Below are 56,027 nucleotides of genomic sequence, written 5' to 3'. Positions count from 1 at the left end.
ATCGCGCGTATCTCGTCATCGCTCGCGCCGGTCAGCGACTGTAACCGCTCGATCGAACGGCGTACGTGCGCGTCCGAGTCATCATGCTCATCCGAGTCATCGTCTTCGTCCTCGATTGGCCGCCCGCCGATGCTGCTTCGGCGTTTGTTTGAGCGCACCGAATTGTAGTCGTTGGCTTTCGCCGTGAACGTCGTGTTCGTCATCCATGCTTCGACTTCGATCTCTCCGGAGAGGAACCGTTCTTCGACGCGTACCGTCGGTGCAAATCGCACGGTATCGCCGGCTGTGGCGGGCAGTAGGCGGTCGTCGCGAAGTCCGCCAAACATCGCTGCTGGGGACGCACCCGTGTTCGTCACACTGGAAGCAACGCGGCTAAGGCAACCGCTTAGACTTCCGAGTGCAATGAGGCCGCCGGCTGTGAGAACCTGGCGACGACTAGTGGTGCCATGTAACACACGTCGTTCATCACCGTTCGGTCTTCGTGAGCTCATAATCACGTCCTAGAAGCGCAGGGTTAGCATAAACTTTCTTATAGTTAATAGTCGATGAACAGTTCCGGTGGTAACGGCCTCTTATCGTGCGAGATGGTCCGTTATCACCGCACGACTTCGACGGTGACGACACCCCCACGGCGAACGCCCGTTGATCGACTCCCGCGTCACATCGACCGGACGAGAAGAGACGTCCTACCGCAGTTCACCTGCGTTTCGTTCAGCGTTTACGTTCCTTGCGCCGGCCCATACGTATCCACATTTATTGATGATGAGTGGGGTGACGTCAAACGCGATCTCGAATCGAAGCTTTCACAGACTGAGCGGGATCGAGAATAGAGGATGCTGTCCGTAGATCGTTGGGAGATCGTTTCGCGCATTCGATGAAGAGACATCTGTTGGGTAGATGTGTAGTGCCGCTCGAGCGTGCTGAAAGCGCCCAATTAGTAGGGGGTTTCAGCACTGAGACTCTTCTGGAAGGTGTAACAATACTTCTCCATGTCGAGACCCTCGTAAAAGCGGTGAGCATCTTCGCGCCAGAGACCAGACGCTAGCTCGACGCAGGTACAGTCTCGTTCCTCCGCCCAGTCGAATACCCAGGAGAGTAGTTTCGATCCGTATCCATTCCCGCGGGCGGGTTCGTCGACGACCAGATCATGAACCCAGACGTGGGACCCGCTGTAGAGGTTTGTTTGCTCCACGAAACCCATGACAGCTACCAGGGAGTCGTCTTCATCACGAAGACCGTATAATCGGTACCCGCTTTCCTCACGCATTTCAGCGACTAATTCGAGGAATTTCTCTTCTCCGACGGGCCGCAACTGGTCGATGATCGGATATGCTTCACGAAGTTCGCTCTCAGAAGCTAATGTATCGATAGTCTCGTTTTCCATGCCTAGGTTGAGTCAAGCGAGAGGCAATAAATGTTGCAAACCACGGTTGACATCCTCCCCGCCCTAAAGGGCGAGGATTCCCGAGCGTTGGGATATTAGGGTTCGCAACCCACCTGTTTCCTCGGGTGGAACGACCCAGAGGTTTGGTTGAACAAGTAGGCTACTGGCCGTGCCAAACGACCGTTACTCATATCCTCTGTCGGAGGATTCTGAGTTATCTTTCTGCGGATATTCACCGCACCGTTCACGTCCGCGTTCATCGTCGTACCGCACGATTCACAGACGTATAAGCCACGTTCCACGCGGTTCGCGTCACGCTTCCGCCCACAACACGAACACGTCTTTGACGTGTCTCGCTCGCTCGTGCGGTCAACGAGGATGCCGTGTTCCTCCGCCTTGTATTCGAGTAACGTGGCGAATCGATCAAACTCCCATCCGTGGAGTTTCTTGTTCCCACGTTTGCCCCAATTTCGAGAGTCGCCGTTCTCGTTCGCACGAATCTCGCTTAAGTCACCAACAGCGATACGACCAACTTCGTGGTCGATACACTGCTCTACGACGTGTTTGGCGAGGGCGTGCAGGAAGTGGTCTTTCCGACGTGAGAGTTTCTGACGAGCACGAAGTGCACGGCGTGACGGACCGTTCTTGCCTTCGGTGTCGTACTCGTCGCGCGTGAAGTAGTGCTTGTCCTGTTTCAACACGTTCCCCGGATACAACTCCGCATCTCCATCATCGTAAGCGATGGCGAGGTAATTCTTGATGCCGAGGTCGATGCCCGCCGTGTTGTCGCCGGGTGCGTCCTCGACGAGGATTTCGACTTTACAGACGAGGTGGAGTTCCCAACGGTCACCGTTCCACACGGCTCGAACCTGCTGGATGTTCTGCACCTGTACATCGGGGCGGGTTTCGTACTCTGCGAGGATGAAGTCCGAGCGGTGGGTCTTCAGGTTGAAGCCCTTACTCAGTCGGAGTTGATTGTGCTTGGAATCGTGCTTGATACCCTTCTGCTTCCACGTTACGGTGGAGCGCGGGTGTTCGTCGCCGTGCTTGCGGTAGCCGGGTGGATTGGCGTCCTCGTCTCCGCGTTGGCGTGCTTTGTACCAACTGGTGAACGACTCAGCAAGCTCTTCGAGAACTCGCTGACTTGACTGAGAATGGAGGTCACTGTATCGTTCGTGTTCCTTGAGTTCGGATTTGAGTTCGCCGTCGTCGGGGATTTGCCCGTCGTCGTCCCACCGGCCCTGCGTGTAGTATCGGGCGACGTTCCACAGTTTCGATGCGGAGAATCCGCACTGGTCGAGGTTGCCACTCACCTGTTGGTGGTTGACGATTTTCGCTCGATAGGTGCGAGTTGTCTCCAGCATCGGACTGTGTTCATAACTAGTTATGGAAAATTGTATATTAAAACTAACGACTGGGCGTGGAACATCCGGCAGTGCCATCGAAGGTAGTCTGTGGAAGAGTTGTCGGCTGTATCCCCGCCCTTCAGGGCGGGGTTTTAGCCTTGCACCTCCCATAATCCGATTTACTCGACAGCGAGTGGATCGTCCTGCATGGCGCTCGCGTAATCCACGAAGTTCTGGAGGACGCGAAGGCCCAGCTCACCGCTCTTCTCCGGGTGGAACTGCGTCCCCATCACGTTCCCCCGCTCGTTTGCAGCGATGGCTGCAAAGTCGAACCCGTAGTCACATGAGGCGACCGTGTGACCGGCGACTTCCGAGCCGTACGAGTGGACGAAGTAGGCGTATTCCCCGTCTTCGATACCGTCCACGAGCGGATGGTCTCGCTCGACGGTGATCGTGTTCCACCCCATGTGCGGAACCTTCACTTCGTCGTTGGGGAGACGTTCGACGAGTCCCGGTATGAGGTCAAGGCCATCGATGGTTTCGCCGTCAGCTGCGCCCTCGGTGCTCTCCGTGAACATGAGTTGTAGGCCGACACAGATGCCGAGAACGGGCGTATCCTCCGCGGCCTCGACGAGGACGTCGTGGAAGCGTTCCGAGTTACGAACACATTCCTCGAACGCACCGACGCCGGGGAGGACGAGTGCCTCCGCCGACGCGATCTCCGATGGATCGTCGGAGACGGTCACCGTCGCATCCGCTCGCTCCAGCCCCCGTCGGAGGCTTCGGATGTTTCCGACCCCGTAATCGATTATGGTGACTTGCACACCGAGTGTAGGCCTTGCCGAAATAAATCGCTTCTCGTTCCGCCGAAACTGCCGTTCTGAGGTTTTCTTCGAGAGAATCCAGAAACCGGTAAACGCCACGCAATGGAACCTCGCTCCGGAGCGGATACATAAAAAGGGCAATATAACCATATAAGCGAGCCTTTTACAGGAGCCATGGCCGAACAGAGCTGGTCGTCCGAAGGGAACGCACTCACGGTCTTGGCAGTGGTGAGCACGCTTCTCGCCGCGCTCCTCGTCTCCACGTATCTCCAATACGTCCTGTTCGCGATCGTGCTCGCGTACGTCCTCGAACCCGTACAACGGAGACTCGAGCGACGGATGAGCTCGATGATAGCAGCGATCACCCTCATCGTGGCCTCGATATTCGTGGTCTTCGTACCGCTCGCATACGTCCTCGCCATCGCGGTCCAGCAGGGGCTAGAACTCCTCACCGCCCTCGAGGAGGGTGATTTCAGTCCGGAGGCGATCCAGGACCGGCTCGAAACGGTCGGATACGTGGTCGATCTCGAACTGCTGTATGCGACGTATCGAGAGCCGATCGGGGCCGGATTGGAAAGCCTCGCCGTCGGCGCACTCGGCGTCGTCGGCAACCTCCCAAACGTGCTGATCGGGCTCACGGTGACGGTGTTCGTTCTCTTCGCGCTGTTACGCGACGGCGAGCAGTTACTCGCTTGGCTCCGATCGGTCGTTCCCGTTACCGACCGAGTGCAGCGAGACCTGCTCGAGGAGCTCGATAGCCTCATGTGGGCGTCCGTCGTCGGCAACGTCGCCGTCGCAGCCATTCAAGCGGGGCTGCTCGGGGTCGGATTGCTGCTCGTTGGCATGCCCGGGGTCGTCTTCTTGGTCGTGGCGACGTTCGTTCTCGCCTTGCTCCCGCTGGTCGGTGCGTTCGGCGTTTGGGTTCCGGTTTCGAGTTATCTCTTCGTGATCGGACGCCCCCTGGCGGGTGGATCCTTTGCGGTTTATGGGCTGTTAGTCAGCGTCTCCGACGTCTATCTCCGGCCGGCCCTCATCAGCCGGAGCGGAACGATCAACGTGGCGATCATCGTCTTGGGTATCTTCGGGGGGGTCGTACTGTTCGGGGCGATCGGCCTGTTCGTCGGTCCCGTCGTCCTCGGTGGCGCGAAGGTCGTCCTGGACCTGTTCGCCCGAGAGAGGGCCGAAGCGACCACGGCCTGATCCCGATCGGGCGTCACGGGTTCTCGTTGGTGTTCTCACAGCCCCGTTTAGTACCGCCATTACCGAGCGGGCTCCAGTGAATTCATCCCGGGCGTGCTGCGGCATACAGACTCCACCTCTCGCAGGGTGTTCCTAACGGGTGGCTGCGGAAGCACCGGTCGGTTCGCTGCCAGTCACGCGTCGAGGTAGCGCCGGAATATCGGACAACGAGCGATCTCCCGTTCAACGACAGCACTTAAGCTCTCTCATAGCATCTCGTATGTGATTATGTTGAAACGTACAGCGACGACCCGACGGCGCGTTCTCGCAACAAGCGGCGCACTCGCGCTCGGCGGGCTCGCGGGCTGTCTGGATCGAGTCGCTGAAAGAACCACGAACACCGGTGCATCGCCCGCTGCGACGTTCGGTGGGGTCAGAAACGACCGCCTACTCGCGGCGACACCCGGTGACACGGTGCAGTTGTCTCCGAGTATCCGTGTCGAAGAGGGGTTCCTCTCGGGAGAAGTCGGCCTCGAAGCGTGGGTGACGAACACGGTCTGTGCACCGACGGCGGAGTACGACTCGACGCGGTCGAACCGACGCAAAGGGGCGTTTGGAGGGGGTGCGGATCCGGACGGCGACGGCTCCGACGACACCGTCGAAGCGCGTTCGGCCGCGCTCGAGCTGGAGAAACGACTTCTCTCCCAGACGATGGAGACAGCAGCGTCCATCAGCAAGCGCAGTGCGCGAACCGGTCGGAGCCCGGAGACTGATCGACCGATCAACGAGCGTTTCGATGAGATGACGGGGACCATCGACGAGATACGGGCGACGCTGGAACGCTGCTCGGACGACGTCTGTGTAACCGTCCGGGAACACGCGGACGGTCGGAAGAAACTGGTTCAGCGGGCGGCAGCGTACGCTGAAGACGGCGAGTGGGACCGTGCCGCCGAAGCCGTTCGGGAGGTACAAGCGATCGTCAAGGGCGACGTCGACCTACTCGAAGCGTCGTTAGCGGACGACGCCGACGCCGCCTCGGAACGGACGCCTCGCAACGGACGCCTGCAGGAACTCACTGGCGCGAGCGCCGACGAGATACGGGCGCTGTACGAGTACCTCGAACGGGAACCCGTGCTCGGTGAGCGGTGTGTCATCACGGTGCCCGACGCGCGAGCGCCGCGTGATGGGCCGACGCTGGAAGCGCTGATCACCCCGGATCGTCTTATCCGGTACGTCACTGGACGGCTCGATGACGAAGGGAAGGTGTACTCGTGGGGGCGACGCCGTGTCGCGATGGCTGCAGCGGACGACGACGAGGACGAGGACGACGAGGACGCGTCCTGCGAGGGGAGCTCCTCGGGAAGCGGTCCGTCGATTTCGACCCCGTTGTACTGTTGGGGCGGTGCTCCGACGACGGGGATCTCCGGCCCGGTTCACACGTACGGCAGCCTCGAGGTCGTTCGATCCAGCGCAGGAGTCGGCGTCGTCAACACGCCGCCGACGGCGACCGACGAGCGGTCGACGATCGGCGTGACGTCGGACGGCCGACCGACCGATGTCGACGACTTGTCCGCCTGGGGTCGGGAACGGGGGCCCGCGTCGTCCACGTCGACCATCGTCTGTCAGGTGCTCGTACAACCGGCAGGGTGTCCGTGTCCGTTCCCGGCGTTACTGCACGTCCAACGTCACAGGAGCAACGACCAATACCTCTACTCGTGCGGCTGGGTGATCGACGAGTCGTGTCTCTACGAGGACTCGGTGACGGTCGTCACGACCAGCCACGGCGGTGGGGGCGGCGCGGGAAAGGTCGTCGTCGTCGACCTCGCAGCGTTCGACGACGGCGCGCTCAGCGAGGACGCCATTAGGCGGCTGTTACCCGACGACGTCTCCCCCGTCGGGTCTCAACTGTTCGACGGCACGCTGGCGGAGGCGGTCCGCGTCGGGGCACTCCCCGATGAGGAACTCGCGGCGCACGCCGCGCGAACGGTCCACGACGACGGTGAGATTCACTGCGTCTGTACGCCCTTCGACGGGGCGATTCTCCACCTCGCGGGTGACGCGAACGCGTCGAACGACGTGAAGTTCAAAGCCGGGGCGGAGCTGTCGAAGAGCGTCAATTAGGCCGAAAAGAGGGACCCTCGCAGTCACTGCGGCGGGCTTCGATCCGATCGAGAGCGCGCTCGATGCGGCTCTGATGCCGCCGAAACCTCGGTCGACCGGCACCCTCTTATCCTCCCGACCGGTACTCGGCTGCGAACGATGGATCGACGCACGTTGCTCGCGAGCGCGGGCGCAGTCGGGGTCGCCGGGATAGCCGGGTGCCTCGACGACCTCACCGAACACGAGGCGTCGGCGTACGGCGTTCGGGAGGCTACCGCCGCGGACGCCGGCTACGAACCGAGCGGGGTCGACGCCGTGGTGATCGAGGAGCCGGTGGGGATCGGCCCGCTCCGGGAGACGGTCGTCGCCACGAACTACGTCGTCGAGTACGAGAAGACGGTGTCCGTGCCGGTGCTCGGGGAGCGGCGGGCCGGCGTCTTCGTGACGTTCGCGACGCCCCAGGTGTCGGTGTTCGGCCGCGAGTTCAACCCGGTCGCCGACATGGACACCGAGGAGCTCGTCGAGCTGGTGCAGGACAGCTACGACGGGCTGGAGGGGATCACCCACGACGAGGACGACGAGGTCGAGGTCCTCGGCGAGACGGCCGTCCGGTCCCGGTTCGAGGCGGAAGCGACGTTCGACGGGACCTCGGTCGACGTCGACGTCCACGTCACGGAGGCCGTCGCGACCGACGACGACCTCGTCGTGACGGTCGGCGTGTACCCGAACGCGCTCCGGTCCCAGGAGGAGAGACACACGCTCGCGATGATGGGCGGGGTCGACCCCGACGCCGCGAGCACCGCGGACGCGAACGGGACCGGTAGCGGTGACGACGACGGCGACGATGACGGAGGGGACGGCAGCGACGGCGACGACGACGGAAGCGACGAAAGCGACGGCAGCGACGGCGACGACGGCAATAACGACGGTGACGGCGACGACGGGCTCCTCCCGTAGCCGCGGCGGGCCGCCGTCGAGCTTCCGTGCGGGTTGTTGGCGTGAGAACACGTCTCCGGCGCGAATGTTCAGGATTTAAGCCGCCGGTGGCCGGGTATCAACGTGGATGAAGCTACACGAACATCAGGCGAAAGAGATCTTCGCCGATGCGGGGATCCCGGTGCCGGAGTCCCGACTCGCGACGAGCGTCGAGGGCGTGCTCGACGCGGTCGGCGAGATCGGCTACCCGGCCGCGATCAAGGCCCAGGTCCACGTCGGCGGACGTGGCAAGGCGGGCGGGATCAAGATCGCGACGGACGAGGCGGAGGCCGAACAGTACGCCGAGGACATCCTCGGGATGGACCTGAAGGGGTACACGGTCGAGAAGGTGCTCGTGGAGTCCGGCGTCGACTTCGTCGACGAACTGTACGTCGGCGTGACGATGGACCGCGGCAAGGGCCAGCCCGTCCTGATGGTGTCGACGGAGGGCGGCGTCGACATCGAAACGGTCGCGGCGGAGACCCCCGACGCGATCGTGCGTGAACACGTCGATCCCGCGTTCGGCCTCCACCCGTACCAGGCCCGGAAGGCCGTCTACGACGCGGGCGTCGACGACGACGTCGCGCTCGACGTCGCGTCGATCCTCTCGACGCTGTACGACCTCTACGAGGACAGCGACGCCTCCGAGATCGAGGTCAACCCGGTCATGATCACGAGCGACCGCGACGTGGTCGCCGCGGACGCCGTGATGAACATCGACGAGGACGCGCTGTTCCGCCAGCCCGAGCTCGCCGAGCTCGAGGAGGAGGCGTACGAGGACGACCTCGAACGGAAGGCCGGCGAGTACGGCTTCGACTACGTTCGCCTGTCGGGCAACGTCGGCATCATCGGCAACGGCGCGGGCCTCGTGATGACGACGCTCGACCTGGTCGACTACTACGGCGGCGAGCCCGCCAACTTCCTCGACATCGGCGGCGGCGCCAAGGCCGAGCGCGTGACGCAGGCGCTCGACATGGTGTTTTCCGACCCCAACGTCGACAGCGTCGTCTTCAACATCTTCGGCGGGATCACCCGCGGTGACGAGGTCGCCAAGGGGATCAACGAGGCGCTCTCCGGCTACGACGAGCTGCCGAAGCCCGTCGTCGTTCGGCTCGCCGGCACGAACGCCGAGGAGGGGATGGAGATCTTAAACACCGACCTCCTGCAGGTCGAGAAGACGCTGGAGGCGGCCGTCCAGCGTGCGGTGAAGAACGCATCGGAGGTGTCCCAATGAGCATTTTCGTCGACGACGACACGCGCGTGGTGGTCCAGGGGATCACCGGCGGGGAAGGGAAGTTCCACGCCGAACAGATGATCGATTACGGGACGAACGTCGTCGCCGGCGCGGTGCCCGGCAAGGGCGGCCAGGAGGTCGCCGGCGTCCCCGTTTACGACACGGTCGACGAGGCCGTCGAGACGGAGGACGCGAACGCGTCCGTGATCTTCGTACCGCCGGCGTTCGCCGCCGACGCGGTCTTCGAGGCGCTCGACACGGACATCGACCTCGCGGTCGCGATCACGGAGGGGATCCCGACCCAGGACATGGCGAAGGTGAACAAGCGGCTCTCGGAGGTCGACACCCGCCTGCTCGGCCCCAACTGTCCCGGCATCATCACGCCCGGCGAGTCGAAGCTCGGCATCCTGCCCGGCAACATCTTCTCGGAGGGCAACGTCGGGCTCGTCTCCCGCTCGGGCACGCTCACGTACCAGGTCGTTGACAACCTCACCGAGCGCGGCATCGGCCAGACGACCGCCATCGGTATCGGCGGCGACCCGATCATCGGCACCTCGTTCATCGACGCCCTCGAGGCGTTCGAGGCGGACGAGGAGACCGACGCCGTCGTGATGTGCGGCGAGATCGGCGGCGAGGACGAGGAGCAAGCCGCCGCCTACATCGGCGAGCACATGGACACGCCCGTCGCCGGCTTCATCGCCGGCCGCACCGCCCCGCCGGGCAAGCGCATGGGCCACGCGGGCGCCATCGTCTCCGGCTCCGGCACCGGCACCGCCGAGTCGAAGATCGACGCGCTCAACGCCGCGGGCGTCCCCGTCGGCGACACCCCCGACGAGGTCGCCGACCACATCGAGGACTTCCTGTAACGCGGCACGGCCGTCCCCGAGGCGTTCTTTTTCAGTGACTCAGCGCCCACGGATAGCCGGCGTGTTCGCCGCTCGATCCGTCTCGGTCACTCCCGCGGCCACCCCCGTGACCGTGGTCGTGTGAGCACCCGTGTCCGCGATCGGCGTCCGGACCGCGTCTGCAATCGGCGTCCGGACCACTCCCGCCGGCGACGAGCGCGTCGTCGATCCGCAACACCGCGATCGCGGTCTCGCTCGCCGTCGCGAGACAGCCGGTGAGCACGGCAGCCGGGTCGAACACGCCGGCCGCTTCGACGTCCCGAACCGCCCCGGACCGATCGATCCCGGCCGCGGCCTGCCCGCCGTCGTGTCGCGCGCGGAGGGTCGCGAGCACGTCGATCGGGTCGCTCGCGGCGTTCCGAGCCAGCGTTCGCGGGACGGCTTCGAGGGCGTCCGCGAACGCCTCGACGGCGAGTGCGGAGCGGTCGTCGATCCCCCGTGCACGCGCGGAGACCGATCGCGAGGCGTCGACGAATCCCGCGCCGCCGCCGGGAACGATCCCACCGCTCACGGCGTGTCGGATCGCCACCACGCAGTCGTCGACGATCCGCCGGGTCTCCTCGGCGACGTGGTCGGTCCCGCCGCGGACCACCACGGAGACGTGTGACTCGTTCGGGAGCCCGGTCAGCGCCACTGCCGGGGTCCCACCGATGGTCCGGCGACGAACGGCATCGGCGGCCCCGAGCGCGTCCGGCGTGAGGTCACGGTGTTCGGTGACCGTCTGCGCCCCGGACGCGCGGGCGATCGCGTCGAACTCGTCCCGGCGGGCCCGCTCGATCGCGAGCACGCCGCGACGCGCGAGCGACGTCCGGACGGCGTCGTCGACGGCCCGCTGACAGACGACGACGTCGGTGCCGGCGTCACAGACGGCGTCGACGAGCCGCGAGCGCGAGCGACGACCGTGTTCGTGAATCGCCGTCAGCCCTTCGGCGTCGTCGACGGACACCGTCGCCTCGACGTCTCCGGACCGGGGGGAGAGGCCGCCGTCGACGGCGGCGATCGCGGGTGCGTCGATCCGTCGCGGGAACCGCGCCACCTCGTCGTCGATCGCCGTCGAGGACGCGTCGGTGTCGACGAGGACGCCGTCGAGCGTCTCGGCGTCGGCGAGCCCCCCGCCAGGGTACGCGTGGACGGTGAGCCGGGCGGCGTCGAAGCCGACCCCGCGGATCGCCCCGACCGCGAGGTCGGCGAACCGGTCGGCCGCCGTCTCGTCCCAACGGCCCGTAACCGCGGTCCGCGCGACCTGTTGGAGGACTCGGTCGTCGCCGGGGCCGACGGGCGTCGATCGCTCCCGGACGCGTTCGATCGCGTTCCGACGAGCGGTCGCGTAGCCGTCGGCGATGGATATCGGGTGGACGCCGCGCTCACGGAGCCGTTCGGCCTCCGCGAGGAGCGCGCCGATGAGGACGGCCGTCGTCGTGGTGCCGTCGCCGACCCGGTCGCCGTGCGTCGAGACGGCGTCACGGACCACGCGGCCGATCGGGGAATCGATCTCGAGCGCGTCGAGGACGGTCGCGCCGGTGTTGGTGACGAGGGCCGTCCCGCCGCGGTCGATCAGCAGTTTGTCGAGGCCGTTCGGGCCGAGCGTCGTCGCGAGCGTCGCGGCGATCGCCCGCGCCTCGGGAACGGGATCGAACCCGTCCCCGTCTCCGTGCTCAGGGGCTCGGTCGTCGCCGGGCCTGTCGGAGCGGAAGGGGTCGGCGGGGTGGTCGGACGAGCCGTTCGATCGCCGGGCGGGTCGTGGGTGCATGTGGGCAGGGATGGATGGCGTCCGGTGAGTGATGGTCGACGTCCCGTTGGCTGTGTTCGAAGTCCGGTTGGATCCCGGAGGTGGCTACTACCACCGACAACGGCATAGTCGGCAGTACCGTCCGCTCGGGCCGCTACTGGAGCGGCTCGTCGGTCACGAGGAGATCGCCGCGGTCCGCGCGGTTCTCGAGGTTCCCCGGCGAAACATCGAACTCGAAGACCCCCTTCGGGAGCGCGAGCGTCGAGCACGCGTTCGGCACGTCGACGACTCCGCTTTGGCGCCCCTCGACCGGGACGGTGCCGAGGATGTGGAGCGCCTGTTGCCCCGAGTAGCCGAATTTCTTGAGGTACTCGATCGCCTGCAAGCTCGCTCTCCGGTAGGCGGTGTGTGAGTCGATGTACCGCTGTTCGCCGTCCTCGGTGACGGAGTAGCCACAGAAGGTGACGTAGTCCTCGAAATGCGGACCGCGGTGGCCGGGTTCGAAGATCGGGTGATCGATCCCGTGTTCGGCCATGCCGTTCTTGACCAGGTCGAACTCGACGTCCGCGTAACCCGCCATCTCGATCGCCCCGCAAAAGGTGATCTCCCCGTCGCCCTGGGAGGCGTGAAAGTCGCCGAGCGCGAACTTCGCGCCCTCGACGTACACCGGGAAGTACACCGTCGACCCGATCGAGAGGTCCTTGATGTCGTGGTTGCCGCCGTGTTCGCGCGGCGGCACCGTCCGGGCGGCCTCCTCGGCGGCGGCGTCCGCCTCGTCGGGGTCCATCTCGCCCATCAGCGCGCCCTCCGTGGTCGGCGGGTTCGCGACCCCGGGCTCCGCCTCGCCCGTCGGGTGATTCGGGATCGACTCCGGGTCGGCAGCGTGTTTATCGATCAGTTCCTGTTCACGCTCGTTCCACTCCGCTAAGAGCTCCTCGCTCGGCGCACAGCCGGCCAGGCCCGGGTGGATCTTCCCTTCGTACCGGACGTCGGGGATATGCCGCGAGGAGACCGTATAGCCGCTGAGGTCCCAGACCGACTTCGCCGCGGTCGGGAAGTGGTCGGTGAGGAACCCGCCGCCGTTCTGCTGGGAGAACGTCCCGGTGAACCCGAACTCCGAGCGGTCGTTGAGCGGCCCCATGTCGTGGAACTCGACTTTCAACAGATCGCCCGGCTCCGCGCCCTCGACGTGGACCGGCCCCGCCAGGTAGTGGACCTGCGTCAGGTCCACGTCCCGGACCTCGTTCGGGTCGTCCGCGTCCGTTATCTGTCCGCCCGTCCAGTCCAACGCCTCCAATCGAATGGTCTCGCCGACTTCCGCCTCGACCGCTGCCGGGACGTCCGGGTGCCACCGGTTGAACGGCTTCGCCCCCGGCTGCTCGTCCGGGGCGCGGTCGACGTCGACCTCGAATTTCACTTCAGGCATATGTCATCATGTACCAACTACGAACGACTACTAAAGTGTTGTTGCAGAATCACTTCCCTCGAACGGTGTCGGTCGGCATACGTCCTCCTCGAACGGTGTCGGTCGACAGACGTCCGATCACGACGGCGCCGCTACTCGGGGATAACCGTAATACACGCCTCTCGAGGAGGTGATCGCTCCGTCGGGTCGGGCCGTTCGGATCGGGCTGCGGCCCGAACCCGGGAACCCGATCCGTGGGTCGCGGCGGGCGCGCGTCGCTACCTCACTCGTCGCCGTCTCACTCGTCGTCGAGCGCCTGCCACGAGAGCCGCGGGGTCCGCGCCGCGCTCGCCTGGTCGATCCGCCTCGCCGTCGTCCGGCTCGGCGCGTCGGCGAGCACCTCGTCGCTGTCGGCGTACGCGACGTTGAACGCCGTCGCGAGGTCCTCGAGCGACGACCGGTTCTCGATCTCGGTCGGCTCCGTCAGCATCGCCTCGGGAACCATCGCGGGCCACTTCGTCGTCGGCGGGTGGACGCCGAAATCGAGCATGCGCTTTGCGACGTCCGCGGCGTCGCGGTCGCCCGCGGTGGCCGCGAACTCGTGGTGGAACGGCCCGTGCGGCACGTCCATGTCGATGCGCTCGGCGAGGTAGTTGGCGTTGAGCACCGCCTTCGCGGCGGCGTCGGCGAGCCCCGCGTCGCCCAGCCGGGCGATGTACGCGTACGCCTTTATCAAGACGAGCCAGTTGCCCGTGAAGCCGTGGACCTTGCCGATCGAGCGCTCCGGCTCGACCGCCTCGTAGCCGACGTTACCGTCGTTGATCTCGCGGACGTGCGGCGTCGGGAGGAACTCCGCGAGCTCCTCGACGACGCCGACGGGTCCCGCACCCGGCCCCCCGCCGCCGTGCGGGGTCGCGAACGTCTTGTGGACGTTGTAATGCATGACGTCGAAGCCCATGTCCCCCGGGCGGGCGCGACCGAGCAGGGCGTTGAGGTTCGCGCCGTCGTAGTAGAGCAGCCCGCCGGCGTCGTGGACGATGTCGGCGATCTCCGCGATGTCGCGCTCGAAGAGCCCGACCGTGTTCGGGTTCGTCAGCATGAGCGCGGCGGTGTCCTCGCCGACGGCGGCGTCGAGAGCCTCGACGTCGACGCGGCCGTTCTCGTCGGACGGAAGCTCGACGACGTCGTACCCGGCCATCGCCGCCGTCGCGAAGTTGGTCCCGTGTGCGGACGCCGGGATGACGACCTCCGACCGGTCGTTGCCGTGGTGTTCGTGGTACGCCTTCGCGATCAGGATCCCGGTGAGCTCGCCGGCGGCCCCCGCCGGCGGCTGGAGCGTCACCGCGTCCATCCCGCCGATGTCGGCGAGGAACTCCTGGAGGCCGTAACACAGCTCGAGGGTCCCCTGTACCGATCGGTCGGACCGGTCGGGGTGGACCGCCGCGTTGGGGTCGGCGGCGACGTCCTCGGTGAACTTCGGGTTGTACTTCATCGTACAGCTCCCCAGCGGGTACGGCCCCGTGTCGATCGCCCAGTTCATCTGGGAGAGGCGGGTGTAGTGGCGGGCGACCTCGGGCTCCGAGGGGTTCGGCAGCGTGAGCTCCTCGCGGGTCAGATCGTCGGGTAACGGCGAGGAGTCGCGCACGTCGACGGTCTGCTCGCCCTTCTCGGAGAGGAGGGGTTCGTGGAGCGCGTCGTCCTCGCGCGTGTACCGCGCCTGGTCGTGGATCATCAGAGCACCTCCTCGAACGCCTCGACGAGGGCGTCCGTGCGGTCGGCGTTCAGGTCGGTGACACACACCTCGATCAGGTGTTCACCGATCACGTGGACGGCGAACCCCTCCGCTTCGAGGTCGCCGGCGATCGCCGCCGCCGGCTGGTCGGTCCGAACGGCGAACTCCCGGAGGTGGTGCCGGTCGTGGACCGGCGCGGCCACCCCCGAGAGCGCGTCGAGGTCCGCGGCGAGCGCCTCGGCGTCGCGGACGCAGTCGTGTGCGAGCTCGACGAGGCCGTCCGGCCCGAGCGTCGCCGCGTGGATCGCCGCGCGGAGCGCGACCCACGCCTGGTTCGTACAGATGTTCGACGTGGCCCGCTCCTTGCGGATGTGCTGTTCACGCGTCTGCAACGTGAGCGTGTACGCGCGGGTTCCCTCGGCGTCCTCGCTCGCGCCGACGAGCCGCCCCGGAACCTGTCGGAGGTAGTCGTCCTTGCAGGCGAAGACGCCGAGACCCATCCCGTAGGCGGCCGGCAGCCCCAGCGCGCCGGCCTCGCCGACGACGACGTCGGCCCCCACGCTCGCCGGCTCCTCGAGGACCGACAGCGCGACGACGTCGGACCCCAGCGTGAACAGCGCGTCGGCCTCCGCGGCGACCTCGCCGATCTCGGCGAGCCGTTCCTCGATGCAGCCGCGAACCGTCGGGTTCTCCGCGTACACCATGACGACGTCCTCGCCGACCCGGTCGGCGAGCGCGTCGACGTCGGCGTTGCCGTCATCCATCGGGTACGACTCGACGGTCAGGTCCGCGCCTGCACAGTAGTTCTCCAGCACCCCCCGCTTCCCCTCGCGCAGGTGTTCGGGGATCAACACGACGTCCCCGGACGTCGACCGAACGCGGTCGGCGAGGGTCGCCGCCTCGGCGAGCGCCGTCGCCGCGTCGTACATCGAGCAGTTGGCGACGGGGAGCCCGGTCAGCTCGACGAGCAGGGACTGGTACTCGAACAGCGCCTGCAGGAACCCCTGCGTGATCTCCGGCTGGTACTGGGTGTAGCTCGTGATGAATTCGGCGCGGTCCGCGAGGTGGTCGACGACGCTCGGGACGTAGTGGCTGTAGTGGCCCCGGCCGAGGAACTCGACGAGGTCGTCGTTTCTCGCGAAGAGCCGCGCGCACTCCGCGCGGATCTCCCGTTCGGTCCGTGGCTCGATGCCGAACTCCCCGTCGAAGGCGACGTCCTCGGGGATGTCGAACAGGGCCTCCTCGTCGGCGACGCCGACGGCCTCGAGCATCTCGGCGGTTTCGGTCGCGGTGTGTGGCGCGTACGGGCTCCCGCTCATCGTCTCGGTCCGGTGGTTGCTGTGCGCATGTTGTGTGGCTTGTGTCGTGTCGTTCTGCCGGGCTATCCGATCGCTCAGGCGACCTGGTCGGCGTACGCCTCGGCGTCGAGGAGGTCGTCGAACCCGTCGGTGGGGGCGACCTCGATCATCCAGCCGTCGCCGTACGGGTCGTCGTTGACGAGCTCGGGCCGGTCGAACAGGTCCTCGTTGACCGCGACGACCTCGCCGGACACCGGCGAGTAGAGGTCCGAAACGGCCTTGATCGATTCGACGACGCCGAACGTCTCGTCGGCGACGACCTCGTCGCCGACCTCGGGGAGCTCGACGAAGACCACGTCGCCCAGCTCGTCCTGTGCGAAGTCGGAGATGCCGACCCTGACGGCGTCGTCGGCGACGGTGGTCCACTCGTGCGATTCCAGGTAGCGTAGCTCGTCGGGTACATCGAAGCTCATTGGTAGCGAAAGGGGCTGTGTCGTGGATCGTCCGGCCCGCGTCGCTCGGCGACCCCCGCGGCCCGGCGACGGAACGTTCCACAGTCGGTGGTCCACGACACGGCTACCCGTAGGTTCCGACGACGAGGAAATAAAAGGTGTGTTCCCGGCGGGCGTGTCGCCGGTTCACGTTCCCGTTGTGACACCGCCGCTACGGATCCCGGCGTCGTGTCACGTCACGGCCCTTTCGTCGCTCACGTCCATCGATCGAGCCCGGTCTGGACCTGCGACTCCTCGATCCGCTCGAAGCCGCGCGCGACCTCGTCGGGATCGATCCCCCACTCGTCGATCACGTACTCGCGCGCGGCGGGGACGTCCGGCTCGATCGTCGAGTCGAACTCGACGTCGGCGACCGGGGGGTCGAAGAAGAACTCGCGGACGGCCGCGGCGTTGGGGATCTCCTTGTCGCGCGCCTCGAGGACGCCCCACAGGTCGCCGTGCTCGCGGATCGCTTTCACCGCCGTCTTCGGGCCGATCCCGCGAACGCCCTCGTTGAAGTCGGTCCCGCACAGCATGGCGACGTCGACGAGCCCCCGCCGATCGAGCCCGAGGTCCGCGAGCGTCGCCTCGAGGTCCATCAGCTCGGGGTTCCCCTTGCTCGTCAGCTGTCGAAGGGTGTAGGGCGCGCCGAACAGCAGGGTGTCGTAGTCCTCGCTGCCGGCGTACTCGACCGTGCCGGTCGCCGCCATGTGTGCACACTGGGCTTCCCCCTCGGCCGGGGCCTCGACGATCGGGACGTCGAGCAGGCGGAGCAGCTCGCGGGTCGTCCCCTGGATCGTGTCCGTGAGCCGTTGCGTGCGCGCCTCCAACCGCGCGGCCTCGACGGCGTCGCCGCGCTCCTCGGCGGCCGCCCGACGCTCCTCGGCACGCTCGCGCTGCTCGCGACGTGCCGCCACCTCGTCTGCCTTCAGGTCCGTCACCGCGCCGTCGAACACCATCACCGGGACGAGGTCGTGCTCGAAGAACTTCGGAAGCCCCTGGACGACCCCGATCAGGTTGGCGACCTCGACGCCGTCGTCGGTGGTGTACTTCCGGTCGGCCGTCCACTTCACCGTCGTCGTCAGGTAGCGGTACAGCCAGTTGTGCGCGTCGACGGCGACGACGCTCCCCTCCAGCTCCTCGAAGGCGACCTCGCGAATGCTCGCGAGGTCGCGTAGGTCCGCGTTTCCCATTGGTCGCGAGGACGGGGCGGTGACGCTTAAAGGATCGATCCCGGGCCGGTCGTGGATCGGTCGTGGGGTGGTCGTGGACCGGTCGCGGATCGGTCGTGGGGTGGTCGTGGACCGGTCGCGGATCGGTCGTGGGGTGGTCGTGGGCCGGTCGCGGATCGGTCGTGGGGTGATCGCGGATCGATCGTGGGCGCTCCGTCAACGACGACGGATCGTCCGCGCTCCCTCGGCGCTTATCGGTCGAGGAACGGCGGCACGACGACCTCGGCTCGTTTCTCCTCGCCGCGGACGACGACGCTCACGCGCTCGCCGTCCGCCGCGTGTTCGGTCCGCAGGTAGCCGAGCCCGATCGGCTCCGCCAGCGTCGGGCTCATCGTCCCGGAGGTGAGGTGTCCGATCCGGGTGAGGTCCCCGTCCGTGACGGCGTACCCGCCGCGGGGAACGCCGCGCTCGAGCAGGCGGATGCCGCGGAACCGTTCCTCGACGCCGTCCTCCTTCTGGACCTCGAGGGCGTCGCGGCCGACGAACTCCGTGTCGAGTTTCACGACGAAGCCGATCCCGGCCTCGTACGGCGTCCGCGGCTCCTCCTCGGGGTCGAAGTCCTGCCCCGACAGCAGGTATCCCATCTCCATACGGAGGGTGTCGCGCGCGCCGAGCCCGCAGGGCTGGACGTCGAACGCCGACCAGACGGTCTCGGCGTCGCCGGCCGGACAGAGCACTTCGAAGCCGTCCTCACCGGTATACCCTGTCCGGGCGACCCAGCTCCCGACGCCGGCGACCGCCGCGGTCGTCGCCTCGAACCGTGAGAGGTCGACGACGCGGCCGGTCGTCGTCGCGTCGTCGAGCGCGTCGGCCGCGTCGGGCCCCTGCACCGCGACCATGGCCCAGTCGGTCGTCGTGTTGACCACGTCAGCGTCGAGGCCGTGTTCGTCGCGGTAGTCGACCCACCGGTCGAACGCCGCCTCGTCGTGGCCGGCGTTCGGAACGAAGAGGTAGGCGGGATCGCCCTCGCCGGCGTCGAGGTCGCGGCCCGCCGCGTCGGCGGTGAGGTCGGCGGCGGCGTCGCCCGCGGCAGTGCCGTCGGGAAGCCGATAGACGACGGTGTCGTCGATCATGACGCCGTCCTCCGTGGTGATCGCCGCGTACTGGGAGTCGCCCGGGTCGAGCGCCGTCACGTCGTTCGTCGTCAAGCGGTTCATCAGGGTCGTCGCGTCCGGTCCGGCGACCTCGATCTCGCCCATGTGGGAGACGTCGAAGATCCCGGCCTCTTCGCGGACGGCCGCGTGCTCCTCCTTGATGGAGTCGAACTCGACGGGCATCGCCCAGCCCCCGAACCCCGTGAACTTCGCGCCGCGTGCCTCGTGAACGCCGTGGAGTGGCGGTGATCGCTCGGCCATATCGACCGATCTCCGGGACGGGCCTAAGGTGTTGCCATGGCCGTGATGAAGGGTGCCGCCGCCGACCCACCGTCCGTTGTTCGCCGTCAGCTACTCGCCGTCAACCGTTCGCCGCCGGCTGTTCGCCGTCAGCTACTCGCCGCCGTCGGTCGCGGCCGCGTGGACCGATTCCGCACACCAGACGTTGCCGCGGCGGCCGGCGCGCGAGAGCTCCAGTTTCACGACGGAGCCGGCCGGGAGGTCGGCGACGCGCTCGCGGGCCGCGTCGTCGGCGTAGTCGACCACGTGGTACGTCGCGTTGCGTGGATGTGCACGTACAGTGATGCATCCGTGATCGTTCTGTTCGGAAGCGACGGTGTAGGTGCTGGTTTTCGACGTCATATCCGTGTAAAGTTGGACAGCCCCCTTCAACGCTTCGTATAGCCAATATTTCCACTCGGGGAGTGATAATACACGTATAAGGGCTCCCGACGACGCGACCGATCGGTCGCGGTCCCGGCATCGGCCGTGGTCCCGCCGGATCAGCACGCCTATTTTCGCCGCGCCGCTACGGGGGGTATGGACGACAGGGATCGGGCCGACGACGAACGGGCGGGCGTCGCCCTCTTCGTCGACGGTCCGAACGTGTTGCGCGAGGAGTTCGACGTCGACCTCGACGACGTCCGCGAGTCGGGGGCGGCCGAGGGCCACCTCGTGACGACCCGGCTGTACCTGGACGAGCACGCCACGCCGGGGCTCATCCAGGCGGCCGAGGCGCGCGGCTTCGAGGTCGTCGTCACCAGCGGCGACGTGGACGTGAAACTCGCCGTCGACGCCGCCCGGTTCGCCGCCGAGGGACGGATGACGACGCTCGCGATCGCCTCGCGGGACACGGACTTCAAACCCGTCATCGAGGTCGCCAACGGCTACGGGATCCGGACCCTCGCGATCGCGCCGGGCGAGTTCGGCCGGTCCGACGCGCTCCGGAACGCGGCGACCGAGTCGGTCACCCTCGACGGGGACGTTCGACAGAACAGCGACGGTGGCGGGGGCAACGGGGACGGGTCGGAGGCGAGTTCCGGATCCGGGACCCGGGCGGACGCTGCCTGAGCGGGACGCGGTTCCTTTTAAATTCGGTCCCTGACCCGGCCGACGGCCAGCGACGCCACGCCGCCCGCCGTCGCGACGAGTCCCGCGAGAACGACGGCGGCACCGACGCCGAACCGGGCGACCGCGAGGTCGAGGACGATCCGAGGCCACCCGAGCGCGGGGACCGCGGTCAGCGCCCTCGCGTGTATCCACTCCGGGCGCACGACGGGGGCGATCCCCGCGCTCTGGTCGTACTCCGCGTTGGCGTCCCCGTAGGTGACGTACCCGTCATGCGGGGCCGGGCAGTGTCGGAGCGCAGCGCAGTCGCCGTCGATCCGGTCCGGATCCCCCCGACGAGTCCAGTCCTCCCCGGCCTCGACCGCGAACGCGACCCGATGTAGGATCGGTCGGCCGTCGTCGCCCGGTCGTGAGAACACGACGACGTCGCCGTCACCTGCCGTGGTGCGGCCGGCGTCCGGCCCCCCGCTCGGCTCCCCGGCGCGTTCTCGCTCCCCCGCGATCGGCCCCCACGGGAACCGGTCGATCGCGGTGACGACCACGAGGTCGCCCCGCTCGACAGACGGGGCCATGCTCCCGCTCTCGACGGCGACGAGCGGCGGCCACGCCCCCGCGAGGAGGACGAGCAGGGCCGCGATCGCCACGATCGCGACGAGGGGGCGGCCGACACGGGGGCAAGAGCGTCCGACGCGTCGGAGGCGGCGGACGGCCCGAGCGATCGATCGACGACTCACTGTCGGGAGGACGGGCGTCGAACGCTTGAGCGTGTCGTCGCTCCCCGTTGTCGTCGCTCCCCACTGTCGTCGCTCCCCCTCCTACCGGAATACGATCCCGCCCGACTACGACCTCGTCGGACTACGGCTCCGCCCGACTACAGCCCGGTTGGATGGCTCACGTACGTCGTCCCGATCCCCCACTCCTCGGTGAGTCCCTGGAGCGCCCGGACGCCGAACGTCTCGGTGGCGTAGTGGCCGGCGAGGAACACCGTGATCCCGGCCTCGCGCGCGTCGTGGTACGCCTGCTGTTTCCCCTCGCCCGTGATCAGGGCGTCCGCGCCGGCGTCGACCGCCTCGTCGAGCCAGTCGGTTCCCGACCCGGTGACGACGGCGACGCGTTCGACCCTCTCGGGCCCGAACGGGAGCACCTGTGTGGACCGCTCGCTCCCCTCGAACCCGTCCAAGCGTTCGCGGAGCGTCGCGGTCGGGACGGGCTCCGACAGCTCCCCGATCCGCCCGATCGGCACCGGACCAAGCTCCCCGAACGGCTCAGTCGTCGACGCGCCGATCGCGTCGGCGACGCCCGCCGCGTTGCCGAGTTTCGGGTGTCCGTCGAGCGGGAGGTGTGACACGTACAGCCCGGTTCCCGCGTCGGCGAGCGCGGCGATCCGGTCGTAGGTCCGACCGGTGACGCGCTCGATCCCGCCCCACGAGAGCCCGTGGTGTGTCACCAGCAGGTCAGCGTCCGCCGCCGCGGCCGCGTCGATCGTCTCCGCCGCCGCGTCGACCGCGAACGCGACGTGCTCGAGGTCCCCCGTCGACGACCCGACTTGAAGCCCGTTCGCGCTGGCGTCGACGTCGGCGTAGGCGGCCGTCTCCAGTCGGTCGTCGAGGCGACGTACGTACTCGGATCGGTCCATATCGACGGCTTCGCGGCCGCGCGGATAAAAACGGCGGCTCGTCGCGTCGATCCGCGGCTCGTCGCGTCGATCGACAACCCGGTGATCGACGGCTTAGTCGTCGGACTTCTCGGCGACCGCGGCAGGCGTGCCGTTCGCCGGATCCGAGCCGCCTAGCGACTCCGGCGGCGCGTCGAACTCGGGATCGAACAGCTGGAGCGCGGTTCGGATCGTCTCCCAGTCGTCGTCGCCGGCGGCGTCGCGGAGGGACTTCGTCGGCGCGGCGAGCAGCTGGCCGACGAGCGCGTCGGCCATCGCCTGCACCGTCTCCCGCTGGTCGTCGGTCAGGTCGCCCTGTGCGTCGAGCTTCGAGAGCGCCGTGTCCACCTCGCGCGCCTTCACCCGGTCGGCAGCGGCGTACATCGTGGCGATCGCGTCGTCCGCGCGCTTCCGCTTGTACGACGCCAACAGCCGGTCGAGCTCCGCGGCGACGATCGCTTCGACCTCACGGGCCGCCGTCTCGCGACGCTCCCGGGTCAGTCGAGTGACGCGCTCTAAGGCGTCGATGTCGAACAGCGAGACGCCCGGCAGCTCCCCGACGTCCGGGTCGACGTCGCGGGGTTGGGCGATGTCGATACAGACGAGCCCCTCCGCGTCCGCGAGGGCGTCGCGACCGATGACGGGGTCCGGGCTGCCGGTCGCCGAGATGACGAGGTCGGCGGTCGGCGCGACGCGGGCGAGGTCGCCCAGGGGGACGACCTCGCCGCTCGCGTCGACGTCGTTGACGACGAACTCCGCGTGGGGGAGCGTCCGGTTGGCGACGATGATCTCGTCGACGGCGGTCGCGTCGAGCGCCCGCGCCGCGAGCGTTCCCATCTCGCCGGCCCCGACGACGACGGCGCGGCCGCCCTCGAGGTCGGTCTCCCCGGCCGCCAGCTCGACCGCGGCCGACCCGAGCGAGACGACCCCCTCGTTGATCGACGTCTCGGTGCGCGCGCGCTCGCCGACGTGGATCGCCTTCGTCACCGCGTCCTCGAGGACGGGGCCGATGCCGCCGGCCGAGCGGGACTCCTCGAAGGCCTCACGGACCTGGCCGATGATCTGGTCCTCGCCGAGGACGAGCGATTCGAGCCCCGACGCGACGCGCATCAGGTGCTCGAGGCTCTCCTCGTGCCCGAGCCGGCGGACCGCGCCGGTCCGGACGGTCGGGGCGAACGACTCCAACGCGCTCGCCCCGTCCATGGCCCGGTCGACGACGACGTACGCCTCCGAGCGGTTGCAGGTCTGTAGCGCGAACGCCTCGGCGACGCCGTCTCGAGCGAGCAGGTCGGAGACGGTCGCTCGAACCCCGTCGCCGCCGGCGACGTGTATCTCGTCCACCGACGCACGGGCGTGGTCGACGCTCACGCCCGTGATGACGCCCGGTTCCTTCATGCCCGTAACACCTCCTCGATCACCTTCTGTGCCTCTTGAGCCCCCTTACTCCTCCCCTCTTGTAAAGCCTTCCAAACCCCGTCCGATCGGACGACTGCGCGGACGGCGTCGCGGCGCTTTCCGGGCGCGACGCCCCGCCGTTTGAGGTCCGCTCGGAGCTCCCCGGAGAGGTCGGCCATCGCCCCCGCGCCGTCGATCTCGGCCTCGACGCGCTCGCGGAGCGCCTTCGCGAGCGCCGGGCTCGCTCCGCCGGTCGAGATCGCCACCCGAACGGGGTCGTCGTCGACCGTCGCCGGCACGACGACGCTGCCCGCGTCGCGGCCGCCGGCGGCGTCCGTCCGGTTCACGAGCGCGCCGGCCGCCCGCGCCGCCGCCTCCGCCGCGGCGTTGATCGCCGGGTCGTCGGTTGCCGCGACGACGAGCGCGGGTGCGGCCCCTTCGACCCACGTCTCGACGTCGTCGGATGCGGGCGCGGCACGGACGAGTTCGACCCCGGATCCCGTCCCGGCGGCGGACGCGAGGAGTCCCGGATCGAACGTCGGACTGACGACGACGACGCGGGCCTCGCGGGCGAACCGCCGCGCCTTCCGGGCCCCGACGCCGCCCCCGCCGAACACGAGGACGGTCTCGTCGTCGAAGTCGTGGAACAGGGGGATCATCGCGAGCGCCTCGCGGTCATCGGGGGGTTCACGCCGTGTTGCTGTCGGCGCGTTCGGCGATCCGGATCCCCGTCTTCTTCAGGATACGCGTGGAGAACAGCGTGTCCCAGTCGTCCTCGCCGACGTCCCAGTACTCGGCCATCGTTTCTTTCACCTCCGCCACCCGACGCTCGCTCTCGGTCTCCGTCCGGCCGTGCGTCATCGCGAAGAAGTTGTACTCCCACACCCCCTCGTGGCGGGGGCGCTCGTAACAGTGAGTGACGAAATCGAGGGAGGCGACCGCCGGGCCGACCTCGTCCAGCACGTCCTCGGGCACGTCCCAGACGGTCATCCCGTTCTCGGTGTACCCGAGCGCGTAGTGGTTCGGGATCACGCCGACGCGCCTGACTTTGCCCTCCATGTCGAACCGTTGTATCGTCCGGACGACCCAGTCGACGTCGGCGTCGATCGCCGCCGCGACGTCGGCGTACGGCGTCTCCGTGATCGGGAGCCCGCCCTGGATCTCGACGACGAGGTCGCGCTCGGCGGGCGTGATCGTCGTTCGGCCGCTCGGCTCGACGTCGGGACCGAGCCCGGAGCAGTCGACGTCGCCGGTCGGGATCGGCCCGTCGACGAGGAACTTCGCGCCGACGTGGAACTCCCGCTGTTTCGGCAGGTTGTACGTCTCCTGACCCGTCGCCGCCTCGATCTCCGCTAACACCTCCTCGACCCGGTCGTCGCCGTCCTTGTCCGGATCGGGGTGGTCGGTGACGCTGACGACGAACCAGACGTTGAGGTGGGGGTGCTCCCGCTCGTAGTTGTGTGCGACCTCGCGGAACCCGTTGACGGTCTCGACGATCTCGTCGAACCGGTCCGGGGGCGCGTGCATCGCCACCAGCGACGCGGCCCCGCCGATCGCCTCCGCGTTGACGAGCGCGCCGAACCGCGAGAGGACGCCCTCCTCGTCGAGGGTCCGGACGCGTGCACAGAGCTCCGGGCCCGTCACGTCGACGCCGCGCTCGCGGAGCGCGGCCGCCGCCGGCTCGAAGGGACGGTCCGTCACGGGGAACCCGCCCTGGAACGCGTTGATGATCGCCCGGTCGAGCGTCGACAGCTCCGCATCGACCTCGGTCATACCTGATCGTGAGACCCGCGCGAGAATAAGGGATCCGACCCCGGTCGGGGAGTCGAGAGGGGTTAATAAACGCTTCCGCACCGCTCCGGGGAGGTTTATAAGCCTCCTTGCCCTGCTCCGCGGGAGTTTATAAGCCCGCTCGCCCCGCTCCGCGGGTAGTTATAAGCACCATCGCGCCGCTCCGCGGATGTTTATAAGGGGCTCGGGGTGCCCGGGAACCGCCGCGGCGGGGCGTCCCGCTGCCCCCGTCCCGACCGCCTCACCCGTCGAGGTCCGACGCGATGTCCGCGAGCGACGACCGGGGTCCGCGCCGGACGTCGTACACCGTCCGCTCGCCCGGGAGCCGGAGGCCGTACGACTCCCCGGCCGCGAGGACGTCGAGGAGGACGACGTCGCCCTCCTCCCGCCCGCCCTCCTCGAGCCACGCCGTCAGCCGGTTTCGTCCCTCGCCGGGCGTCCGTGCGAGCCGGCGGTTGTCGTACGCGCCCCGAAGCAGCCGGCCGTCCGAGTCCCCGTCGACGCGGGCGTGATACTCTTCCCGGTCGATCGTCACCCGGACGGCGTCCCCGACCGTGAGGTCGAGCGCGTCGAGCTCGCCGGACTCGACGACGCCCGCGAGGTCGTCGTCGGCCGGCAGCCGAACGCAGAGCCGTCTCGTCCCGCCGCTCCGAGCGAGTCGGACGCGGACGGACGCGAGGCTCTCGTCGTCGGAGGGAACACGCGGCATCTCGAAGGGGTCGCTTACTCGTCGTCGCCCTCGGAGAGGGCGGCGGCGACGTCGCCCTCGCCGTCGACGACGGAGACGTTGATCTGCGCGATGTCGTCGTCGACCTCGCGGCCGCGAACGGTGATGCGCTTGCGCTCGCCGTCGCGGGACGGCTTGAAGCCGACGCCGCCCTCGAGGAGGAGCTCCTTCAGGCGCGTGCCGGAGACGTCCTCGCGCATCGGTCGACCGGTCTCGTCGGAGCCGCCGGTGATCTCGACCGTGAAGTCGGCGAGGCCGACGGCGTCGCCGCCGATCTCGTCGCCGATCTCGCGGCCGAGGAACCGGTTCGCGTCCTGTCCGTCGACCTCGCGCTGGACCGTTTCGCCGGTGTCGGGGTCGGCGATGACGACTTTGAATTCTGCCATGGGAACACGGAGACCCCGGCCGATAAAAAACACGTCGAAAGCGCGATCCGCGGATCTCGCGTCCGCGACGGCCCTGCGGGCGGCGCACGCCGGATGCTCGGGAGCGACGATGTGGACCGGCGATCGGAGCCGGTTGGGCCTCCCGTTCCGCCCGCTGCTGTCTGCGGACGTGCGGTCACCAGGGATCCGGACCGACCCGCTCGACCCGCTTGCTTCCGTCCCCCCACGGTCCGTCGACGAACGCGGTCTCGAGACGCTTCGCGACCGCTTCGGGATCGTCCGGGCCGCCGGCGGCCGCGACGCTCCCGACGGTCCTCGGATCGAACCCGACGCCGAGCGCCCGATACACGGGCTCGAGAACGGTCGGGACGTCCGCCTCGTCGGCCGCCGCGACGACCAGACAGCCGGCGACGAGCGCCGCCCCCCGTCGAACGCGCTGTGCGATCCCCGCGACCTTCCCGCCGCCGCGAACGCGAAGCGAGTGTGCGCCCGGACAGAACGACGCCACCGGCTCGCCCGCCACGACGGTCGCCCCGCAGTCGTCGAGGGCGGCGCGGACGATCGCCGTCGCCGTCCCGTAGCGGGCGTCGATCCCCTCCCGCGCGTCGTCGATCGGCAGCGCCACCGCGAACGCCAGCGTCCGGCCGGTGTACGCGACCGCCCGGCCGCCGACGCGCCGCTCGATCGCTCGGTACCCTCGGTCGCTCGCCGCGCGCCGTGCGTCGGCGTATCCCTCCCGGTTCGCGTCCCGGCGACCGAACGCGACCTGACGGTGTGGCGGCCGAACGCGGACCGCCGTCGCACCCTCCTCGGCGGCGCGCGCCAGCGCGTCCGCGGTGACGTCGCGGTCGGCTTCGGGGGTCGATGCCCGCCCCCTGAGCACGTCCATACCGCCCCGTCGTCGCGTTCGGACAAGGCGTTTCGGGTCGTCGTTCCGCCGCCACCACCGTCGTTCCGTGACGCAAACGTTTTCCTGCTCGTTGGTTTGGGTCCGGTAGATGAGCGACCTGGGCGCGTTACCGGTACAGGCGTACCTCCTCGCCTGCCTGCTCGCGGGGGGCGTCGCCCTCTGGACCGCCCGCCACGCGTGGGCCGATCGGGACGAGCCGGCCGGCGTCGAGGTCGCGTTCTATCTCGCCGCGGCCGGGCTGTTCTCGCTGCTGTACGCCGTCCGGATCGCGAGCGGCGACCCCGACAGGATGGCGATCGCGTTACAGCTCGGGACGCCGCTGCTCGCCGCCATGCCGGTGCTCTGGGTGAGCTTCGCGCTCGCGTACGCCGGCCATGACCGCTGGCGAACGGAGCGCCGGATCGTCGCGCTCTCGGTCCCGGCGTTCGTCTGGGTCCTCCTCGCCTGGTCGAGCCGGACCCACGGCCTCGCCCGCCGATCGTTCGAGGCCGTCCGCGACGGGCCGTTCTCGCTGATCGAGCTCGGAGTCGGACCGGCGGGGCTCGTCTTCGTGGTGTACGCGTACGCGCTCTACTTCGTCGGGGTCCTCGTCGTCCTCGACCTGTACGCGCGAACCGGGAACCGATACCGCCTCCAGACGTTCCTCACGCTCCTCGGGACGCTGTTCCCGCTGTTGGCGGGGTTCGCGACGGTCGTCGACCTCGGGAGCTTCGGACACCTCGAGTGGACGCCGGTGGCGTTCGTCGTTCACGGCGCGTTCCTCTACGGCACGGTGTTCTGGCTCGGGACGCTCGACGCCGCGGTCGCGGCCCGCGACACCGCCGTCGAGGTGATGCAGGACCCGGTCATCGTGGCCGGGTCCGACGGCCGGGTTCGCGACCTCAATCCCGCCGCGGAGCGGCTGCTCCCGGCCGGCGCGGTCGGCTCGTCGCTCGCCGACGTGTTCCCCGAGCTCGAGTCGGGGGCACGACACCCCCTCTCGATGAACGGTCGGCGGTTCGACGTCCAGGAGGACCCGATCCGGGACCCTCGCGGGGCCGACCGCGGACACGTCTTCCTCCTGCGCGACGTCACCGCGCGCGAGCGCCGACAGCAGGAGCTCGAGCGGCGCGAAACCCAGCTCGAGCGCCAGAACGACCGGCTCGAGGAGTTCGCTGGGGTCGTCTCACACGACCTCCGGAACCCCCTTGCGGCCGCGACCGCCGCCGTCGAGCTCGCGCGGTACAGCGACGGGGCACAGGACGACGCGCTGGGTCGCGCCGCGGCCGCCCACGAACGGATGGACGACCTGATCGAGGGGCTGCTCGCGCTCGCCACCGCCGGCAAGGCGGTCGATTCCGTCGCGGACGTCGCGGTGGACGGGACGGTCCGCACCGTCTGGTCGCGCCTGGAGACGGCGGACGCGACGCTCGCGGTCGACGCGAACGACCTCGCGGTCCGGGCGGACCGGGACCGGCTCCAGCAGCTCCTGGCGAACCTCTTCCGCAACGCGATCGAACACGGCGGCGACGACGTGACCGTTCGGGTGACCGCCGACGAGGCCGACGGCCGCGTCCGGCTTCGGGTGGCGGACGACGGCCCCGGGATCCCGCCCGACGAACGGGACCGCGTCTTCGAACGCGGCGTGTCGCTCGGCGACGGGACGGGGCTCGGACTCTCGATCGTGCGGGACGTCGCCGAGGCACACGGCTGGTCGGTTCGCGTCGCGGACGGGTCGCTTGAGGGGGCCTGCTTCGATATCGACGGGATCGACCCGGCGGGCCGATGACGACCGTCTCCCTTCCGAGCGGCGTACTCGATCGGTATCGACGCTTCTCGCGGTTCAATTCGCCGTATCCCGCACACGACGCGGGTCGGGCGGTCGACCTGTACCCCGCCGGGAACGACGGGCTCTCGCCCGTGTCGGGGGTCGTCCGCTCGACGCGGACCGTCGGCTGTCCGGACCGACCGTACGCCGCCGCGACCGACCACCTGATCGTCGTCGCCCTCGACGACGAGTGGTGCGATCGGGCCGGCGCGGAGCCGGGGACGACCGCTCGCGTCCTCCACGTGATCCCGACGGTGGAGCCGGGCGATCGCGTGGCCGTCGGCGACGTGTTGGGGCCGATGACGCGGTCCGGGTTCTTCGGCCGTTGGGTCGACAATCACGTCCACCTCGGGTTTCGGGCCCCCGGGTCGGACGCCCTCCGCGCGAGCGGCTCGCTGCCGGTCGCCGTCGACGTCCCCGTCGCCCCGACGCGCTGGGACGGGACCGGCGTCGTGGTCGAGCGCGGGCCCGCTCACGTCGTGCTCGACGCCCCCGTTCCCGCGGTTTCGGGCGGGGCGTTCTCGGCGATCGCGAGCGACGAGGGAGTGCCGCTGGACGGCGGGCTCGCCCACTACGCGGGCGGCGGCGCGTTCGCGCCGGTCGACGGGAACGTCTCGCTGCTCGGGACGCGGATCGGGACCGCCCGCGGGCGGGGGATCGCGTGGGACCCGATCGACGTGCTCGCGAACGGCGAGCGCGTCGTCGGGCTGTCGCTGTTCGCGACGCGCGACGGGCGCGGCGCGAAGGTGGTGTGCCCGAACCACGGGTTCGCGGTCGGGGACGACGTGACCGTGACGGTCCGCCGGAGCGACGACCCGATCCGGCTCGGGGTCGGGCGATGACGCGGAATGGCCGTCGCAGTCGACGGTGACGCGGCCCCGGAATGCGGCCTCGGCGTGTCGGGCGGTCCCGATGCGAACAGGTTCGGTCGGGTTCTCCCTGAGTGACAATCCCCTCGGCGGTTTAGGTCCCGTCCAGACCGAGAGGGATCTGTATGACCGACTACGACGCGGACGGACGGCGTATCGCGACCCGACGCGGCTTCCTGTCTGCGGCCGGTTCGGCCGGCGTCCTCGCGCTCGCGGGCTGTGCGGCCCCGGACGCTAGTGGAGGGGGTGCGGCGGCCGAGGCGGACGCCGAACCGGAGCGCGTCGCGGTCGGGGACGACTGGAGCGCGAGCGATTCCACCGACGTCGAGACGGACTACCCGTACACGTCGCCTCCGGAGGTCGTCGACCTCGACGCACGGGACGGGGCGGTGACGCTCTCGACGGAGGCGTGTCGACACCAGCTGTTGGGCGACGACGCTGCGGGCGGCCCCTGGGAGCTTCCGGAGGTGTGGGCGTGGAAGACCGCCGACGGCGACCCGAGCGTCCCGGGGCCGCTCCTCCGAGTGACGGAGGGTACGGAGATGCAGATCACCTACGACAACACGCAGCATTCGCGACCGCACACGTTCCACGTCCACGCGCTGTCGAAGCGGTGGATGGACGACGGCGCGCCGACGACGACGGGCCAACAGATCGCGCCCGGCGAGGAGGGGACCTACGAGATCACGGCGGACGTCCCGGGGACGCACCTCTACCACTGTCACTTCCAGACACAGAACCACCTCGATCTGGGGATGTACGGGATCCTCCGGGTCGACCCCGTCGACTACGAACCCCCGGACAAGGAGTTCTTCGTGACGGTCAAAGACTGGGATACGCGGCTGTCCGCGTCGACGGCGGGCGGCGACGTCGACTTCAGCCACCGCGACCGGAACCCGGACGTCTTCACCGTGAACGGACGGGCCGCCCCGTACAGCCTTCACCCGGAGGAGGGGTCGCCGATGATCGTCGAGCAGGGCGATCGCGTGCGGGTCCACGTCACCAACAACGGCTACGAGTCGCACTCGATGCACACGCACAACCACCGCTTCGAGGTGGTCGAGAAGGACGGCGGCGTGATCCCGGACGCGGCCAGACACAAGGAGGACGTGACCAGTATCGCGCCCGCCGAGCGGAAGACGCTGGAGTTCACCGCGGACGCGGACCCCGGCATCTACGCGATGCACTGTCACAAGGTGAACCACGTGATGAACGGGGACACCTACCCCGGCGGGATGCTCACGGGGATCGTCTACGAGGACGCCCTCGGCACCGAGCAGTTCTCGAACCTCATGGACAACGCGGGATACGACGCCTGAGACGGTCCGTGGAGGCGACGTCGGCGACCGATAAACCGCCCGTCGGTTTCGACGGGTTTCCCGACGTACAAGCCGCCCGACGACGACGTGGCGGCATGGCCGAGTTCGACCCGACGGAGATGGAGCCGCTGCCCGAGGAGGCGATCGCCCGGATCGAGCGGCGGATAGAAGAGGAACACGGCTACCTCTCGTGGCTGAACACGTCCGTGGACGTCGTCGAGCGGGGCCGGATCGTCCTCTCGATCCCGTTCGACGAGACGCTGACGAACGCGGACGGCCGGACGATCCACGGCGGGGTCGCGGCGACGCTCGTCGACACGGCGGGCGGGGTCGCCCAGCGCACCGTCTTCGACGACCCGTCCACGGGCGGCGTCGCCACCGTGAACCTTACGACCAACTACCTCCGCCCCGCGACCGGCGACCTGCGCGCGGAGGCCGAGGTCGTCCGGTCGGGCGGGTCGATCGGCGTCAGCGAGATGCGGGTCACGAGCACGACCGACGACGGGTCCCGGGCGGTCGTCGTCGGACAGGGATCCTTCCGACTGTTCCGCGAGTAGGGAAACCCGGCGGACGTTTAAGCCCCGCCGTCGCCAACGTGGCGCGATGAACGACGGTTCCGCGGCCGGGCTCCTGCTCGACGCCGACGTCCTGCGGCGGCTGTGGCGCGGGATCAGACTGGACCCGGCCGACTTTTCCGGCGGCGGAGGCGGTGCCGATCCGGAGCTGATCGCGCCCGTAACGGAGCCGTTCACGTCGGTGGCCGACGTCGCCGACCGGCTGGGCCGGCTCGAACGCCGGCTCGTCGATCGCGGCGACCGACGGTCGGTGTTCCTCACGGTGTACACCGAGATGACGGCTCGAACGGCGGCGGCCATCGATGACGGGGAGTTCGACGACGGCGAGTGGATGCGCCGCTACCTCGTCCGGTTCGCGGAGTACTATCGAGTGGCGTTCCTCGCGTTCGAGCGTGGGGCCGTTGGCGACGTCCCCGACCCGTGGACCGTCGCGTTCGGGACCGCGGTCCGCGGCGACGCGCTCGTCGTTCAGGACGCGTTTCTCGGGATCAACGCGCACATCGGGTACGACCTCGCGTTGACGCTGTCCGACGTCGGAATCGACCCGGACCGCGACCGGAAGTACGCGGACCATCGTCGGGTCGATGCGATCCTCGCGCGGCTCGTCGCGATCCAACGGGACCTGCTCGCGGAGCGGTACGCGCCGGGTCTCTCGCGGGTCGGCGAGACGATGCACGGGCTCGACGAGCGCTGGTCGGCGACGGCGCTCCGGGCCGCCCGCGAGACGGCGTGGCGGGTCGCCGTCGTGCGGTCCGACGCCAGGTGGCCCGCGATGGGGACGGTCACCGAGTGGCTACTGTCCCGCACGGCGACCGGCGGCGCGTCGATCGTCTCGTCGCCGGCCGCCAGCCCGTCGACGATGCGGGCGCTCCACGAGGTCGAGGCCGACCGGTTCGACCTCGCGTCCTACACGCGCGCGTTCCACGAGCGGGCGACGCCGACGGTCGCCGACGGGACGATCGGTGAAGCAGGCAGTGACGCCGACGGGTCGGCCGGCGAAGCGAGCAGTGACGCCGACGGGTCGGCCGGCGAGGAGCGCCCTACCGGATGAACTCGCGGACGACGTCCTCGAGGACCGCGCGCCCAGTGTCCGCGTCGGCGAGCGGGATCGACTCGTCGACCGTGTGCGCCTGATCGAGGTCGCCCGGCCCCCACGTGACCGCGGGGATCCCCGCGTCGTTAACGAAGTTCCGCGCGTCGGTGGCCGCCTCGATCCCCCACGGCTCGCTCACGCCGCCGTCGGGACCGACCGCGTCGACGGAGCGCTCGCGGAGCGCGGTCGCGAGCGGGTGGTCGACCGGGACCGACGACGACGCGTACGTCTGGATCCGCTCCCACTCGGCGTCGACGCCGTGTTCGGCGGCGACCCGATCGAGCAGCGCGTCGACCTCGGCGTCGACGTCGTCGACGTCGTCGTCCGGCAACACCCGCCGATCGAGGATCAGCTCGGCGCGGTCGGGAACCACCGCGAGGTTCGATTCGGTGCCGGCCTCGATCTCCGTCACCGTCGCGAACGCGCCGCCGCAGAGCGAGCCGCCCCGGCCGCGGAGGTCGGCGTCGTACTCGTCGATCGCGTCGAGCACGGGTCGGGCGGCGTCGATGGCGTTCACGCCCGCGTCGGGCTGGCTCGCATGGGTGGCCTCGCCGTGGACCGTGACCCGGTAGACGGCGAGCCCCTTGGTGCTCGTGGCGACCCGGAAGTCGGTCGGTTCGAGCACGACGCCCAGGTCGCCGTCGAAGCCGCGTTCGAGCAGGGTTCGGGTGCCCGGATCGGCCGTCTCCTCGCCCATGGCCGCGTGGACGACCACGGACCCCGACAGCTCTCCCGACCGGATCTCCGGGGCGAGGTCGCGGGCGACGAGCATCGCGATCGCGACGCCGGTCTTCATGTCGGCGCTCCCGCGACCGTAGAGCCGGCCGTCCTCGATCGCCCCCTCGTACGGGTCCGCAGACCACGCTTCGGGGTCGCCCGCGGGGACGACGTCGAGGTGGCCGTTCAACACGACGGTCGGGCCGCCCTCGCCGACCCGGGCCCCTACCTGCGGCCGGTCGGGGTCGGGCTCCTCGAGGAGGGTCGCGTCGATCCCCGCGTCGCGGAACCACTCGTGGACGAACTCGGCGGCGGGCCCCTCGTTTCCGGGCGGGTTCTCCGTCGGGATCCGAACGAGGCTCCGCGCGAGCTCGGCGAGCTCCGTCGAGCGGTCCGCGTCGGACGCGTCACTCACGGATCCATCCCCGTCGGACGGCGTCTCGCGCGGGAGCGTTTCGCGTGGCGAGTCGTTGCGGTCCTCGCGGATCGACGTGCGGTGTCCGTGGATCGACGTGCGGTGTCCGTGGATCGATACACGATGTCCGCGGACCGATGCACGATGTCCGTGGATCGATGCGTCGTGTCGGAACGCCGGCGCAGGTCATCGTCTCCTCTTTCGCGGGCGACGGTCGATAAAGCTCCCGGGGATGCGGGCAGGACACCATCCTGTAGCGGCCGCGCCGGCAGGTAGCGAGGGGCCGCGTCGAACGCGCCGTGCGGGGGCCGTGTGCTTATGCGATCGAGTCACGTACCCTCGCGTGAATGCCCGATCAGCCCTCCCGGGACCACCCGCCGACCGATCAGTCGATGGCGGATGGAGCGACGGCCGACCGACCGAGCGCGTCGGCGGCGGCCGATCGGTCGACGGTCGACCCGACGCTCAAGCGTCGCCTCGAGGAGGCGTACCTCAACGACGAGGCGGACGTCCTGGTCGTCACCGCGGTGCGGTCGGTCCGCGACGGCGACGAGGTCGTCGTCGAGTTCCGACCCCCGCACGGTGACGCCACCCACACGGAGCGGTTCGACGGCCCCTCGAACGGCTCGTTAGCGGCGTGTCCCGACCTGCTCGCGTTCCTCGCCGCGGTCGGCGTCTCGCCGCTCGACCTCGATGACCTCGTGGGCAGCCGGGTTCCGGCGACGTTCGATCCCGACGTGGGGTGGTGTATCGACGACGCATACGTCCCGCAGTCCGGAATCGACGCGGGTGCGGAGGCCGGCTCGCAGGGATCCGAACCGGACGGAACCGAGCCGGACGGATCCCCGCGGACGGGCTCCCTCGGACGGGGGGCGGTGGGATGGCTTCGGACGTATCGCGACTGGCTGATCGCGATCGGGTTCGTCGGGTTCGAGCTGCTGCTCGTCGTCGTGCTCATCGTCCGGTTCGCGTGAGAGCGGCGCGAGCGCTCGGCGGGCGGCGTTTCGAGAAATCGAGAGGGGCTACTCGATGTGTCCTTCGCGGCGGAGCTGGTCGGCGTCCTCGTCGGTGTACCGCCACTCGACGTTAGCCTTCTCGTCCTGCCAGGACCACGGTTCGGCGACGACGACGTCGCCCTCGTTGATCCACGTTCGGTACTTCATGCGGCCGGGGATCCGACCGAGACGCTCCTTCCCGTCCACACAGCGGAGGCGGACGTGGTTGCCGCCGAGATGCTCTGTGACGACGGCGAACACTTCGTCGTTCGAGGGCATACGGAGGTTCCGTCGCCCGGATTCTTCGCTCACAGGTGGTGTAGCAGCCACATCCTCATAAGTCATGGGAGACGCGTGTTGACATTCTCCGCCACGGGGGCAGTGTCCACGCCTCGTCCTCCGTACTCGACCGCCGTTCTCCGTCTCCACACTCGACCGCCGCTCTCCGTCTCCGCGCTCGACTGCCGCTCTCCGTCTCCGCACTCGACTCCTTCGACCTTCTCTCTCGACCGTCCTCCCCGCCCGGCCCTCTCCCGGCGAACGCTGCGTCGGCCGTCCGACCCCGGCCCGGACACGAGCGGGCGGACAGCGGGACGATCGGCGAACCTTTTGCGGTCGGGGGTGTGATATCGAACCATGAACCCGCCGGAAACTGCGCCGGGGTCCACCCACGTCCTGCTCGCCGGGAGCGCGGACTGGTTCGGACCGTTCCTCGATGCGGCATCGTCGCGAGACGGGGTGACCGTTACGAGGGCCGAGACAGCGACCGCGACCCTCGACGCGGTCGATCGCGGGACGGTCGACTGTGTCGTCGCCGAGCGAACGGTGGCCCAAGAGGAGGAGACGACGGACGCGATCGGTACGGCAGACGTGTCGGACGCGATCGGTACGGCAGACGTGACGGACGCGGTGGATGCGACGGCTCCGGCCGACGGCACGGGTCCGGCCGACGCCGCCGCGACCGCGATCGAACTGCACGAACGGCTTCAGGACGCCCCGCCGTCCGTCCCGTTCGTGTTGTGTACCGCGACCGGAAGCGAGCGCCTCGCCAGCGAGGCGCTCGCGGCAGGAGTCGCCGACTACGTCGCGCTCGACGAGCCGGGATCGCGAGCGTTCGACGGCCTGTTGGACCGGATCGACCGGGCCGTGAGGTCCGCACACCGGGCGGCCGCCCGGGAGGAACGAGCCCGACAGTTCGACGCGATCTTCGACGACCCGCGGACGGCGACGTGGGTGCTCGACCGGGGCGGCTCGTTGGTCCGCGCGAACGGGACCGCGACCGCGGCGATCGACGCGGACGTCGACCGGCTCGTCGGCGAGCCGTTCTGGACGCTTCCGTGGTGGGATGATGGAGGGAACGGGATCGACGGGGCGACCGCGCCGCCGCCCGGTACGCGTGCGGACGTCAAGTCGCTCGTCGAGCGGGCGATCGACGGGCGGTTCGGTAACGCGGTCGTCCGCCGTCCGTCGACCGTCGGCGCGCGTCGCGTCGTCGACCTCTCGGTCCACCCGGTCGAGGACGGGCGTGGCGACCTCGCCTCGATAGTCGTCGAGAGCGTCGACATCACCGATCGCGTCGACCTCGAGCGCGACCTCCGTCGGTCCGAGGAGCTCCACCGGGTCACGCTGAACAACATGACCGACACCGTGCTCATGACCGACGAGGCGGGCGAGTACACGTACGTCTGTCCCAACGTCCACTTCGTGTTCGGCTACACCGCCGCGGAGATCCGCGAGCTGGGAACGATCGACGACCTCCTCGGTGCGGACCTCTTCGACCGCGACGAGCTCGCGGACGCCGGCGTCCTCAAGAACATCGAGTGTACGGCGACCGACAAGGCCGGCCGGGAGCACACGCTGTTGGTCAACGTGCGGGAGGTGTCGATCCAGGACGGGACCGTCCTCTACAGCTGTCGTGACGTCACGAAACGGAAACAGCGCGAGGAGGCGCTCGCGACGCTACAGGGGACCGCCCGGGAGTTCCTGTACGCCGAGACGCTCGCGGAGATCGCCGGACACGTCGTCGACGACACGGCGGGAGTCCTCGACATGGACGCGAGCGCGGTGTACCTCTTCGACGCCGACGCGAACGACCTCCGGCCGGTCGCCCGCTCGGCGGCCATGCGCGACCTGAACGGCCCCCTTCCGACCGTCCACGCGGACGGGGGAACGCTTCCCGGCTTCAGCTTCGTCGAGAACGAGCCGCTGTTCTTCGACGACGTCCACGAAGACGACCGGCTCGAGAACCCGGCGACCGGCCTCAGGAGCGCGGCGTACGTCCCGCTCGGGGACCACGGCGTGCTCGTCGCCGGCTCGGACGAGGTCGGCGTCTTCGACGGGGTGGCCCGCGAGCTGACGGACCTGCTCGCTGCGACCGCGGAGGCGGCGCTCGATCGGGTGAGGCGGGAGTCGACGCTCCGGAAACAGGACCGTCGGCTCCAGGAACAGAACGAGCAGCTCACGCGGCTGAACCGCGTCAACGAAACGATCCGCGAGATCGACCGGGCGGTCGTCAGGGCGGAGACGCGCGAGGGGATCGACCGGGCGGTGTGTGAACGATTGACCGCGGACGACCGGTTCGCCTTCGCGTGGATCGGGACGGCCGACCCGGCGAGGGGGACGGTCGAACCGCGGGCGTGGGGCGGCGACGGGAGCGGGTACCTGGACAGCCGGCCCTTCGTGGTGGCGGCGGAGGGGGTCGAGCCCGCGGGGCGGACCGCGGCGACCGGGGAGACGACGCTGATCGCCGACGTCGCCGACGGGCTTCACGAGGAGCCGTGGCGACGGGACGCGCTCGCTCGCGACTTCCTGTCCGTGGTGAGCGTCCCGCTCGTGTACAACGACCTGACCCACGGGGTCTTGACGGTGTACGCGACGACCCGGGACGCGTTCGACGGGACCGCTCGGGCGGTCCTCTCCGAGCTCGGCGAAACGATCGCGTCCGCCCTCAGCGCCATCGAGCGGAAGAACGCGCTCCTCACGACGTCCGTGACCCGCGTCGAGTTCGCCGTCGACGACCCCGCGTTCGTGCTGTCACGGCTCGCCCGGGACGCCGGGTGTACCCTCTCGTATCACGGGGGGGTCCAACAGACGGCGGACGGCCGATACGTGTTCGTCACCGTCTCGGACGCACCCATGGACGCGGTCGAAGCGGCCGCCAACGCGTTGGTCGCCGTCGACGACGTTCGGCGGATCAGCGCGGACGGAGACGGCGGCGTCCTCCGCCTGCGGCTGACCCAACCGTTCCTCGCGCTCGAGCTCGCCGACCACGGTGCGCTCGTCCGGGAGGCGACCGCCGCCCCGGGAGAGACGACGCTCGTGATCGACGTCTCCGAGGGCATCGACGTCCGACACATCGCCCGGCTCGTGCGGGGGACCTTCTCCGACGTGGAGCTGCGCGCCAAGCGGACGGTCGATCAGACGGCCGACCACGACCTCTACGCGACGTTTCTCGAACGACTCACCGACCGCCAACTCGAAGTCATCCAGACCGCCTACTACAGCGGCTACTTCGAATCGCCGCGCGAGCACACCGGCGAGCAGGTCGCCGAGACGCTCGGGATCTCGCCGACCGCGTTCTATCAGCACGCCAGGACCGTCCAGCGGAAGCTGTTCGCGACGCTGTTCGACGAGGGGAACCCCGCGGCCGCGACCGACTCGTAGCGAGGCGTGACGTCGTAGGGTTCAGTATCAAACCCCGATCCGTCGTGAACCGTTCGATATCGAACGACCACATATTCCCTTATACTCCTATTACACGTTGGTAGGGCGTTCGGCACCGATCGCCGACGCTCCCTGATCCCACTATGATAGACGTCGACCTCGCCCACGAGGGGGAAAGCCCGTACGAGTGTTTCGAATGTGGGACCGTCGTCCTGTCGGACGGCGCTCCCGATCGCTGTCCGAACTGTGACGGCGACCTCCGGAACCGGCGGACGCCCCTCGAGTGACTGCGGGAGCCGTTCGGTCCCCGCCGCGATCGTAGTGGGAGATGAACGCGTCCGCCGGGATCCCCTCACGGGAGCCACGGGAACGGGTGACGCCGGACGTACGCGAGTGCCTCGGCCGTCTCGGCGTCCCCCGAGCGAAGCCTTCAAACGTCACGGCGACGACGACTCCGACATGGAAGAGTTCATCCTCGACGAGGACGACGAGGTCCTCGCGCCGGCCGTCGTCGTCGCGACGGTCGCCCTCATCGGCGTCTTCGTCGTCGGCCTCCTGTATCAGGCGATCGGCCTCGTCTTATAAAAGGGCGCGCCTGCGACGGGCTCACGCCCGTGCAGCCGTTCGTCGGGACGCGGTCGGTAGAACACGGTCGGCGGGGCGGATCCCTTTTAGGCCGCTCGCCGGAACAGTCGCCCATGACCCGTCGTCTGCTCGCCGAGCTGATCGAGCGCAACGACGCCCACGTCGCCGCGCTGGATCGGGCCGCCTTCGACGACTGCCGTGATGCCCAGCGGCCGCCGGTCGTCTCCGTCTGTTGTTCGGACTCCCGCGTTCCACAGGAGGGGATGTGGGCCGCCGACCGTCCCGGCTTCCTCTTTACCGTCGGCAACATCGGCAACCGCGCGGTCGACGTCGTCGACGGCGACCGCGTGCTTTCCGGGAGCGTCGCGTACCCGCTCGCGCACACCGACACCGGGGTCGTCGTCGTCGTCGGCCACACCGGCTGTGGCGCGATCGGCGCGGCGCTCGTGGCGGCCCAAACGGGCGAGTACCCCGATGAGCCGGGCGTTCGAGCCGACGTCGCGGAGCTCGTTCCGGTCGTCGAATCGGGGCTCGAGCACCCCGCCGTCGACGTGACCGATCCCGAAGACAGCGCTCACGACCAGCTCGTCGAGTACAACGTCCACGAGCAGGTCGCGTTCGTCCGCGGGAGCGACGAGGCCGCCGCCGCCGACGTGTACGGTTTCGTCTACGACTTTCACCACGCGTACGGGGACCGCGACGGGGCCGTCTACCTCGTGAACCTGAACGGCGAGCGCGACCCCGAGACGCTCCGAGCGGCCGCCGGCCCGAACCACGCCGACCACGTCGGCAGCCTCTTATAGGTCGCCCCGGGACGGCGTGGATGGGTAGCCGCATCCGACAGCGGTATCCCCGCGACCCACCAACCTCCGGCAATGGACCGTCGCGTCCTCTTTGCGACCCTGATCCTGTTCGCCGGCGGCACCGCGGGCGTCGGCGTCGCCGTCTTCGCGTTCGTCGGCCTCGACGACGCGACCGTCGACACCGAGATCGTCTGGGAATCCGACCCCGCCGGCGGCGACGACGGCACCGGCGCGGTCGTCGCCACCGTCGACGGCGACCCGCGCGTGATCCAACCGGCGACCGACGGCGACGACCCCGTCATCCGCGCGATCGACGCCGACGGGAATCCGGCATGGACGACCCCTCTCCCCGACGGAACCGACCCCGGCGGGATCGGCGGGCTCGTCGCCGGGACGCTCGGCGGCGACCCCGTCGTCGCGTACACCAGCCCCGACGGTGAGCTGGTCGCGGTGAACGCGGCGGACGGCGCCGAGCGGTTCGTCGTCCCGCTCGACGGGACTGGCGGGATCGAGCCCGCCTTCGGCGACCTGCGCGGCGACGGGACCACGGAGCTCGCGGCCGTCTCCGAGGGGGGGCACGTCCTCGCGGTCGACGCGAGCGGCACGGTCGTTCTCGAGACCGAACTCGACGGCGATCCGGTGCTCCGGCCGCTCGCGGTCGAGGGAACGGACGCCACGGAGGGGGCGGACCCCGACGACTCCGATACGCGCTCCGACGGCGGGCTCGCGGTCCTCACCGAGACGACCGCGGGGCAAACGGTCTCCGTCGTCGACGCGAACGGCGGGATCGGCTGGTCGGAGCCGACGGACGCGACCGCCCTGAGCTGGAACGCCGCCGACACCCGGCGCGGTGGGATCGTCGCGCTCGGGAACGCGGACGGAACGCTGACTACCCTGGAGGCGCTCGACGGGTCGCTTCGCTACGAGGTCGGGCTTCAGGACGTGCCGATCGACGTCGGCGACGCCGACGCGGGGCGGATCCACGCCGGCGGCACCGGCGACGTGTGGGCGGTCGACCTCCTCGACGGGGAGGTCGTCTGGAAACAGCAGTACGGCGGCGAGACCCGCGTGAACGCGCCCGGCGTCGCCGACGTGACCGGCGACGGGACCGCGGAAGTGGTCGTCGTGAACCGCGGTGGGGGCGTCCTCGCGATGAACCGCAACGGCGAGGCGGTCGCCCGAGGGTCCGCCGGCGACGCCGTCGTGTACGCGCCCCCGCTGTTCGCCGACGTGACCGGCGACGGGACCGCGGAGGTCCTCGTCGTCGCCGAGGACGGGACCGTGATCGCGCTGGCGGTGTAGCGTCCCCGTCCGGGAACGTGATCGCGCTGGCGTAGCGCCCCGTCCGGCGCGTGCGACGCCGTCGCCGCCGTGGGTTCGGCGTACTTTATAAACGCCTGAAAACGAAAAACGAGCGACACGAGCGCCTCCGAGCCGTGGTTTCACCGGAAACGAGGTGTGTCAACGGTACGGCCGCTCGCGGCCGTCGTAACGGGAGAACGGAACCGTTCGCGGTCGGAGGTCCCGGTCGATGACCGGGTCGCCGACGTCGGTACGGCACGTCGCCGTGACCGGTCGGCGTGGGTTGCGGGTTGGGTTGCGGGTTAGTGTTCGGCGTCCTCGTACACCCACGCCGCGGTGTCGAGGTCGTAGTCGGCGAGCTCGTCCTCGTCGAAGAAGAGGCCGATCTCGCGCTCGTTCGCGCCCTCGTCCTCGTGGTCCGACGCGTGGATCACGTTGTGGCCGAGGTCGAGCCCGAAGTCGCCGCGGATCGTGCCCGGCGCGGATTCGGCGGGGTCGGTCTCGCCGACCATGCTCCGGACCTGTCGGGTGGCGTCAGCGCCCTCCCACACCATCGCGAAGACGGGGCCGGAGGTGATGAACTCGACGAGGCCGTCGAAGAACGGCTTGTCGGCGTGCTCGCCGTAGTGCTCGTGGGCGAGCTCCTCGTCGATCCGCATGAGCTTGCCGCCGACGAGCTTCAGACCGCGGTCCTCGAAGCGGGAGACGATCTCCCCGATGAGGCCGCGCTGGACGCCGTCGGGCTTGACCATCACGAACGTGCGCTCGTCGTGGTGGCTCACTGCTCACCGCCTCCCTTTCGCCCCTCCTCGGTCCACTCGAGGTCACGCGACTCGCGCCCGAGGAAGTAGTTCTTCTCGGCCTTCGAGTCGACGAAGTGGAGGATGGTGCCGTCGGTCTTGACGTACATCGTGCCCGTACCGGGCTCGATCTCCTCGCCGCTGAAATCGCAGGTGCGTCGCTCGACCATCGTTATCGCCCTCCGATGGAGTCGGCGTCACGCTGGGTCTCGCGGAGCTGTAACACGTCGCCCAGTCGGACGGGTCCCAGGACGTTTCGGGTGATTATTCGCCCCTGGTTCGATCCCTCCTGGATGCGGCATTTGACCTGCATGGCCTCGCCGTGCATCCCGGTCTTGCCGACGACCTCGATCACCTCGGCGGTGGTCGAGTCGCCGATGCCCTCTTCTGCGCTCATGGTGGATTACCGGAGCTCCTCGACCTTCTCCGCGATGTCCTCGACGTCGTCGGCGGCGTCGCCGGCGTCGACGACGGCGGCGGCGGCCGAGCCGACCTCGAGGCCCGCGGCGTGGCCGACCTCGTCCTGGGTGTCGACGAAAACGACCGGGATGCCCTTCTCCTCTGCGAGTTCGGGGAGGTGCATCACGATCTCCTCGGGGGAGACGTCCTCGGCGACGAAGACGAGCTTGGCGTTGCCGCGCTCGACGGACTTCGTGGTCTCGTTCGTGCCTTTCTTTACGGTACCGGTGTCTCGGGCGACCTCGAGAGCCTCGAGGGCTCGCTCGGCGAGGTCGGCTGGGGTTTCGTAGTCTACGTAAACTGCCATAGTTGTTCACCTATCCTCCCCGTGGGCTCGCGTGTCCGTCCCGTGGTCGGTCCCTATCGGAACGGCACATCATCAACCCCGAAGAGGCTGTACCACCGGGTTGGCTCGGCCATCATAAAAGCGCTTTCAATGCGATCCGGGCATGCGAGCGGGGCGCATGCCGTTCCGTACCCCTCCGAGCCCTTTTACCCCGTCCGGCGACTCCCATCGGGTAGATGGCGAGGTTGGTCCACTACTCAGACATCGAGAACGTCTTCGATACCCCCGAGCGGGCCGCTCGGCTCGCCGGGCGGATCCGCGCGCTCGACGGTCCCGACGCGGCCGTCGTCGCCACCGGCGACACGACGGCCCCCGGCGTCCTCTCGCTCGTCGCGAAGGGTCGACAGATACACGACTTCTACGCCGCCACCGACACCGTCCTCGACACGTTCGGCAACCACGAGTTCGACTACGGTCCCGACTCCCTCCGCGGGCTCGTCGCCGACGCCCCCGTCGAGTTCGTGTCGGCGAACGTCCGCGACGAGGCGGGCGAGCCGTTCGGCCGGGCCGAGGGCGTCCTCCCGTGGACGGTCCGGCGGGTCGACGGCGCGACCGTCGGGTTCGTCGGCCTCACGGACCCCGCGACCGACTCGCTGAACCCGATGGCCGCACCCCTCTCGTTCGACGACCCGATCGACGCCGGGAGGGAGGCGATCCGGGCGATGCGAGCGGCGAGCGCGGGGGTCGGGGCCGACGGCGGCGAGGTCGACTCCGACGGCGGCGAGGTCGACCACGACACCGGCGTCGACCACGTCGTCGTCCTCTCACACTTGGGCGGCGGCGACGACGAGATCGCCCGCGAGCTCGACGTGGACGCCGTCCTCGGCGGCCACGTCCACAGCCGGCGCAACGAGTACGTGGACGGGACGCTCGTCGTCAGACCCGGCGTGAACGGCGAGACCGTCGTCGAGATCGACCTCTCGGGCGACCGCCCCACGGCGACCCTCCACGAGCCGGACGGCGCGACCCCACACGCCGAGCTCGAAGGGTTCCTCGCCCGGCGGATGGAGGTCGCCGACCTCGACGAGGTCGTCGGGCGGGTCGCGGGGCCGATCTCCCGCGACGGCGACGTGGTCCACGGCGGGGAGTGCCGCGTCGGGAACTTCGTCGCCGACGCGTTCCGCTGGGTCCACGACGCCGACGTCGGGCTCTCGAACGCCGGCGGGCTCCGGCAGGGCGACCCGTTCGAGGGCGACGTGACGAAGGCGGACCTCATCAGCCTCATCCCGTTCGAGGAGCCGGTCGTGTTGACGTCGGTCACGGGGACGGAGCTCGCCGCGGTGTTCCGGGAGATGGCGGCCCCGGACGTCGACTTCGGGGAGGACGACTGGTGGCACGGGCACGTCTCGAACGCGCGCGTCGTCTGGGACGACGAGGCGACCGTCGTCGCGGCGGCGACCGTCGGCGGGGAGCCGATCGACCCCGAGCGCCGCTACACCGTCGCGACGTCGGAGTACCTGCTCCACTCCGATCACGAGTTCCCGACCCTGGAGAGCCGACACCGGATCGGCGAAGCAGACATCCAGTACGAGGTGCTCGCCGACTACGCGCACGAACACGGGATCGATCCCGCGATCGAGGGCCGGATCGAGATCCGTAATCGTGGGGAGTGAGTCCGTATCGGCGGAACTGCGTCCGGGCCGACTGAACTGCGTCCGGATCAGCGAAGGCCGACGTCGACGTCGTGCCGGATCCCCGCCGCTTTCACGGTGTTGTACAGCAGCATCGCGCGCGTCATCGGCCCGACGCCGCCGGGGACGGGCGTGATCGCGCCCGCGACCTCGCTCGCGGAGTCGTAGTCGACGTCGCCGACGAGCGCGTACCCCTTCTCCGTCTCCGCGTCGACCTTGTTGATCCCGACGTCGATGACGGTCGCGCCCGGCTTGAGCATCGAGCCGTCGACGAACTCGGGGATCCCGGCCGCCGCGACCACGATGTCCGCGTTCGAGAGCTTCGCCTCGAGGTCCCGCGTCCGGGAGTGACACACCGTCGTCGTCGCGTTCCCGCCCGGCCCCTTCTGGATCAGGAGGTTCGCCATCGGCTTCCCGACGATGTCAGAGCGGCCGACGACGACCGCGTCGGCCCCCTCCGTCTCGACGTCGTACGCCTCGAGGAGCTTCTGGACGCCGTGGGGCGTACACGGTTTGAATCGCGCGTCGCCGGCGACGAGCCGACCGACGTTCTCGGGGTGGAACCCGTCGACGTCCTTCTCGGGGTCGATCCGCCGGAGCACCTGCCGCGTGTCGACGTGCTCGGGGACCGGAAGCTGGACCAGGATCCCGTGGACGTCGTCGCGGTCGTTGAGGTCGTCGATCGTCCCGTACAGCTCCGACGCGGGGGCGTCCGGGTCGATCTCGACGTGGATCCCCTCGATGCCGACCTCCTCGCAGTCGCGCTGTTTCATCGAGACGTACGTCTCGCTCGCCGCGTCATCGCTCATCAGGACGGTCGCGAGGCCCGGGGTCACGCCCGCGTGCTCGAGCAGTTCGACCCTGTCGGCGACGTCCGCTCGAACGTCGGCCGCGACCGCCTCGCCGTCGATGACCTCTGTCATACCTGAAGGAGGCGTCGGGACGGGTAAAAAGGACCGGGATCGTGGTTATCCGCCGCGTCCGTTCGGTGGATAGATACACCATCATGGATCATCCACCCCTGTGACATCGATCGAGGGACGACCGATCCACGTCAAGTGATGACGGGACACGGCACCGGGCGTCGAGGACGAACGACCCCCGAAACGAGCGTTGATCCGGTTTGATCCGGCACCAATCGACTAAACGGTCGTCGATATTGAAAGGGGTCGCGCCCCGAGCGGGGTCCACGATGCACGCCATTCGAACGACGCTGCTCGTCGCGCTCGCCGCGACGGTACTGATCGCGACCGGCGCGGCCGCGGGTGCGGTCATGGCCGGCTCATCGACCGGTGTCGCTCCCGCCGACGGGGGCGTCGAAGCGCTCGCCGACGCGGGCCCGGACGGGGACGCCAGCGACGACGCGGGGCCGCCCGATGAGCTCCCCGGGCCCGTCCCGGAGTTCGTCGGCGACCTGCTCGACGCCATCGACGGGTTCCTGTCCGGGGCGCTCGACGACCTCGGCGACGCAGTCAGCGGGATCGCCGGCGGTTCGGTGGGGACGATCGCGTGAGTGGATCCGCCGGCGGCCCGGAGCGCCACGGTGCCCTGCGTGACGCGATCCGTCCGGGACGACCCGTTTGACGTGAATCGACCAACGCGAACCACCTGATCGGCCTCGCGTGTGATCGATCCCCCTCGTCCCCCGTTGGGGCCGCCTCGTTCGCGGCTCCGGGGTTAGGGCTGGGTTCGTCCCGGGAATCGGGGAGAGGGGGAAAGGGAAACGGAAGGGGGAACGCCGCGTGCGCGGTCGTCCCGCGACGAGGCACACGATCCGCCCGTGCCGTCCGGCCGCCCGGTTCGACGGTGCGGGCGGGTCGTCCCATCGCTGGGGACCGTGGCCGTTCGATCCGCCGATCGAGCCGCGACCGTTCGCCGACAACTTTTACGTACGCGTGACGATCGTCCGCGTATGACGCTCGACCGGTACGCCGACGCCGTCGGCGATCTCGACCCGGAGCCGGAAACGATCGAGAGCGCGGAGCTCGTCGTCACCGACGACGTCCTCGTGAAAGCGTTCGTCCTCGGTCCGGGAGCCGAACTCGACCCGCACGAACACGCCGACGCGACGAACGTCTTCCACGTCGTCGAGGGGGAGCCCACGATCGTCCGCGACGGGACGGCGGAGACGCTCTCGCCGCCCGCGGTCGTGTTGAACGAGCGCGGCGCGGTCCACGGGGCCCGCAACGAAACCGACGAACGCGCCGTCATCACGGCGAGCCTCTGCCCGCTCCCCTGATGGACGGCGAGATCGACGTCGACGAGCTGGCGGCCCTGCTCGACGACCCCGACGGCGACCTTCGGATCGTCGACATCCGCGACCGACGCGCGTTCGATCGCGGCCACATCCCGGACAGCGAGTCGATCCCGTTCCCGGAGCTGACGACCCGGGTCGCCGAGCTCGACGGGACCGACCGGATCGTGACCGTCTGCCCGCACGGGATCGCCAGCCGGCAGGCGGCCGAGCTCGTCGGGAGCTACGCCGGAGCCGCCGGCGCCCGCGTCGAGAGCCTCCGCGGCGGGATCGAAGCGTGGGAGCGCGATGTCGGCCAGCTGGAGGCGGCGGAGGCGGACGACGGCGCGTCCCGAAACGCGACCCGCGAGGGCTCCGACGACGAGGGGCCCACCGCACCCTTCTAACCGGTCACCTGGGAGTCGGCTAGCCCGCACCCGCACTCCAGCTACCCTCCGCCCCACAGCAGCGGACACGAACACGAGCGACAGACGCGATCACGAGCACGAACGACAACGCGATCGCCGTCAGCGGCCGTCCCGACGGGCGAGGAGCGCGGTCATCGAAAGCAGGGCGACGACGGCGACAGCCGGCCCGAAGCCGGGGACGTCGCCGACCGTCTCGTCGACGATCCCGTCACCGATCCCGTCGGCTGAAGCGTCGTCCGCGACGGTTACGGTCGTCGACGCCTCGCTGTCCGGGGCGACGACGCTGACGGTCGCGGTTCCGGGGTCCTCGAAGACGACCTCCCGCTCGACGGTCGCCGCCGCGTCGGCATCCAGCCTGACGGGCTCCGTCGCGACCGTCTCCCCGTCGACACGGAACGTCACGTCGCCGCCGGCGGGGATGGTGTCGTCGTTGCCGACGGTCGCGGAGACGACGGCGGCGTCCCCCACCGACACACGGTCCGGGCTGGCGGCGACGTCGCGGACGGCCACGGGCGCGGGCTCGGAGACGACGACGGTGAGCGTCTCGCTCCCGACCCGAACCGCGTACTCGCCGGGTTCCGTGAAGGCGTGCTCGAAGCGCTCCGTCGACTCGTCGCCGGCGGCGACCGTCCCCGATCGGGCATCGACCGCCTCCCCGTCGATCGTCAGCGACAGCTCGTAGCTCCCGTCGACGCCGCCCGTGTTTCGCGCGAGAAGCGTCAGGTCGAGCGTCTCGCCCGTGACGAGCTGGACCGGATCGCGAGCGACCGTCCGGTTCCGGTGCTCGCCGGTCGCACGGACGCCGTCGGCGTCGAGCCCGTACCCGACCTGTGCGGGGGTCGCGCCGAACGCCGCCTCGTGGGCCTCCACGTCCCACGTGTCGGGGGTCGCGTTCGTCGTCGTTAGCCGTTCCGCCTCGTCCCGGACCGCGGCGGCGGACTCGGCGTCGCCGCCGGCCGCGACCGCCGACTCGACCCCGTCGAGGAACGTCGCGCCCGTGACCGGCCCGTCGGCGTCGTTCAGGTCACGGAAGACCGTCGCGAGCGACGCCTCGCCGTCCGTGGCCAGCCGGATCCGGCGGTCGATCTCGCCGGCCACGAGCGACCCCTTGGTGTAGTCGGCGTTGTCCTCCCACGCGTCGGGGTCCGAGAGGACCGACGAGGCGGCCGGCTCGCGTTCGCCGCGGGCCAGCGTGCGCTCGAATCCGTCGAAGTCCGCCGCTCCGCGCTCGAGCGCGAACAGCGCGGCGTAGTACGTCGCGCTCCCCTCGGTGAACCAGGCCACGCTGGGATCGGCCTCGTACGACTGGCGCGTGTGGACGTACTCGTGGGACCAGATGTCGTCGGCCGTCGCCGCCGGCTCCTCGTCGCGCACCCAGAGGTCCGCGTCACCGGTCTGGAGCCCGCGAACCGCCCACGACACGTTCCCCGGTGCGGCCACCGCGAACACCTCGTCGTCGCGCGCACCGACCTGGAGCGCCGTCGCCGTGCCCTCGAACGCCTCGAACACTTCGTTCGGCGGGGCCACGGGATCGGCCGCGTGCGGGACGACCAGCCGGAACCGCTGGCCGGCGGCCTCGTGAACGTGCTCCTCGTGGGGGCCGAGGAACGCGATCGCCCGCGAGGCGACCCCGTCCCCCTCGACGACGTTCTCGCGCTCGATCCGAACCTGCCCGCCCCCGGTGAACCGGCCGGTGACGTCGGCGCGGGGCGTGCGGACGAGCGCCCAGTCGCCGGCGTCGACGAACCGATACGTGCCGCCGGCGGCGAGCGGTCCCGTCCCGTCGACGGTGTCGTTGGCCACCATCGCGTACGTGATCGACGGGCGATCGGTTTCGCCGTCCCACACCCACGCGTCCCGTCCCTCCTCCGCGTCCGGGTCGCGTTCGAACCCGTCGGCCTCGGCCGGACCCGTCCGCTCGCTCAGAAGCGTGATCCGGAGCTCCGTGACGCGGTCGGGGATCGACAGGCGCGCCGTGACGCCGACGGTGCCGCGCTCCTCGGTGCGGAACAGCTCGTTCCGGAGCTCGATGGTCTCGGCGTCGGCGGTGGCGTGGGTCGGTTCGGCCCCGAGCCGGTCGTGTTCCTCGACGCCCGCGAAGGCGAACGTCTCGCTCCCCGGATCCCCGCCCTCCGCGACGGCCGCAGCGCCCCCGACGACGAGCGCGACGGCGATCAGGAACGCGACAGCGAGGCGAGTGCCGATCGTCGTCCGCGAGCCAGTCATACGGCTGCCACGCCGGGACGAGGTTTATCGTTGTCCGTCCCGCCCGGCGAGGACGACGGTCCGGAGCGATACGAAACCGAACGAAAGGGGAGGGAGCGTGTGACGACGACCCTCCGCGGGATCCGACGGCGTGTGTCGGGATAACGGCTTGCCATGAGTTATCAAGGGGGTTGTCGTGTCCGCGGGGTCCGGGTCTCACGACGTCGTAGCTTGCGGGCTCCGGATCTCACAGCGGTGTCGTAGCTCGCGGCACTGTCGAGCCCCACGCCGCTCCGAGGTCACGACCGATCGTCGCCGGGCGGCGATATCGTCCGCGGTTCGCCGTCGTCACAGGCGTGTCGCGAGAGGCGGATCTCGGTCCGCTCGCGGCCCGCCGGGTCGTCGATCGTCTCCCGGGTGATCGACTCGGAGATCCGGTAGACGTTCACGTGCGTGAGCGTCGCGCCGTCGTCCGCTTCGTACGTCGCACAGAGGTGGTCGACGAGGTGGTCGGCGACCGGCTCGTCGTCGGTCCCCGGCAGCGACGCCATATAAAAGCGCTCGCGATAGGTGGCGTGCTGTCGCTGCAGGCGGTCGTACGGGCGGTCGTACGTGAGCTCGCGGTCGTTGCGGGCGTCGACGAGGTCGCCGTCGGTCGTCACCGCGGGGAAGACGTAGTAACGGTCGACCGTTCGGGGGTTCGGCGCGAAGATGGACCAGTCGGCCTGAAAGTCGACCAGCGCCGCCGCCCCCGCCTCCACCTCCGTCCGGGGGGTGTCGTCGTCGACGACCCCGGCCGCCGACAGCGACGCGAGCACGCCGATCGCGACCGCCACGGCGACGACCGCGACGGCTCCGGCGGTGCGCCGGGTCGGCTCGAAGCGCCGGCCGAACACCGACTCGGCACGCCGAACCACGAGACGTGCCAGCGGAGCCGCGACGAGGGGGCGCGGAACCCGCTCCGCGGCGACGATCGCTCGTTCCCGCAGGCGGGCGGCGCGGGTCCGGAGGCCGGCGGCTGTCGCTCGGCCAGCCGAGGCCAGCCTCGCGATCCGGCTCGCCGCGATCCGGTCCGCCGCGGCACGGCCGTCCCGCCACGCCGACGGCTGGAGGAACAGGGTCAACCCCATGAGACAGACGTACGAGAACGCGCCGATACGGACGGTGAGCGCCAGCGAGAGGTGGACGCTCGCGAACGCCGCGACGAGGAGGTGGCGGGGACGGTCGCGGAGGACGAGCAGGAGCCACGCGCCGAGTAGCATGCCGAACCAGAGGAGGCCGCCGGCCTGCAACAGCGTCGGGAACGCGCGAAGGGCGTCGCCGAACAGGAAGGTGATCTCGTCGATCCCCAGGATCAGCACGGTCGCCTCCCCGCTCCACCACAGCTCGGAGACGGTCTTGTGGTAGCCGTTGACGAGGTACATCGTCACCATCTGTGCGAGCACGAGCGCGGTCGCGACGCCGGCGACCGACCCGCGGCGGGGACGGTCCGCGGCGACCGCGTCGATCGACCAGCGCTCGCCGAGCGGGAGGAACATCGCGTAGAACAACAGCGTCGCGAACAGCGTGTCGGCGAAGCTCAACACGAACGGGTTCCGCAGGTCGAGCGAGACGACGAGGACGAACGCGAGGACGGTCACGACGCGGGTGTAGTAGCCGAGCGCGAGGGCAACGCCGACGACCGCGGTGAGCGCGAACAGCGCCGCCGTCGCGGCGGGCGTCGGCGCGAGCGTGTACACCGAGTACGCCGCCGCCGGCTCCGCTGCGACCGCAAGCGACGTCGGAACCACCCCCTCGTCGGTATAGAAGAAGACGAGGTTCCGCGACCGGGACAGCACGTCGGCGACGATCAGGACGCCGGCGACGATCCGGAACAGCGCCAGCGACCGCGCGTCTATCCGCACCCGCTCCCGGACCGCGCCGCTCAGCCGGGTCGCCGTCGAGCGGGCGGAGGCGGGGGACGTCATGGATCGTGAAACGTACGCCCCCTCGACCCGGTGGCGGTATAGGCGTTGTGTCCGCCGGGAACGCTCCGACGGGGGTCGAGGGAGAGGGGCACCACGAGGTTCACAGCCGCTCGCGGAAGCCGACGGCGACCGCGCCGATCACGGCGAGGAACCCGACGAGGAAGGCGACCGGTTGGACGACGACGCGCTGAGCGACGACGATGCCCGGCTCCCGTTCGACCGTCCGCGTCCAGAACTCGTACTCGGTCCCCTCGTGGGCGACGACGATCAGTCCGTGGCCGGGGCTCGGCTCGGTCGGATACGCCAACGAACCGGCTCGGTCGTCCGGGTCTTCGACGACGAACCCGCCCTCGTCCGCGTCGAGCGCCCGGTCGAACGCGGCTCCGGCGTCGCCGTCGAGCGCGTCCCGGTCGACGACCTCGCCCCCCTCGTCGGTCGGCGTGTCCGGGCCCGCCGGCTGCACGACGTGCGTGTACGCCGGGGTCGGCTCGCCGATCGCGATCGGGAGGTACATCGGGTTCGCCATCAGCACGAGACCGACGACGACGAGCGCGACGACCGCGACCGGGCTTCGCATGACCGGGGTTCGGCGTCCGACGTCATGAGAGTTCGCATGCGGGGGGTCGCGAGGAATAACCGGTGCCGCGAGCGAAGGCCCGCCTTTATGCCTGTCGAATGACAACATTAACCATGGACGTACGGTTCGACTTCGACGGCGACGTGGCGTTGGTGACCGGCGCGGCCGGCGCGCTGGGGAGCGCGGCGGTCGACGCGTTCCGCGATGCGGGCGCGACGGTCGCGGCGGTCGACGTCCGGACGCCGGACGACGAGGACTCACGGCTCGATCCGGACGGCGGGACGAGTTTCTACGAGGCCGACCTGACGGACGAGACGGACGTCGAGCGCGTCGTGGCGTCGGTCGTCGACGACCACGGCCGGATCGATCACCTCCTCAACGTCGCGGGGACGTGGCGCGGCGGCGACCCCGTCGACGAGACCGACGCCGACCAGTTCGACCTGCTGTTCGACGTGAACCTGCGGACGACGTTCCTGACGAGCAAACACGTCGTCCCACACCTCCGGGAGACCGAGGGCGCGATCGTCTCCGTGTCGGCGCGGTCCTCGCTCGAGGGGGGCACCGGCGACGGTCTCTACCGGGCGAGCAAGGCCGGAGTGCGCCTTCTGACGGAGACGCTGGCCGCGGAGAACCTCGGGACGGTCCGGGCGAACGCGGTGTTGCCGAGCGTGCTCGACACGCCGACGAACCGGGAGCAGATGGAGCCGAGCGACGCCTGGGTCGACCCGACCGACGTCGCCGAGGTCATGCTGTTCCTCTGTTCGGACGCCGCGGCGGTCACCAGCGGCGCGGCGGTGCCGGTGTACGGCGAGGCGTGATCGGGCCGCCGCGAACGACGCACAACCCATATGGCGTGCCGGGTCCCACCGACGGGTATGAACGAGGACCTCGACACGCCGGTGCTCGATAACCACCTCCACCTCGATCCCCGGCACGGCCGCGGGATCGAGGCGGTCGAGGAGTTCGTCCGTCTGGGCGGGACCCACCTCCTCGTCGTCAACAAGCCCTCGTGGCACCTCGGCGTCGAGCCGGACGCCCCCGAGGACTTCCGACCGGTCTTCGAGGAGACGTGTGCGGCGGTCGCCGACGCGAACGCGGTCCTTCCGGGACGCGCCTGGCCGGTTCTCGGCGTCCATCCCGGATTGATCAGCCGCCTCGTCGACGATCGGGGCTTCACGCCGGCGGCCGCCCGCGAACTGATGTGTGGCGGGATCGACGTCGCCGCGGAGTTCGTGGCCGACGGGCGCGCGCTCGCGTTGAAGTCCGGCCGCCCGCACTACGAGGTGACGGACGCGGTGTGGGACGCCTCCAACGCCGTCACCCGGCACGCGTTCGAGCGCGCGGCGACGGCGGACTGTGCGGTCCAGCTCCACACCGAGGCCAGCGAGGACCTGACTGACCTCGCCGACGCCGCCGCGTCGGTCGGACTCGACCCGGGGCGGGTCGTGAAACACTACGCGGCCGGCCGCCTCGCGGGGCCCGTGCCGAGCGTGATGAGCGAGAAGGACCGGTTAGAGCGCGCGGCCGAGGCGGGTCGGCCGTTCCTGATGGAGACGGACTTCGTCGACGACCCCGAGAAGCCGGGCGCGGTGCTCGGGCCGAAGACGGTCCCCCGACGGGTCCGCTGGCTGCTGTCGGAGGGCCACGCGGACGCCGTCCGCAACGCCCACGTCGAGACGCCTGCAGCGGTGTACGGGATCGACACCGAGGCGACGCTGGAGTAGCCCGAGGCGACGGGGCGGGCGAATCGATGGCGGCGGAGCGGGCGAGGGGACCTCACGCGCAGACGACCGAGTGCGACGCCGTCTCGCGGGGCGATCGATAGGAAAGGCCTTTGAAGCGTCCGGGAGACGTATGGGGTATGACCGAGGACGAGGCCGTAGAAACGTTCTACTCCGAGGAACGCTGGCAGAACTGGCTCACCCGCGTCGACGAGGAGGAGCTCGATCCGGAAAACGAGGACTCCGCGCGGCTCCTCTTGAACCTCCAGGACGACGCCGCGATCGCGATCGCGAAGGTCCTCGCCGCGCTCGACGACGGGCTCATCGACGACGACCGCGCGGTCGAGGAGATCCACGCGATCCGCGAGGTCGTGTTGGCGGAAGTCGACTTCGACGACGAGGACAAAGTCATGCTGATCGACGGCGTGCAGACGTCGCTCGTTCCCGTCTTCTACGCGGCCGAGGAGTTCGTCGTCGGGGGCGTCGTCGAGGGCGACGTCGAGGAGTTCGTCCGCGCGGCCGCCGACGCCGAGGCCGGCGAGGACTTCGACGCCGCGCTCGGCTACGTCGTGCAGGCGGGGACCCGTATCATCGACGGGGAGCCCCTCGACATCGAGCTCGTCGACGAGCTCGAGTACGGGCTCGTCTCCGAGTGGGTCAACGGCCTCGACTCGCTTCAGTCCGCCCTCGAGGACCCCGAAGTCGTCGAGGAGGACTGACTCCGGCCTCGGTACGTCGCCGTTACCCGTTCGATCCACCGCCGTTATCCGTTCGATCCCTCACCATCGACTTCTGTCGTTTCCTCGCCGACGCCGAGCGTACCCTGCCGAGCGCTTTCGCACCCCGCTTAGACGGCCACGGCGAACAACAGCAGGTTGTGTGCGCCGGGGCCGAGCCCGACCGCGGCGACGAAGCCCAACAGGAGCGAGCCCTGGGCGGGCGACTCGCGGACGTACTCGGCGAACAGCCAGACGACGACGCTCGCGACCGCCAGCTTCACCAGCAGGAACACCCACCCCTCGCCGAGCACGGGGAGCGGCGGGACCCCGCCGAGTTCGAGGATCCACCGCGACAGCGGCGTGCGCTCGCCGAACCCGAGCTGGCTCACGCCGACGGCGGTCGACACGCCGTCGAGCGCGTGGCCGAACACCGCGAGCGCACCGACGCTGCCGGTCACTCGCGTCTCGGGGATCGTCCGGATGAGGGCGCCCCATGTGAGGGCGGCGACGGGGAGCGTCGCCGCCAGGGCGACTGCGGACCAGAACGCGCCCGGCCGGGAGACGCCGCCCAGCGTCGCGGCCGCGACGACGGGAACGAGCAGCGCGAATCCGACGCCCGCGAGCGACGCGGGCACCCGACCCCGCGCCGCGTCTATCGACTCCGCGGCGAGCCACGTCGCCCCCGCGAGCGACGCCACCGTGAGATACACCGTCGGCGACCCCGCGAACGGCGCGAGGACCGGGGGGAGCGCCCCGACGACGTAGAGGACGTGGAGGGTGGAGCCGAGCACCATCCACGGCGCGAGCCCGAGGACGTGCCGACGGGTGACCGTCGGCGGGCGACGCCGGACCGCGAGCGCGACCGCGCCGACGGCGAGGAGGACGACGACGAGGTACGGGGCCGGCGGGAGCGTCGTCCCCGCGGGAACGAACGGAATGCGTTCGAGCATGGCCGAACGCGCGTTCCGTCGCCGTGAAAGCGTTTCGGGACGGGCGCGAGAACTGCAGTGGGGATCGGGACGACCTCACGGAACCCCAGGGCTTGACATCCTCTCCGCCCTGAAGGGCGAAGATTCCCACGGCACCGTACCGCTGGGTTGGGATATTGTGGTTTACGACGTGACGTGTTCTTGAGGTGCGAACGCACCAGTTTCCTTGTCAAACAGGAACGTCGATGGCTGTGCCAACCAGCCGTTACTCCTATTCACCGAGAGATTCGGTGAATTCGGAGATACTTTCTGCCGAATGTTCTCAGCGCCGTTCACGTCTGCGTTCGCCACTGTACCGCACTCATCGCAGACATACAGTCCGCGTTCAACACGGTTCGCGTCATGCTTCCGGCCACAGCACGAACACGACTTCGAGGTATCCCGCTCAGACACGTTCTCGACCGTGATGCCTTCCATTTCGGCTTTGTATTCGAGAAGGCCGGTGAACCGGTCGAACGCCCACGAATGCAGATCAAGATTACCGTGCTTGCCCCAGTCCGTTGACTCGCCGTTCTCCTCATCCTCACGGATGCCGGAGAGATCGCCCACCACGATAGCTCCAATTTCCTCGTCAACACACCGCTGGACGATGTGCTTGGAGAGGATGTGGAAGTAGTGGGTGCGGCGGGCCGACTTCTTCTGATTCAGCCGGGTGGCCTGCTCGGAGTCCG

The 56,027-nt window shown here is 69.4% G+C and carries 56 protein-coding genes (1 of these 56 running past the window's edge); 24 read left to right on the top strand and 32 right to left on the bottom strand.

Going from position 1 to position 56,027, the window contains the following annotated elements; translation table 11 throughout:
• The 4 genes from GRS48_RS05335 to hisH all read right to left on the bottom strand — a co-directional run.
• Window positions 1-356: the start of a hypothetical protein gene (locus tag GRS48_RS05335; RefSeq protein ID WP_159484304.1), read on the bottom strand. Its footprint begins 1,021 nt before the window's first position; the window shows 356 of its 1,377 coding nt (coding positions 1-356); it begins with the start codon at window positions 354-356; its stop codon lies off the left edge, out of view.
• A gap of 578 nt (window positions 357-934) precedes the next feature.
• The gene (locus GRS48_RS05330; RefSeq protein ID WP_159484302.1) at window positions 935-1,384 is read right to left on the bottom strand and encodes a GNAT family N-acetyltransferase; all 450 of its coding nucleotides are present in this window, start codon (window positions 1,382-1,384) and stop codon (window positions 935-937) included.
• A gap of 95 nt (window positions 1,385-1,479) precedes the next feature.
• Window positions 1,480-2,748 (bottom strand): RNA-guided endonuclease TnpB family protein, encoded by a 1,269-nt coding sequence (locus GRS48_RS05325; RefSeq protein ID WP_159484300.1) that lies wholly within the window; start codon window positions 2,746-2,748, stop codon window positions 1,480-1,482.
• Window positions 2,749-2,909: 161 nt separating this feature from the next.
• Complete coding sequence (gene hisH / locus GRS48_RS05320) at window positions 2,910-3,554, bottom strand: imidazole glycerol phosphate synthase subunit HisH (RefSeq protein ID WP_321168306.1); 645 nt, start codon at window positions 3,552-3,554, stop codon at window positions 2,910-2,912.
• A 174-nt stretch (window positions 3,555-3,728) separates the two neighbouring features.
• On the opposite strand from hisH, the gene GRS48_RS05315 reads away from it, so the two are divergent.
• From GRS48_RS05315 to sucD, 5 genes are all read left to right on the top strand, one after another.
• Entirely contained in the window at window positions 3,729-4,754 is a 1,026-nt protein-coding gene (locus GRS48_RS05315; protein ID WP_159484298.1) for an AI-2E family transporter, read from the top strand.
• A gap of 453 nt (window positions 4,755-5,207) precedes the next feature.
• Window positions 5,208-6,854 carry a hypothetical protein gene (locus GRS48_RS05310; RefSeq protein ID WP_159484296.1) on the top strand — a complete coding sequence of 549 codons (1,647 nt, stop codon included), beginning with the start codon at window positions 5,208-5,210 and terminating at the stop codon, window positions 6,852-6,854.
• A 138-nt stretch (window positions 6,855-6,992) separates the two neighbouring features.
• Complete coding sequence (locus GRS48_RS05305; RefSeq protein ID WP_159484294.1) at window positions 6,993-7,790, top strand: DUF6517 family protein; 798 nt, start codon at window positions 6,993-6,995, stop codon at window positions 7,788-7,790.
• 106 nt (window positions 7,791-7,896) lie between these two features.
• The gene (gene sucC / locus GRS48_RS05300; protein ID WP_159484292.1) at window positions 7,897-9,042 is read left to right on the top strand and encodes an ADP-forming succinate--CoA ligase subunit beta; all 1,146 of its coding nucleotides are present in this window, start codon (window positions 7,897-7,899) and stop codon (window positions 9,040-9,042) included.
• Complete coding sequence (gene sucD / locus GRS48_RS05295) at window positions 9,039-9,908, top strand: succinate--CoA ligase subunit alpha (RefSeq protein ID WP_159484290.1); 870 nt, start codon at window positions 9,039-9,041, stop codon at window positions 9,906-9,908. Before sucC ends, sucD begins: the two co-directional genes overlap by 4 nt.
• A gap of 31 nt (window positions 9,909-9,939) precedes the next feature.
• On the opposite strand, the gene GRS48_RS05290 is transcribed toward sucD, so the two are convergent.
• The 8 genes from GRS48_RS05290 to GRS48_RS05255 all read right to left on the bottom strand — a co-directional run bounded on the left by GRS48_RS05290 (window position 9,940) and on the right by GRS48_RS05255 (window position 19,570).
• Window positions 9,940-11,697, bottom strand: coding sequence for a TCP-1/cpn60 chaperonin family protein (locus tag GRS48_RS05290; protein ID WP_159484288.1), 1,758 nt, complete (start codon window positions 11,695-11,697; stop codon window positions 9,940-9,942).
• Between the two features lie 133 nt (window positions 11,698-11,830).
• Window positions 11,831-13,102, bottom strand: coding sequence for a formamidase (gene fmdA / locus GRS48_RS05285; protein ID WP_159484286.1), 1,272 nt, complete (start codon window positions 13,100-13,102; stop codon window positions 11,831-11,833).
• Window positions 13,103-13,379: 277 nt separating this feature from the next.
• On the bottom strand, window positions 13,380-14,813 hold the full coding sequence (gene gcvPB / locus GRS48_RS05280; RefSeq protein ID WP_159484284.1) for an aminomethyl-transferring glycine dehydrogenase subunit GcvPB: 1,434 nt from the start codon (window positions 14,811-14,813) through the stop codon (window positions 13,380-13,382).
• Entirely contained in the window at window positions 14,813-16,132 is a 1,320-nt protein-coding gene (gene gcvPA, locus GRS48_RS05275) for an aminomethyl-transferring glycine dehydrogenase subunit GcvPA (protein ID WP_159484282.1), read from the bottom strand. Before gcvPA ends, gcvPB begins: the two co-directional genes overlap by 1 nt.
• A gap of 74 nt (window positions 16,133-16,206) precedes the next feature.
• Window positions 16,207-16,584 carry a glycine cleavage system protein GcvH gene (gcvH, locus tag GRS48_RS05270; protein WP_159484280.1) on the bottom strand — a complete coding sequence of 126 codons (378 nt, stop codon included), beginning with the start codon at window positions 16,582-16,584 and terminating at the stop codon, window positions 16,207-16,209.
• Window positions 16,585-16,817: 233 nt separating this feature from the next.
• On the bottom strand, window positions 16,818-17,795 hold the full coding sequence (gene fen / locus GRS48_RS05265) for a flap endonuclease-1 (protein ID WP_159484278.1): 978 nt from the start codon (window positions 17,793-17,795) through the stop codon (window positions 16,818-16,820).
• Window positions 17,796-18,025: 230 nt separating this feature from the next.
• A complete protein-coding gene (gcvT, locus tag GRS48_RS05260) occupies window positions 18,026-19,189 on the bottom strand; it encodes a glycine cleavage system aminomethyltransferase GcvT (protein ID WP_159484276.1) in 1,164 nt (387 codons plus the stop codon).
• A 132-nt stretch (window positions 19,190-19,321) separates the two neighbouring features.
• A complete protein-coding gene (locus GRS48_RS05255) occupies window positions 19,322-19,570 on the bottom strand; it encodes a hypothetical protein (RefSeq protein WP_159484274.1) in 249 nt (82 codons plus the stop codon).
• A gap of 177 nt (window positions 19,571-19,747) precedes the next feature.
• Here GRS48_RS05255 and GRS48_RS05250 point away from each other — a divergent pair, with 177 nt between their 5' ends.
• Entirely contained in the window at window positions 19,748-20,278 is a 531-nt protein-coding gene (locus GRS48_RS05250; RefSeq protein WP_159484272.1) for an NYN domain-containing protein, read from the top strand.
• Between the two features lie 17 nt (window positions 20,279-20,295).
• On the opposite strand, the gene GRS48_RS05245 is transcribed toward GRS48_RS05250, so the two are convergent.
• From GRS48_RS05245 to GRS48_RS05210, 8 genes are all read right to left on the bottom strand, one after another.
• Window positions 20,296-21,009: a S26 family signal peptidase gene (locus GRS48_RS05245; protein WP_394351189.1), complete on the bottom strand. Its 714-nt coding sequence runs from the start codon at window positions 21,007-21,009 to the stop codon at window positions 20,296-20,298.
• 137 nt (window positions 21,010-21,146) lie between these two features.
• The gene (locus tag GRS48_RS05240) at window positions 21,147-21,911 is read right to left on the bottom strand and encodes a Nif3-like dinuclear metal center hexameric protein (protein ID WP_159484270.1); all 765 of its coding nucleotides are present in this window, start codon (window positions 21,909-21,911) and stop codon (window positions 21,147-21,149) included.
• Between the two features lie 93 nt (window positions 21,912-22,004).
• The gene (gene hemA, locus GRS48_RS05235; RefSeq protein WP_159484268.1) at window positions 22,005-23,324 is read right to left on the bottom strand and encodes a glutamyl-tRNA reductase; all 1,320 of its coding nucleotides are present in this window, start codon (window positions 23,322-23,324) and stop codon (window positions 22,005-22,007) included.
• On the bottom strand, window positions 23,321-23,983 hold the full coding sequence (locus GRS48_RS05230) for a bifunctional precorrin-2 dehydrogenase/sirohydrochlorin ferrochelatase (RefSeq protein ID WP_159484266.1): 663 nt from the start codon (window positions 23,981-23,983) through the stop codon (window positions 23,321-23,323). Before GRS48_RS05230 ends, hemA begins: the two co-directional genes overlap by 4 nt.
• A 28-nt stretch (window positions 23,984-24,011) precedes the next feature.
• Entirely contained in the window at window positions 24,012-25,097 is a 1,086-nt protein-coding gene (locus tag GRS48_RS05225; RefSeq protein WP_159484264.1) for an Lrp/AsnC family transcriptional regulator, read from the bottom strand.
• 259 nt (window positions 25,098-25,356) lie between these two features.
• Window positions 25,357-25,824 carry a hypothetical protein gene (locus GRS48_RS05220; protein ID WP_159484262.1) on the bottom strand — a complete coding sequence of 156 codons (468 nt, stop codon included), beginning with the start codon at window positions 25,822-25,824 and terminating at the stop codon, window positions 25,357-25,359.
• Between the two features lie 14 nt (window positions 25,825-25,838).
• Entirely contained in the window at window positions 25,839-26,228 is a 390-nt protein-coding gene (locus tag GRS48_RS05215) for a 30S ribosomal protein S6e (RefSeq protein WP_159484260.1), read from the bottom strand.
• Between the two features lie 175 nt (window positions 26,229-26,403).
• Complete coding sequence (locus tag GRS48_RS05210; RefSeq protein ID WP_159484258.1) at window positions 26,404-27,117, bottom strand: lipoate--protein ligase family protein; 714 nt, start codon at window positions 27,115-27,117, stop codon at window positions 26,404-26,406.
• A 109-nt stretch (window positions 27,118-27,226) separates the two neighbouring features.
• Between GRS48_RS05210 and GRS48_RS05205 the strand changes: the two genes are divergently transcribed.
• The 5 genes from GRS48_RS05205 (at window position 27,227) to GRS48_RS05185 (ending at window position 32,759) form a co-directional block, all read left to right on the top strand.
• Complete coding sequence (locus tag GRS48_RS05205; protein ID WP_159484256.1) at window positions 27,227-28,906, top strand: histidine kinase N-terminal 7TM domain-containing protein; 1,680 nt, start codon at window positions 27,227-27,229, stop codon at window positions 28,904-28,906.
• A complete protein-coding gene (locus GRS48_RS05200) occupies window positions 28,903-29,787 on the top strand; it encodes a hypothetical protein (protein ID WP_159484254.1) in 885 nt (294 codons plus the stop codon). Before GRS48_RS05205 ends, GRS48_RS05200 begins: the two co-directional genes overlap by 4 nt.
• 152 nt (window positions 29,788-29,939) lie before the next feature.
• The gene (locus GRS48_RS05195) at window positions 29,940-31,133 is read left to right on the top strand and encodes a multicopper oxidase domain-containing protein (protein WP_159484252.1); all 1,194 of its coding nucleotides are present in this window, start codon (window positions 29,940-29,942) and stop codon (window positions 31,131-31,133) included.
• Between the two features lie 95 nt (window positions 31,134-31,228).
• Window positions 31,229-31,690 carry a PaaI family thioesterase gene (locus GRS48_RS05190; RefSeq protein ID WP_159484250.1) on the top strand — a complete coding sequence of 154 codons (462 nt, stop codon included), beginning with the start codon at window positions 31,229-31,231 and terminating at the stop codon, window positions 31,688-31,690.
• Window positions 31,691-31,736: 46 nt separating this feature from the next.
• Window positions 31,737-32,759, top strand: a complete 1,023-nt coding sequence (locus GRS48_RS05185) for a DUF5995 family protein (protein WP_159484248.1) — start codon at window positions 31,737-31,739, stop codon at window positions 32,757-32,759.
• Here GRS48_RS05185 and GRS48_RS05180 read toward each other — a convergent pair.
• Entirely contained in the window at window positions 32,749-33,933 is a 1,185-nt protein-coding gene (locus GRS48_RS05180) for a M20 family metallopeptidase (RefSeq protein ID WP_321168305.1), read from the bottom strand. The two genes, GRS48_RS05185 and GRS48_RS05180, sit on opposite strands and share 11 nt — an antisense overlap.
• A 347-nt stretch (window positions 33,934-34,280) precedes the next feature.
• Here GRS48_RS05180 and GRS48_RS05175 point away from each other — a divergent pair, with 347 nt between their 5' ends.
• Entirely contained in the window at window positions 34,281-34,907 is a 627-nt protein-coding gene (locus GRS48_RS05175; protein WP_159484246.1) for a hypothetical protein, read from the top strand.
• 48 nt (window positions 34,908-34,955) lie between these two features.
• Here GRS48_RS05175 and eif1A read toward each other — a convergent pair whose 3' ends face one another.
• Entirely contained in the window at window positions 34,956-35,240 is a 285-nt protein-coding gene (eif1A, locus tag GRS48_RS05170; RefSeq protein ID WP_321168304.1) for a translation initiation factor eIF-1A, read from the bottom strand.
• 324 nt (window positions 35,241-35,564) lie between these two features.
• Between eif1A and GRS48_RS05165 the strand changes: the two genes are divergently transcribed.
• From GRS48_RS05165 to GRS48_RS05150, 5 genes are all read left to right on the top strand, one after another.
• Complete coding sequence (locus tag GRS48_RS05165) at window positions 35,565-38,591, top strand: bacterio-opsin activator domain-containing protein (RefSeq protein ID WP_159484242.1); 3,027 nt, start codon at window positions 35,565-35,567, stop codon at window positions 38,589-38,591.
• A gap of 143 nt (window positions 38,592-38,734) precedes the next feature.
• Window positions 38,735-38,878, top strand: a complete 144-nt coding sequence (locus tag GRS48_RS05160) for a rubrerythrin-like domain-containing protein (RefSeq protein WP_159484240.1) — start codon at window positions 38,735-38,737, stop codon at window positions 38,876-38,878.
• 172 nt (window positions 38,879-39,050) lie between these two features.
• Window positions 39,051-39,176 carry a hypothetical protein gene (locus tag GRS48_RS15315; protein WP_255473063.1) on the top strand — a complete coding sequence of 42 codons (126 nt, stop codon included), beginning with the start codon at window positions 39,051-39,053 and terminating at the stop codon, window positions 39,174-39,176.
• A gap of 113 nt (window positions 39,177-39,289) precedes the next feature.
• Window positions 39,290-39,979, top strand: a complete 690-nt coding sequence (locus tag GRS48_RS05155; RefSeq protein ID WP_159484238.1) for a carbonic anhydrase — start codon at window positions 39,290-39,292, stop codon at window positions 39,977-39,979.
• Window positions 39,980-40,051: 72 nt separating this feature from the next.
• Window positions 40,052-41,281, top strand: a complete 1,230-nt coding sequence (locus GRS48_RS05150) for a PQQ-binding-like beta-propeller repeat protein (protein WP_159484236.1) — start codon at window positions 40,052-40,054, stop codon at window positions 41,279-41,281.
• A 302-nt stretch (window positions 41,282-41,583) separates the two neighbouring features.
• Here GRS48_RS05150 and ndk read toward each other — a convergent pair whose 3' ends face one another.
• Genes ndk through rpl7ae form a run of 4 tightly spaced genes read right to left on the bottom strand, consistent with a single transcriptional unit; the run spans window position 41,584 to window position 42,847 of the window.
• The gene (gene ndk / locus GRS48_RS05145) at window positions 41,584-42,063 is read right to left on the bottom strand and encodes a nucleoside-diphosphate kinase (RefSeq protein ID WP_321168303.1); all 480 of its coding nucleotides are present in this window, start codon (window positions 42,061-42,063) and stop codon (window positions 41,584-41,586) included.
• On the bottom strand, window positions 42,060-42,251 hold the full coding sequence (locus tag GRS48_RS05140) for a 50S ribosomal protein L24e (protein ID WP_159484234.1): 192 nt from the start codon (window positions 42,249-42,251) through the stop codon (window positions 42,060-42,062). Before GRS48_RS05140 ends, ndk begins: the two co-directional genes overlap by 4 nt.
• A gap of 2 nt (window positions 42,252-42,253) precedes the next feature.
• Window positions 42,254-42,478 (bottom strand): 30S ribosomal protein S28e, encoded by a 225-nt coding sequence (locus tag GRS48_RS05135; protein WP_159484232.1) that lies wholly within the window; start codon window positions 42,476-42,478, stop codon window positions 42,254-42,256.
• A 6-nt stretch (window positions 42,479-42,484) separates the two neighbouring features.
• On the bottom strand, window positions 42,485-42,847 hold the full coding sequence (gene rpl7ae / locus GRS48_RS05130) for a 50S ribosomal protein L7Ae (protein WP_159484230.1): 363 nt from the start codon (window positions 42,845-42,847) through the stop codon (window positions 42,485-42,487).
• 215 nt (window positions 42,848-43,062) lie between these two features.
• On the opposite strand from rpl7ae, the gene GRS48_RS05125 reads away from it, so the two are divergent.
• Entirely contained in the window at window positions 43,063-44,499 is a 1,437-nt protein-coding gene (locus GRS48_RS05125) for a bifunctional UDP-sugar hydrolase/5'-nucleotidase (RefSeq protein WP_159484228.1), read from the top strand.
• A gap of 47 nt (window positions 44,500-44,546) precedes the next feature.
• On the opposite strand, the gene GRS48_RS05120 is transcribed toward GRS48_RS05125, so the two are convergent.
• On the bottom strand, window positions 44,547-45,440 hold the full coding sequence (locus GRS48_RS05120) for a bifunctional methylenetetrahydrofolate dehydrogenase/methenyltetrahydrofolate cyclohydrolase (RefSeq protein WP_159484226.1): 894 nt from the start codon (window positions 45,438-45,440) through the stop codon (window positions 44,547-44,549).
• A 269-nt stretch (window positions 45,441-45,709) separates the two neighbouring features.
• On the opposite strand from GRS48_RS05120, the gene GRS48_RS05115 reads away from it, so the two are divergent.
• The 3 genes from GRS48_RS05115 (at window position 45,710) to GRS48_RS05105 (ending at window position 47,157) form a co-directional block, all read left to right on the top strand.
• Window positions 45,710-46,030: a hypothetical protein gene (locus tag GRS48_RS05115; RefSeq protein WP_159484224.1), complete on the top strand. Its 321-nt coding sequence runs from the start codon at window positions 45,710-45,712 to the stop codon at window positions 46,028-46,030.
• 399 nt (window positions 46,031-46,429) lie between these two features.
• Entirely contained in the window at window positions 46,430-46,756 is a 327-nt protein-coding gene (locus GRS48_RS05110; protein WP_159484222.1) for a cupin domain-containing protein, read from the top strand.
• A complete protein-coding gene (locus GRS48_RS05105) occupies window positions 46,756-47,157 on the top strand; it encodes a rhodanese-like domain-containing protein (RefSeq protein ID WP_159484220.1) in 402 nt (133 codons plus the stop codon). Before GRS48_RS05110 ends, GRS48_RS05105 begins: the two co-directional genes overlap by 1 nt.
• A gap of 120 nt (window positions 47,158-47,277) precedes the next feature.
• On the opposite strand, the gene GRS48_RS05100 is transcribed toward GRS48_RS05105, so the two are convergent.
• The 3 genes from GRS48_RS05100 to GRS48_RS05090 all read right to left on the bottom strand — a co-directional run bounded on the left by GRS48_RS05100 (window position 47,278) and on the right by GRS48_RS05090 (window position 51,927).
• Entirely contained in the window at window positions 47,278-49,404 is a 2,127-nt protein-coding gene (locus GRS48_RS05100; RefSeq protein WP_159484218.1) for a PGF-CTERM sorting domain-containing protein, read from the bottom strand.
• Window positions 49,405-49,682: 278 nt separating this feature from the next.
• Window positions 49,683-51,350 (bottom strand): HTTM domain-containing protein, encoded by a 1,668-nt coding sequence (locus GRS48_RS05095; RefSeq protein ID WP_159484216.1) that lies wholly within the window; start codon window positions 51,348-51,350, stop codon window positions 49,683-49,685.
• 100 nt (window positions 51,351-51,450) lie between these two features.
• Entirely contained in the window at window positions 51,451-51,927 is a 477-nt protein-coding gene (locus tag GRS48_RS05090) for a hypothetical protein (RefSeq protein WP_159484214.1), read from the bottom strand.
• Between the two features lie 113 nt (window positions 51,928-52,040).
• Between GRS48_RS05090 and GRS48_RS05085 the strand changes: the two genes are divergently transcribed.
• From GRS48_RS05085 to GRS48_RS05075, 3 genes are all read left to right on the top strand, one after another.
• Entirely contained in the window at window positions 52,041-52,745 is a 705-nt protein-coding gene (locus GRS48_RS05085; protein ID WP_159484212.1) for an SDR family oxidoreductase, read from the top strand.
• Between the two features lie 57 nt (window positions 52,746-52,802).
• Window positions 52,803-53,651 (top strand): TatD family hydrolase, encoded by an 849-nt coding sequence (locus tag GRS48_RS05080; RefSeq protein ID WP_159484210.1) that lies wholly within the window; start codon window positions 52,803-52,805, stop codon window positions 53,649-53,651.
• A 137-nt stretch (window positions 53,652-53,788) separates the two neighbouring features.
• The gene (locus tag GRS48_RS05075) at window positions 53,789-54,367 is read left to right on the top strand and encodes a DUF2150 family protein (protein ID WP_159484208.1); all 579 of its coding nucleotides are present in this window, start codon (window positions 53,789-53,791) and stop codon (window positions 54,365-54,367) included.
• Between the two features lie 128 nt (window positions 54,368-54,495).
• On the opposite strand, the gene GRS48_RS05070 is transcribed toward GRS48_RS05075, so the two are convergent.
• Both GRS48_RS05070 and GRS48_RS05065 read right to left on the bottom strand, forming a co-directional pair.
• Window positions 54,496-55,317 carry a DUF63 family protein gene (locus GRS48_RS05070; RefSeq protein WP_159484206.1) on the bottom strand — a complete coding sequence of 274 codons (822 nt, stop codon included), beginning with the start codon at window positions 55,315-55,317 and terminating at the stop codon, window positions 54,496-54,498.
• 162 nt (window positions 55,318-55,479) lie between these two features.
• A partial coding sequence (locus GRS48_RS05065; protein WP_159484204.1) for an RNA-guided endonuclease TnpB family protein occupies window positions 55,480-56,027 on the bottom strand: 548 nt, incomplete at its 5' end.

Origin of the sequence: Halorubrum sp. JWXQ-INN 858, assembly GCF_009806985.1 — an archaeon.
GTDB lineage: Archaea > Halobacteriota > Halobacteria > Halobacteriales > Haloferacaceae > Halorubrum.
Note: the sequence above shows the minus strand (reverse complement) of the source record. Positions and strands in the feature narration are given on the sequence as shown.

Bases quoted from the DNA above. Each gene is read 5' to 3' on its own strand.
- GRS48_RS05185 (WP_159484248.1), top strand. From the start codon at position 31,737: ATGAACGACGGTTCCGCGGCCGGGCTCCTGCTCGACGCCGACGTCCTG.
- GRS48_RS05200 (WP_159484254.1), top strand. From the start codon at position 28,903: ATGACGACCGTCTCCCTTCCGAGCGGCGTACTCGATCGGTATCGACGC.
- GRS48_RS05195 (WP_159484252.1), top strand. From the start codon at position 29,940: ATGACCGACTACGACGCGGACGGACGGCGTATCGCGACCCGACGCGGC.
- GRS48_RS05070 (WP_159484206.1), bottom strand. From the start codon at position 55,317: ATGCTCGAACGCATTCCGTTCGTTCCCGCGGGGACGACGCTCCCGCCG.
- GRS48_RS05240 (WP_159484270.1), bottom strand. From the start codon at position 21,911: ATGGACCGATCCGAGTACGTACGTCGCCTCGACGACCGACTGGAGACG.
- GRS48_RS05095 (WP_159484216.1), bottom strand. From the start codon at position 51,350: ATGACGTCCCCCGCCTCCGCCCGCTCGACGGCGACCCGGCTGAGCGGC.
- GRS48_RS05250 (WP_159484272.1), top strand. From the start codon at position 19,748: ATGGACGACAGGGATCGGGCCGACGACGAACGGGCGGGCGTCGCCCTC.
- GRS48_RS05175 (WP_159484246.1), top strand. From the start codon at position 34,281: ATGCCCGATCAGCCCTCCCGGGACCACCCGCCGACCGATCAGTCGATG.
- GRS48_RS05330 (WP_159484302.1), bottom strand. From the start codon at position 1,384: ATGGAAAACGAGACTATCGATACATTAGCTTCTGAGAGCGAACTTCGT.
- GRS48_RS05090 (WP_159484214.1), bottom strand. From the start codon at position 51,927: ATGCGAAGCCCGGTCGCGGTCGTCGCGCTCGTCGTCGTCGGTCTCGTG.
- gcvH (WP_159484280.1), bottom strand. From the start codon at position 16,584: ATGAGCTTCGATGTACCCGACGAGCTACGCTACCTGGAATCGCACGAG.
- GRS48_RS05140 (WP_159484234.1), bottom strand. From the start codon at position 42,251: ATGGTCGAGCGACGCACCTGCGATTTCAGCGGCGAGGAGATCGAGCCC.
- GRS48_RS05150 (WP_159484236.1), top strand. From the start codon at position 40,052: ATGGACCGTCGCGTCCTCTTTGCGACCCTGATCCTGTTCGCCGGCGGC.
- GRS48_RS05080 (WP_159484210.1), top strand. From the start codon at position 52,803: ATGAACGAGGACCTCGACACGCCGGTGCTCGATAACCACCTCCACCTC.
- GRS48_RS05290 (WP_159484288.1), bottom strand. From the start codon at position 11,697: ATGCACCCACGACCCGCCCGGCGATCGAACGGCTCGTCCGACCACCCC.
- GRS48_RS05100 (WP_159484218.1), bottom strand. From the start codon at position 49,404: ATGACTGGCTCGCGGACGACGATCGGCACTCGCCTCGCTGTCGCGTTC.
- fen (WP_159484278.1), bottom strand. From the start codon at position 17,795: ATGGGAAACGCGGACCTACGCGACCTCGCGAGCATTCGCGAGGTCGCC.
- GRS48_RS05225 (WP_159484264.1), bottom strand. From the start codon at position 25,097: ATGACCGAGGTCGATGCGGAGCTGTCGACGCTCGACCGGGCGATCATC.
- sucD (WP_159484290.1), top strand. From the start codon at position 9,039: ATGAGCATTTTCGTCGACGACGACACGCGCGTGGTGGTCCAGGGGATC.
- GRS48_RS05325 (WP_159484300.1), bottom strand. From the start codon at position 2,748: ATGCTGGAGACAACTCGCACCTATCGAGCGAAAATCGTCAACCACCAA.
- GRS48_RS05215 (WP_159484260.1), bottom strand. From the start codon at position 26,228: ATGGCAGAATTCAAAGTCGTCATCGCCGACCCCGACACCGGCGAAACG.
- GRS48_RS05255 (WP_159484274.1), bottom strand. From the start codon at position 19,570: ATGACGTCGAAAACCAGCACCTACACCGTCGCTTCCGAACAGAACGAT.
- GRS48_RS05305 (WP_159484294.1), top strand. From the start codon at position 6,993: ATGGATCGACGCACGTTGCTCGCGAGCGCGGGCGCAGTCGGGGTCGCC.
- GRS48_RS05230 (WP_159484266.1), bottom strand. From the start codon at position 23,983: ATGATCCCCCTGTTCCACGACTTCGACGACGAGACCGTCCTCGTGTTC.
- rpl7ae (WP_159484230.1), bottom strand. From the start codon at position 42,847: ATGGCAGTTTACGTAGACTACGAAACCCCAGCCGACCTCGCCGAGCGA.
- GRS48_RS05075 (WP_159484208.1), top strand. From the start codon at position 53,789: ATGACCGAGGACGAGGCCGTAGAAACGTTCTACTCCGAGGAACGCTGG.
- GRS48_RS05160 (WP_159484240.1), top strand. From the start codon at position 38,735: ATGATAGACGTCGACCTCGCCCACGAGGGGGAAAGCCCGTACGAGTGT.
- fmdA (WP_159484286.1), bottom strand. From the start codon at position 13,102: ATGCCTGAAGTGAAATTCGAGGTCGACGTCGACCGCGCCCCGGACGAG.
- GRS48_RS05120 (WP_159484226.1), bottom strand. From the start codon at position 45,440: ATGACAGAGGTCATCGACGGCGAGGCGGTCGCGGCCGACGTTCGAGCG.
- GRS48_RS05115 (WP_159484224.1), top strand. From the start codon at position 45,710: ATGCACGCCATTCGAACGACGCTGCTCGTCGCGCTCGCCGCGACGGTA.
- GRS48_RS05205 (WP_159484256.1), top strand. From the start codon at position 27,227: ATGAGCGACCTGGGCGCGTTACCGGTACAGGCGTACCTCCTCGCCTGC.
- hemA (WP_159484268.1), bottom strand. From the start codon at position 23,324: ATGAAGGAACCGGGCGTCATCACGGGCGTGAGCGTCGACCACGCCCGT.
- GRS48_RS05210 (WP_159484258.1), bottom strand. From the start codon at position 27,117: ATGGACGTGCTCAGGGGGCGGGCATCGACCCCCGAAGCCGACCGCGAC.
- GRS48_RS05105 (WP_159484220.1), top strand. From the start codon at position 46,756: ATGGACGGCGAGATCGACGTCGACGAGCTGGCGGCCCTGCTCGACGAC.
- GRS48_RS05315 (WP_159484298.1), top strand. From the start codon at position 3,729: ATGGCCGAACAGAGCTGGTCGTCCGAAGGGAACGCACTCACGGTCTTG.
- GRS48_RS05135 (WP_159484232.1), bottom strand. From the start codon at position 42,478: ATGAGCGCAGAAGAGGGCATCGGCGACTCGACCACCGCCGAGGTGATC.
- GRS48_RS05125 (WP_159484228.1), top strand. From the start codon at position 43,063: ATGGCGAGGTTGGTCCACTACTCAGACATCGAGAACGTCTTCGATACC.
- sucC (WP_159484292.1), top strand. From the start codon at position 7,897: ATGAAGCTACACGAACATCAGGCGAAAGAGATCTTCGCCGATGCGGGG.
- GRS48_RS15315 (WP_255473063.1), top strand. From the start codon at position 39,051: ATGGAAGAGTTCATCCTCGACGAGGACGACGAGGTCCTCGCGCCGGCC.
- GRS48_RS05165 (WP_159484242.1), top strand. From the start codon at position 35,565: ATGAACCCGCCGGAAACTGCGCCGGGGTCCACCCACGTCCTGCTCGCC.
- GRS48_RS05110 (WP_159484222.1), top strand. From the start codon at position 46,430: ATGACGCTCGACCGGTACGCCGACGCCGTCGGCGATCTCGACCCGGAG.
- GRS48_RS05155 (WP_159484238.1), top strand. From the start codon at position 39,290: ATGACCCGTCGTCTGCTCGCCGAGCTGATCGAGCGCAACGACGCCCAC.
- gcvPB (WP_159484284.1), bottom strand. From the start codon at position 14,813: ATGATCCACGACCAGGCGCGGTACACGCGCGAGGACGACGCGCTCCAC.
- GRS48_RS05085 (WP_159484212.1), top strand. From the start codon at position 52,041: ATGGACGTACGGTTCGACTTCGACGGCGACGTGGCGTTGGTGACCGGC.
- GRS48_RS05190 (WP_159484250.1), top strand. From the start codon at position 31,229: ATGGCCGAGTTCGACCCGACGGAGATGGAGCCGCTGCCCGAGGAGGCG.
- GRS48_RS05220 (WP_159484262.1), bottom strand. From the start codon at position 25,824: ATGCCGCGTGTTCCCTCCGACGACGAGAGCCTCGCGTCCGTCCGCGTC.
- gcvPA (WP_159484282.1), bottom strand. From the start codon at position 16,132: ATGAGCGGGAGCCCGTACGCGCCACACACCGCGACCGAAACCGCCGAG.
- gcvT (WP_159484276.1), bottom strand. From the start codon at position 19,189: ATGGCCGAGCGATCACCGCCACTCCACGGCGTTCACGAGGCACGCGGC.